Below are 57,671 nucleotides of genomic sequence, written 5' to 3'. Positions count from 1 at the left end.
TTGACTATTCGCCTGACTTCTATCTGCCCTTTCGGCATTACTGATGCGACAGAAAACCAGGAGTTGTTACCTGAACGAATGGATCGCCAAAAAAGTTCGTTCTCTGGGACAATGCCATGCTGCATATCCTTTTTCCAGCCGATCTTTGGCCAGGCACGATGGACAGGATAATCAGATTTTACCAGATCGATCTCTGTCGGTTTTATATAATACTCAATCGCAGAATCATAAAGTTGCTGCGTGCGAATCGTACAAACTGCGCCATCATGTAAAACAACGCTGAATACTCCGCTTATTTTAGTTAAGCTCCGTTCACTATTTTTCAGCAACCTCGGGATATCAAACTCCCCTTCTCCACTAATATCCAAATGACTATTTGTCGGTAGCGAAATAAAAAGAGAGTTTTGCCTGGAGCTAACAGAGCCCATGCCAACAAGTTTTAACTGTGACTCGCTCTCATTCATCGCTTCAAAAACCCATGGTAAATCTTCAGTAAGCTCATAACCCCCTTTGGGAATTACGTGACCTACCAGAATCGGCCCTTCATGGAGCGACAACGAGATTTCGGTCATCGCATCTGCCCCAGAGAGTTTTTGCATAGCGAAGGGTAATAACTCTACTCGCCAATCTTGCTGTTCATAACGGCTTAGCATTGCTAACCGGGCACCACCATTTCTCCATTTTGCAGAAATGATGAGTCGTGTCTGTTCCGGCTGAATATTGCATTCAAACAGGGATATTAACTGTTCAGTACGCATTGTGGCCGGAAATCGAAACCGGGCATCGCAATACCAACTGTCATCAACATCAATCCATATCCTTTCAACCAGCACATTGCTTGATATACGGGGCTCTGAAGATTGAGAAAGTAGTCGTCTTACAATCTCTGAGGCATTCTCTTCCGGGAGTACCAACGGAAGTTGAAGATGCCAGTCAGGATATTGTTTGCGTAGTGAGGAAACGGGGTCCTGACCATGAGTGGTATGCTCATTGAGTAACGTATGAAGTGTCTCGCAAAATTCACCAGCTATTTCATAGACGAGTTCATTTTGCATTGTCACAGGAATAGTGTCGCCCAGTTCTTGTGCGATTATCTCCGCAGGACGCCTTGACGATTGCCCACGTAGTGCCTGATAAATTCGTCTGAAATAGGTTATTAAATAGCCACTTTCATTTTCAATCATTCGGATGGGCAAACCGCCTTCGCAAGCCAGAGTATGCAGATAACCCGATGCTTGACCCAGGCTTCTCACCTTTCTTTTCCAGTAACGAATCCCATCATTTACCAGCTTTTGCCGATGTGCGTAAGGTACCTTCCAGCCAATCGATTCTAAAATAACGTCCCATCTTGGATGTCCTGCAGTATGGTTACGGCGGATAAACTCAGCGGCGTATATGCTGAACAAAACATCACTGTAAGAAATGAAAATGGTTTTGGGATAGTTACGTGGAGCATGGGCACGAAGAAGAGCAGCCATACTTTCATACTCTGCATCATTACAACGGTAAGCATACAGCGCTCTCCCATCAGCTCCGGGTAATGAACGACTGCTAAAAAACACATTGAGCCATCGCAAAAGTGGGTTAACTGGAGTTTTCACAAGCAACCTGCCTTCGATTGATACAATTAGTAACAGATTACTATGATTGCAGGAAAGCTCAACGCCTGAGACCAACCAAATATGATAGAAATCATGTATATCTTGGCGAAAGTTGATACAATCAACGAAGATTCACTGGCTTAAAGGCCATATATATTACAAGGTGTACATACAATTTTTACACCAGCATTAATAATTGTGATTATTACAGGAACAACGATGTTAGCTCAGCTTTTTGAACATTTGTTTCAATCAATTGATTCCACACTCGTCACAAATATTTTTATTTGGGCTGTTATCTTTGTATTTTGTGCTGCATGGTGGTGTGATTATAAAAATATTCATAACAAATTCCGAGAGTATGCTCCAACATTAATGGGAGCATTAGGCATACTGGGTACTTTTATCGGTATCATTATTGGATTGCTTAATTTTAATACTGAAAGCATTGATACCAGCATCCCGGTATTATTAGGAGGTCTTAAAACAGCATTCATTACTAGTATTGTTGGAATGTTTTTCGCAATTTTGTTTAATGGATTAGATGCTTTCTTTTTTGCCAATAAACGTCGCCTATTGGAGGCGAATATACCAGCGTCGGTTACTCCTGAGCATATCCATCAAGAATTAAAAGAACAAAATAAGCATTTAGTGAGATTAATCTCTGGTATGAGTGGTAGCGAAGAGGGTTCTATTGTTGCCCAAATAAAACTGCTGCGTAATGAAATCAGTGATGCCTCCCGGGCACAAATCTCTAACCATTCTAATTTCAGTAATAAGCTCTGGGAACAATTACAGCAATTTGCAGACCTGATGGCAAAAGGAGCAACCGAACAAATTATAGATGCCCTTAGGCAAGTTATTATTGATTTCAACAATAATTTAACTGAACAATTCGGTGAGAATTTCAAAGCGCTTGATACTTCTGTAAAAAAACTTGTCGACTGGCAGGAAAACTATAAAAACCAAGTTGAGCAGATGGGTGAGCAATACCAACAAAGTGTTGAATCTTTAGTCGAAACCAGAAAAGCTGTCGCAGGGATCTGGGAAGAATGCAAAGAGATTCCTCTTGCGATGGCTGAGCTTCGTGACGTGCTGCAAGTGAATCAGCACCAAATTGGTGAACTCTCCCGTCATCTGGAAACCTTTGTCGCCATACGCGATAAGGCAACTGATCTTTTACCTGAAATTCAAACAAAAATGTCTGAAGTAGGTGAACTCTTAAAATTAGGTGCCGCGAATGTCAACGCGTCTCTTGAACAAACCAGTCAGCAGATACTTATCAATGCTGATTCGATGCGAGTTGCGCTTGATGAAGGCACTGAAGGTTTCAGACAATCAGTGACTCAGGCACAGCAGGCTTTTGCAGCGATGGCGCATGATGTCAGCAATTCCTCTGAAACTCTTACCAGCACGCTTGGAGACACTATTACGGAGATGAAACAAAGTGGTGATGAGTTCCTGAAATCACTGGAAACACACTCAAGAGAATTGCATCGAAATATGGAACAAAACACGACTAATATTATTGATATGTTCAGTAAGACAGGTGAGAAATTTAATCAACAATTATCCAGCAATGCCGATAAAATGTTTGGTTCAATGCAATCTTCGTTTGATAAAGCAAGCGCGGGACTGACATCTCAGGTGAAAGAGTCAATTGAGAAATTTGGTAGTTCAATTAACGAGCAGTTACATGCTTTTGAGCAAGCAACAGAGCGCGAAATGAATCGTGAGATGCAATCACTAGGGAATGCTCTGCTCTCAATCAGCAAAGGTTTTGTCGGTAACTACGAGCGGCTACTCAAAGAGTATCAAGCTGTCATGGGACAACTGCAAACATTGATTTCTGCTAATCAAAAACGAGGATAATTGCTAATGGATAAAATCCTTGGCAAGCAGGCCCCTAAAAAAGATCAAGATAATGAACATTGGGTTTCAATGTCAGATTTAATGGCAGGTCTGATGATGGTATTTATGTTTATTTCTATCGCCTACATGCACTATGTGCGTATTGAAAAGCAAAAAATTAAAGAAGTGGCTGTTGCCTATGAAAATGCTCAACTTCAACTCTATAATGCACTAGAAACTGAATTTACAAAGGATTTGCCAGCTTGGGATGCTGAAATTGACAAACAAACTCTTGAGGTCCGTTTTAAATCACCCGATGTCTTATTTGGTTTAGGTAGTACAGAGCTTAAGCCAAAATTTAAACAGATCCTTGATAATTTCTTCCCTCGCTACCTTAAAGTTCTTGATAACTACCAGGAACATATTACTGAAGTACGTATTGAGGGACATACAAGTACTGACTGGAGTGGAGCATCCAATTCTGACATGGCCTATTTTAATAACATGGAACTCTCGCAAGGGCGAACACGAGCATTACTGCAATATGTCTATGGTTTAAAAGATAGCGCAGCACACCAGAAGTGGGTAAAAAGTAAATTTGCTGCCGTTGGATATTCTTCCGCACACCCTATTCTTGATAAATCTGGTAAAGAAGATCCCAATCGCTCTCGCCGAGTAACATTTAAAGTTGTAACAAATGCCGAGTTGCAGATTCGAAAAATAATTCAGGAATAAGAGATGAAATTATCTATCGACATTACTGAACTTATTCAGTTAGGAAGAAAAATGTTGCCGGAAGGCGTAGATTTTTTTCTTGACGAAACGCCTGTAGTTTTTGATCCAATTGATATCGAACTTTCTGCAGGTAAAGAAGTTAGAATTGAAGATCTTGATCCCGGCAGTGGTCTTATTTCCTACCAAGGGAGACAGGTTCTTTTATATATTAGAGACCATACCGGACGTTATGATGCTGCTATTGAAGATGGAGAGAAAGGGAAGCGGTTTCATATTGCCTGGTGTAGAACATTAGATGACATGCGCCAAAAAAATCGATTTGAACGGTATCATGCAACAAATCGTGTTGATGGCTTATTTGAAATTGATAATGGGCTCGGTCGGAGCCAAGATGTCGCTCTTAAAGTTTGTATGAACTGTCTTGAACGCCTTAATTACAAAGGAAGTATAGATAAACAACAGAAGAGAGTAATATTTAAATCATTTTCTTTGAATGAATTTTTTTCAGATTATAGTACCTGCTTTCGCCATATGCCGAAGGGTATCTATGATAAATCAAATAGCGGCTACGTAGAAAATTGGAAGGATATATCCAGAGCTACTCGAGAACAAGCTAACTACAAATGTAGTGATTGTGGTGTGAATTTAATGTCCATGAAAAGTCTATGCGATGTTCACCACAAAAATGGTATTAAATATGATAACTCAGCTGAAAATCTACTCGTCTTGTGTAAAGACTGCCATCGAAAACAACCTTTTCACGAAGGAATATTTGTCACTCAGGCTGACATGGCAATCATTCAACGCTTACGTTCCCAACAAGGGCTTTTGAAGGTTGAATCCTGGAAGGATATTTATGATCTGACAGATCCATCGATTCATGGTGATATAAATATTATGCAACACAAAGGATACCCGCCACCAGTTCCGGGGTTAGACTTACAAAACTCGGGGCATGAAATTATTGCCACCGTAGAAGCTGCCTGGCCGGTTTCAAAAATTGCAGTAAATTTAACACCGGTAAAAGTCGATGGTTGGAAAGTATTCTCCGTGGGTGAACTCGTTAAAGAAATACAATCCGGGGTTATTTTCTAATTATATAACCCAAGTCTGAAAAAAAGCAGTTAATTATTTATATTAATCTCTGTAAATTTTTGATTTGGGTTCTCTTAATAATTCATATTTATCTATCGTCAAAAGACTGTTTGTAAATCTTAGAATAATCAAATGGTGAAATCTGCTTCTCCCGGTTCACATCAAGATAATCAGCCCATCACTGCAGCATCAATCTTCGTTCATCCAAATGCTCCGCCTTATGAATATAAGCCGCCCGCACAGAGTTACGCTCCATATGGCTCATCTGACGTTCTACCGCATCCCTCGGCCATAACCCTGATTCAATCAATGAACTACAGGCCATTGTCCTGAAGCCATGCCCGCAAACCTCAACCTTTGTGTCATATCCCATCACGCGCAGCGCCTTGTTTACCGTATTTTCACTCATCGGCTTACGGGGATCGTGATCGCCAACGAAGATCAGCTCTCGGTTTCCATTCATGCTTTTGATCTTTTCCAAAATAGCTAAGGCCTGACGCGACAAAGGAACAAGATGAGGTGTCCGCATCTTTGAACCACGCTGAGAATGCTTAACACCTTCCAACGGCTCACGCTCCCCCGGAATCGTCCACATGGCCGTTTAAAAATCGATTCAGACCAACGGACAAAACGCAGCTCGCTTGAACGGATGAATACCAACAAAGTGAGTTCAACCGCCAGTCGAGTTAAAGGCCTGCCAGAATAGTGATCAATGCGATGAAGTAATTCAGGAATACGGTTAAGTTCTAATGCAGCACGGTGCTGTCTTTTTGCCGTGGCAACCGCACCGGCAATCTCTTGCGCGGGGTTGTAGTCGATTAAGCCGCTCTGAACGGCAAACCGCATAATCGCGGTAGTTCGCTGTTGCAAACGAGCCGCAACTTCGAGACGCCCGGATTACTCCACCGCTTTGATGGATACAAGCAAATCTCGTGTCTTCAGCTCCGCAATGTTCCGCTTACCGATGACAGCAAAGAGATTATCTTCGAGGCTTTTCAATACACGAGCACTGTGCGATGCAGACCACTTCTGATTGCTGGCGTGCCATTCTCTGGCTACCACTTCAAACGTTATCGCCTCTTGCTCCTGCTCTACCTTAACGACTTTTTTGTTCTCACCAGGATCGACGCCATTAGCTAACAGCTTACGGGTTTCATCCGGGCGTACCCGGGCATCCGCCAATGACACTTGAGGGTATTTCCCCAATGCCAGCATCTTTTCTTTGCCACCAAAGCGATAACGAAGCCGCCAATATTTCGAACCGTTAGGGTGAACCAGCAAAACCATGCCATCACCGTCAGTCAGTTTGTAGGCTTTTGCTTCAGGCTTTGCCGAAAGAACCTTCACATCACTCAGAGCCATGATGAGTATCCTTTCAAGGGTTCTGTGTAGGTACAAACATTATCGAACCGGGATATACCCGCAGTTATACCCGCATCAGTAAGTTGATGTAGATTGAACCAGGTTGACTTAGGTTGAGTGAAAAGCGAGGAAGGCCTTGCGGGTACTGAATTTCAGGCACAAAAAAAGCCGCCCTGAGGCAGCTTCTTTTTCTCACATCGCTTGGTGCCGAAGGCCGGACTCGAACCGGCACGTATTTCTACGGTTGATTTTGAATCAACTGCGTCTACCGATTTCGCCACTTCGGCACTGAAGGGGATGCGGAAACGTGTGGATTATACCTGCCATACGCAGCCATGCAAGCAGCGTCGCCCTTAGCGGGCGTTGAGTGCTGAAAATTTCAGCATCGTCGCCACTTTACGCATAGCCTCCCTCGCCTCTCGCCCATAACCTGTCCTCTCCCTCACCACCGCCCTCGCGCTTCCCCGCCAGCACGGCGCTATCCCCCTGCCCTGCCTCACAAATTCCTCAAATCAATCATTCTTCGGTTTACATCACGTTTCATTTGCTATGTGATCCTGTTACGGGTTCTTGTACCCCTCTCCCTTCTGCAAAGCTAAACCGTAACAGAGAAAGCCTATGCGTTTTTACCAGGTCGACCCCGCGCTGGAAAACTACTGGCGCGGCGTGATCCTTTTTGGGAACAACTTCGCAACTTACAAGTTTGCGCTTGCCCATGCGCTGTATGAGGTGGAACACCGCACTCCCCTCATCACGCTGGAAGCACTGGCGCTGCCGTTCAGCCGCCATATCTGCGAGCATCTTAAGCAAGCGCCGAAGCAAACCCTCAACATGGCGAAGCCCGGCCCGTTCCTGAAGGCCTGCATCCAGTTTAATAACGGTGAGATAACGCTCGAGCAGCTTTTACAGGCCACGGTGAAGCACGGCTTTAAGGTGGTGCTGGATGCGTTTCACAACGTCGGCGGCGGCCCCCTCGACAGGCAGTTCTTCATCAACGAAACGCGGGAAAGCAAAGGCATCCGCCTGACGGATGATTTCTACCGGCTGACGGAAACGTCGCAGTTCCTTAACCTGGCGCACGAAACGGACGCCCGCTGGAGGCTGGTCGAGAGAGCCTGGGAGATGAACCTGCCGCCGCAGTTGCTGGATGTGCATTACGATGCCCAGGAAGAAGTGCTATTCACCCGGCTCAGCTCCTCACGCATTACGTTAACCAGCTGTCGCAACAGCCTGAACGGCTACCAGAAAGGCCACTGCTTTTACTGCAACGCTCCCGTCAGCCTTGAGCGCGGCCATCCGCTGCTGGCGGATGTCGACCACTTTCTGCCGCTGGCGGCGCAAACCGCGATGCCGGGCGTGAACCTCAATGGCGTATGGAACCTGGTGCTGGCCTGCCAGGAATGCAACCGCGGCGCGAACGGCAAATTCGCCCGCGTGCCGGACCTGCGTCTGCTTTACCGCCTGCACGACAGAAACGAATATTTTATTAACAGCCGCCTGCCGCTGCATGAGGCAATCATCAACCAGACGGGCAATAATGAACCCAAACGCAGAGCCTTCCTCAATGACCGATGGAACGAGGCGCTGCAATGTCGGCTACAGAAATGGGACCCGCCCGTTCAGCAGGAAGTCATACTCTGATGACGCTTCACTATTACCAGAACAACGCGCAGCGCTTTTTTGAAGAAACCGTGAATGTCGATATGTCTTCACTCTACGAGGCGTTTACCCGGCACCTGCCTGCGGGCGCCTGGGTGCTGGATGCGGGCTGCGGCTCCGGGCGCGATGCGCACGCGTTCAGCCAGCAAGGTTATAAAGTCGATGCGTTTGACGCTTCTTCGGAGCTGGCTGCACTGGCCCGCCAGCATACCGGTTTGCCAGTCAGGCAGATGACCTTTACAGAGTTAAACGAGAAAGAGAAATACGACGGCATCTGGTGCTGCGCGTCGCTGCTGCACGTCTCTCTTCATGAACTGCCTGAGGTGATGCAAAAGCTGGCGAAGGCGCTGAAGCCCGGCGGCATCTGGTATGTCTCATTTAAATATGGCGAAGGCGAGCGTGAAAAAGAGGGGCGACGTTTTACCGATATGACGCAGGCGAGCCTGCTGGCGCTGCTGAGCGCCGTGCCGGGTATCCGCGCCGAAACGCTCTGGGTAACGCAGGATAAACGGCCCGAACGCCGCGAGTTATGGCTGAACGGGCTGCTGAAGAAGCGGTAACCCTTCCCCCACTTTCACACTTCGAGCCATGCGCAGCGCCTGAACAGCCTCTGTCATGTGAATGTTCTACAATCACGGAGCTAACCACAACAAAGGAAAACCGGGATGACCATCATCAAAAGTTACGCCGCTCATGAAGCGGGCGCCGCGCTTGAGCTCTATGAGTACGATGCAGGCGAACTGAAGCCTGAGGATGTGGAAGTCGAGGTTGAGTACTGCGGCATCTGCCACTCCGACCTTTCCATGATCGATAACGAATGGGGTATGTCGACCTATCCGCTCATCGCTGGCCACGAAGTGATTGGCCGCGTCAGCGCGCTGGGCGCAAGCGCACAAAACAAAGGCCTGAAGGTGGGCCAGCGTGTCGGCATCGGCTGGACGGCGTCAAGCTGCGAGCACTGCGACGCCTGCATCAGCGGCAACCAGATAAACTGCCAACAGGGCAGCGTGCCGACCATCATCAACCGCGGCGGCTTCGCCGATAAGCTGCGCGCCAACTGGCAGTGGGTTATCCCGATGCCGGAAGGCATCGACGCCGCCTCCGCAGGCCCGCTGCTCTGCGGCGGCATCACGGTGTTCAAACCGCTGCTGATGCACAACATCACCGCCACCAGCCGCGTGGGCGTTATCGGCATCGGCGGCCTTGGCCATATCGCCATCAAGCTGCTGCACGCCATGGGCTGCGAGGTGACGGCGTTCAGCTCCAACCCGTCTAAAGAGCAGGAAGTGCGGGCGATGGGCGCCGACAACGTGGTCAACAGCCGCGACCCGGAAGCGCTGAAGGCGCTGGCCGGGCAGTTCGACCTCATCATCAACACCGTTAACGTGTCGCTGGACTGGCTGCCCTACTTCCAGGCGCTGGCCTGGCGCGGCAACTTCCACACCGTCGGCGCGGTGATGAAGCCGTTCGAAGTGTCGGCGTTCTCGCTTATTCAGGGCGACCGCAGCCTCTCCGGCTCCGCCACCGGCTCGCCGCACGAGCTGCGTTCGCTGATGAAGTTCGCCGCCCGCGCGAAGGTCGCGCCGCAGACGGAAGAGTTCCCGATGTCGCGCATCAACGAGGCGCTGCAACACGTTCGCGACGGCAAAGCCCGTTACCGCGTGGTGCTGAAAGCGGATTTTTAAGATGACAACGGCGCCGCAAGGCGCCTTTTTGTTGAGACGCCCCTCGCCCCGCAAAACCGGCCATCACGGCTATCTTAGCTGCGCCAGCTGTTGAAACAGGTCGTGCATCGGCAGCATGCCGAACAGCATCTCGTCCTGCGTTATCCAGACCGGGAAAAAGTAAAACAGCAGCAGGGTGGCCGCCAGGGTGAACAGCGTGCCGGTAACCCAGCGGTTGCGCACCCGCTTCTGCTCAAGGCTCCAGGCCGCCAGATGCTTGCCGAAGCGGCGCTTCAGCCAGCCGCGTCGCCACAGGTAGCCCAGCACCGTTCCGCATAGCGCGGCGGCCACCATCGGCAAACCGTGCAGAATGGCCACCGCTTTGAGTGAATAAAGCAGCTGGTCGGTGCTTGCTGCCTGTATCGGGAAGGTGAGGTAAATGCGCGCGCGCTCGAAATCCATCACCCCCTGCTGCTGATACACCACCAGCGCAGGCGCCAGCAGATAGATAAACAGCGCGGTGAAAAGCCCCCACTTGATAACCGACCAGCGCTGCACCGCCCCGACGATGTTCCCAAGGCTTGTAAGCGCCTCATCAAGATAAGGCGTGGCGAAGGCGCGGTTCAGCGCTTCGCGAAGCATATCGCCCTTCTTGCCCCGGCTGTTCTCCACCAGCATCGCCTGGTGCGCCTCAGATTCCATAAACGTTCTCACCGTTTTACGGCTGGCGCAGGCGACCCACGGGTTAAGCAGCTTGCCCGGCGTCGCCTGGCGCACCAGCATGTCGAGGTCGCTTTTTAAGAGCGTCTGCAGCACGTGCCCGGCATCCAGAATGTGCGGCGTTACGCCGTAGAGGATCCAGCGAATCGGCTCGTCGGCCTCCGGCAGCGGGCTTTCCAGGCGGCCAAAGGGGAGGCTTGCGTCATACATCACGGTTACGTCGCGGCGGGCGTAATCCACCTCATCCTGCGCGTGCTGGACGTTGCCATACTTCGCAAGCTCCGGCAGGCCCGCTTTGTACAGGCCTTCGCGGATGAAATTGGGCACGTCGGCCTGCGGATAAATGAGCTGGTAGTCGGGGGTGCCGACCGTCGCAATAGAGGTAATCTGTGAAACCACGCCGGTGCCGTTGCAGGGCGAGCAGCGCTCATCCCCCGAGCCGCCGCAACTGCTGCACCGCACTCTGCCGCTGCCAGTGCAGCCTGAGCAGCTCTCGTAGTAGTGCTCAATGCGGTTCTGTTTGGTGAAGTGATCGTAATAGCTGCGCTGGCGCATCACCTGACCACTGCCGCTGCAGCTGTGACAGGTGGTCTTGCCCGAGCCGCTGCAATGGCGGCAGTTTACCGAGCCTTTGCCGCGGCAGCTGTCGCAAGAGTCCGTCAGGCAAATGCGCGTTGGATGCGAGTAAACCACCTCTTCCTTGCGCCAGGCGCCGTAGGGGTTGGCAAGCAGCCTCGCGCGCGCGTCGTCCAGGGTTTTGTCCCGCGCCAGCACCGCGCTGGTCTCGGCCTGTAGCGCCCGTTCGTAATCGGGCCGCGTGCGGTAGACCTGCGTATCGGCGTGTGCGGTAATGCCTCCGGCCTGGTGTAGCGTTGAGGTTTGCGCTTTAAAGAGAAGGCGCAGGCCAATCTGGTAATGGAAGTCGATGTATTCAACAGGAGTGACGTTCAGCGCGTTGGGTTCAAGGCGGGTGGAATCCCTGACAAACGTTTGAATGGTGTTATCGCAGGCGGAGAGCCAGGCGTCTTTCATGGTAAATCCTCTGCGGGGTGGCTCCGTCAATGCAGGATGCCGCCGGGCATGGCCGCCCGCTTACGTTTAGTGGCGTAAATACAGGATGTTACCATAGCGAAGCGCTGACCCTGCGCCCCCTATTCTGGTGGGAAGCGGGGCGGCGGTTCAGGGCGGCGAAAAGAGAGGGGGCTTACCCGCCATGAGGGAGTTAAGCGTTGATGGGAAGGGGTTATCCATCGGCCCGTGTCAGGCGCTGAACAGCCTGCGCCCCTCCCCCCAACCCTCTCCCCAAAGGGGTGAGGGAGGAAACCCGGCGAGTAATGTTGCGCTTGCTCACCCTGCAAACCACGAAGACTGTTCCGTCTTTACAGCAACACCACCACGACTGTTGTAATCAACCTGTCAGCGATGACGTTTATCCGGCCTCAAAATCGCCTTCCGGGCGGACAGATGGCCGGGGCACGCCGGAGGGACAAAAACGCCGGGAGCGTTTTTGAATAACGCAAAGCGTTGGCCCCGAAGGGGCGAGGCCCATGGATGGGCCGAGTAACCGGCGTGAGGTCATGTCGGTGCAGGGACAAAAACGCCGGGAGCGTTTTTGAACAACGCAAAGCGTTGGCCCCGAAGGGGCGAGGCCCATGGATGGGCCGAGTAACTGCCGTCAGGACCGACCCGAAGCCAGATGACAGAACGGGAGGTCTGCCCCGAAGGGGTCGATTTTGCGTGCCGGGAGCCGGGATGGTTAAGGGGGCGGCGGCGAGCCCCCTTAACACGTTCGCGTGAAGGAAGGGTGCATATGAAAACAACGCTCCGGCGAACGGAACCTTTCACCGCCCGTGCATATATTCTGAGAGAGTAAGGCTCAGCGCATGAGCAGCCTGCCCCCTCATCCCGGCCCTCTCCCCAAAGGGGCGAGGGGAAAAAACCAGGCTCTTCACAAAGAAGTCAGAGGACAACCAGCCCTCCCCCGGCAAGGAAAAACGTCATCTACTGCAACTTCTTAAACACTTCCGCCACGGCCACCGCGCCCGGATCCTGCACCCCTTCCAGGCTTTCACGGTTAACGTAAGAAGAGCGGCCCGCGCCAGCTTTGTGCATCGCCGCCGTCGCTTGCGCGCCTTTCTCCGCCGCCGCTATCGCCGCGCTCAGCCCTTCGTTCGCCAGCGCTTCCAGCGCCGGTTGCAGGGCGTCGATAAGCGTGCGGTCGCCGAGATCCGCGCCGCCGTAGTGCTTCATCTGCTTAAGGCCGGTGAGCAGCGCGTCGGGCAGCGGTTTGCCGTCCGCCACGCTCTGGCCCGCGGCGGTGAAGAATATCGACATCAGCACGCCGCTGGAGCCGCCCATCACCGTCGCAAGCCGTTCGCCAATAAGTTGCAGCAGCGCGGCCGTGTCGTTCAGCGGCAGGCGGTTCTGCGCCAGCAGTTGCGCTATCTCCCGCGCCCCTTCGGCGAAGGTGGAGCCGGTGTCGCCGTCCCCCACTTTAGCGTCCAGCGCGTTCAGGCGGTTCTCAAGGCTTATCAGCGTTTCAACGGCCCGCTTCACGCTCTGGCGCACCTGCGCGTTCTCAGAAGGCGTCGCCTCGTCGCTGCCGCGAAGCGGCGTGTGCGGCTGGGTCTGCATCGGCGCGAAGGCCACCGGCGGCTGCCAGCCCACGGTCTCCACGTCGGCTTTCAGCGCCTGCTCGAAGGTCTCGTTCAGCGCGATAACCGAAAGCGAGAAGCCTTTCATGTCGAGCGCGCTCACCAGCGGCGCGGGGCCAATCAGGTAGGCTATCTGGTCTTTCAGCGCCGAATGCGCCAGCTCTTTGGTAAGCAGCGCCATCTCCAGCGCCGAAACGCCGCCGAGGTTGTTGATAAGCACCGCAAGGCGCGCTTCGGTTCCCGCTTTCTCCTGCAACCGCGCCGCCAGCTCGGCGATTATCTCGCGGCTGTTGTGGCTCTCTACCGTGCTCGCCCCCGGTTCGCCGTGAATGCCAAGCCCCAGCTCAACGTGGCCAGGCTTGATGCGCCCCTCTTCGCCGCCGCCCGGCAGGTTGCAGGTTTGCATCGCTACGCCCAGGCTCCAGACGCTGTCGCACGCCTGCTGGGCAATCTCACGCACCTCGCTTAAAGATTTCCCCTGCTCGGCGGCGTAGCCCGCAATTTTGTGCACCAGCGCCGTGCCGGCGATGCCGCGGGGCTGCTTGTTGTCCGGCAGCGCAATGTCGTCGGCGACGATGACCATCTCCACTTTCAGGCCATAGCGCTTCGCTTTCTCTGCCGCGAGGCCAAAGTTCAGGCGGTCGCCGGTGTAGTTTTTCACCACCAGCAGGCAGCCCCGGTCACCTGTTACCGCCACAATGGCGTTGAGAATGGCGTCCACGCTCGGCGAGGCAAAGAGGTCGCCGCACACGGCGGCGGTCAGCATCCCTTTGCCGACAAACCCCACGTGCGCTGGTTCATGGCCGGAGCCGCCGCCGGAAATCACCGCCACGCGGCTTTTGTGCCAGTCGCTGCGCACCACCACGCGGATGGCGGGGTCGATATCAAGACGCGTCAGGTTATGGTGGCGGGCGCTAAGGATAACGCCCTCAATGGCGTCGTTGACCAGCTGCTTGCGGTCATTGAAGAAGAATCTGGACATGGTTTCCTGCTAAAAAGTAAGCCGTAGGGAAAGCATAGACGGTGTGACAGTCCTCGCATTACGAAGCGCGCGGAATCAGAAAGAGGTATGAGAATGCAGGCGCAAAATAAGATGGCGCCTTACAGGCCGTACTCCCCGTAGCCGCGCTGTTTGCGAACCCTGCCGAGCCACCGCTCCGCGCAGTAGAGGCCGATACACAGCGCCGCCAGCAGCCCGTTATGCAGCCAGAAGCCAAACCGCCCGTCAAATATAAAAAAGCTCATGATGAAGAACCCCAGCATGGCGTAGAGCAGCATCTCCAGCAGCCATTCCGCCAGGCTAAAAATACGCAGCACCTTATCGGCGTCTTTCTCCTGTGGCGAACCGCGCCGCACCGTCCCCACCGCGAGGCTGCGCCGGGCCGCCCAGCGTCCGGTAAGCAAGAAAAGCAGCGTAAACAGCCCAAGCGTACCCGCCTCAAGCCACAGGATCTGCTGAAGGTTTTTAAGCCAGAAGCACGCACCCACTATCAGCACCAGAATGAGGGAGTCGAAGGCGAACATCAGGCGGTTAAAGAAGGCGAAAAGAAAAGCAGCTATCCGTTTCATCCGGCGTCCATGCTGAAGGGGTGAAAAATGTTAGTAAGCACTCCCCCCTCCGCAGAGGGGGAAGCCGCAAGCCGTCAGGCGCGCCGCATCAGCAGCCAGAAGCTTATCAGGAAGAAGCTCGCGCTTGGCAACAGGGCGCCCAGGATAGGCGGAATGTTATACACCAGGCTCAGCGGGCCGAAGATCTGGTCCAGCACGTAGAACAGGAAGCCGAAGCTGATGCCGGTGATAACGCGCACCCCCATCGGCACGCTGCGCAGCGGGCCAAAGATGAAGGAGAGCGCCATCAGCATCATCACCGCTACCGACAGCGGCTGGAAGATTTTGCTCCACATGTTGAGCTGATAACGGCTGGCGTCCTGACCGCTCGATTTCAGGTACTTCACGTAGTCGCGAAGCCCCGTTATCGAGAGCGCGTCCGGGTCCAGCGCCACCACGCCGAGCTTGTCCGGCGTCAGGTTGGTTTTCCAGGTGCCGGTTACCGTCTGCGAACCGGTAATCTGTTTCGGGTCGCTGAGGTTGGACTCATCCACCTGTGAAAGGCGCCAGGCCTTTTGCTGCGGGTCGAAAGTCGCCGTGGCGGCGTAGCGCACAGACTGCAAACGGCGCTGGTCGTTAAAAGCGTAAATGCTCACGCCGCCCAGCTCGTTCTCGCCCTTCACGTTCTGGATGTAGACGAAATTGTTGCCATCTTTCGCCCACAGCCCCTGCTGCGTGGAGAGCAGCGAGTTGCCGTACATCATCTGCGCGCGGTAGTTGCGCGCCATCTGCTCGCCCTGCGGCGCCACCCACTCGCCAATCGCCATGGTCAACAGCACCAGCGGAATGGCGGTTTTCATCACCGAGAGCGCCACCTGCATGCGGGTGAAGCCCGAGGCCTGCATCACCACCAGCTCGCTGCGCTGCGCCAGCATCCCCAGCCCCAGCAGCGCGCCAAGCAGCGCCGCCATCGGGAAGAAGATCTGAATGTCTTTTGGCACGCTGAGGATGGTATAGAACCCTGCGCCCATGGCGGAGTAGCTGCCCTGACCGGCCCTTTTCAGCTGGTCGACAAACTTGATGATGCCCGAGAGCGACACCAGCATGAAGAGCGTCATCATGATGGTGTTAAAGATAGTCCGGCCGATATACCGGTCGAGTACGCTAAATCCCAGCATCGATTAACCCCCGACGCGCAAAACGGGCGCGAATGCGGCGCACCGGCACGGTATCCCACAGGTTCAGGCCCACCGCCAGCGCCAGATAAAGCAGGTTCACCGCCCACATCCAGATAAGCGGGTCCAGCTTGCCCTTCGCGCCGTTAGAGCGCAGCGACGTCTGCAACAGGAAGAAGACGAGGTAGAGCAGCATCGCGGGCAGCATTGAAAGCACGCGGCCCTGGCGCGGGTTGACCACCGAAAGCGGCACCACCATCAGCGCCATGACCACCACAGCAAAGACCAGCGTCAGGCGCCAGTGCAGCTCCGCGCGGGCCGAGTTTTTATCAGACTGCAGCAGCGCGCGCATGTCCATCTGCTCGGCGTCGCTCGGGTCCAGCGCGACCGTCTGATGGCCGACAATCGCCTGGTAATCCTGGAAGTCGGTAATGCGGAAGTCGCGCAGCAGCGCGGTGCCTTCAAAACGGGTGCCCTGGTTGAGCGTTACCACCTGCGAGCCGTCTTTACGCTGGGAAAGGTGGCCGGAATCCGCCACCACCACCGACGGGCGGGCGTTGCCTTTTGGCCGCAGCTGCGCCATGAAAACGTTGTTGAAGTTGCTGCCGTCCACGCTCTCGATAAAGAGCACGGCGTTGCCGTCGGTCGCCTGCTGGAACTGCCCCTGCGCCAGCGCCGCCATGCCGGGGTTCGCTTTCGCCTCCGCCAGCACTTCATCCTGATGGCGCGAGGACCACGGGCCCGCCCACATCACATTCACCGCAGCAATAAGACTGGTGAAGAGCGCCAGGATCATGGCCGCCTTCACCAGCACGGCTTTGCTGAGGCCGCAGGCGTGCATGACGGTAATTTCACTTTCGGTATAGAGCCTGCCGAGCGTCATCAGCAGGGCGAGAAAAAGGCTTAACGGCAGGATGAGCTGCGCCATTTCAGGCACACCCAGGCCTAACAAGGAGAGGACCAGATTTGTCGGGATTTCGCCATCTACCGCCGCGCCCAGAATCCTCACTAGCTTCTGGCAAAAGAAGATCAAGAGCAGGATGAAGAGGATCGCGAACTGGCTTTTGAGCGTCTCCCGGACCAGATATCTTATGATTATCACATTAAATACGCCTGTGAATACGAGTCTTTTTGCAGGAAAATCGCTTGTTTCATGGCTTAAACGTCATTTATCCTCTTGAGTCTTCGAAAGCGTCGCTAAGATGATACTCAGCGGACCTGTGCTCAAGGGGTTGGCGACGCGCCGAACCATAACAATACTCGTTAAGATTAACACGAAGTCATCGCAACAGCGGAGCAAGCGTTACGAAAGCGTTCAATTCTATCCGCAGCCGCTGCCGTTGTCTTTAAGATTCAGGAGCGTAGTGCATGGAGTTCAGTGTAAAAAGCGGAAGCCCGGAAAAGCAGCGGAGCGCCTGCATCGTTGTGGGCGTGTTTGAACCGCGCCGCCTTTCTCCGATAGCCGAACAACTCGATAAGATCAGCGACGGCTATATCAGCGCCCTGCTCCGCCGCGGCGAACTGGAAGGGAAAGCGGGACAAACCTTGTTGCTTCATCACGTGCCCAACGTGCTGTCCGAGCGCATTTTGCTCATTGGTTGCGGCAAAGAGCGCGAACTCGACGAGCGCCAGTATAAGCAGGTCATTCAGAAAACCATTAATACGCTGAATGATACCGGTTCAATGGAAGCGGTCTGTTTTCTGACCGAACTGCACGTTAAAGGCCGCAACACCTACTGGAAAGTGCGCCAGGCGGTGGAAACGGCGAAAGAGACCCTTTACAGCTTCGACCAGCTGAAAACCAACAAAAGCGAGCCCCGTCGTCCGCTGCGTAAAATGGTCTTCAACGTGCCGACCCGCCGCGAGCTCACCAGCGGCGAGCGCGCCATTCAGCACGGTCTGGCCATCGCCGCCGGTATCAAGGCGGCGAAAGATCTCGGCAATATGCCGCCGAATATCTGCAACGCCGCCTACCTCGCCTCTCAGGCGCGCCAGTTAGCGGATGCTTACAGCAAAAATGTCGTCACTCGCGTGATTGGCGAGCAGCAGATGAAAGAGCTCGGCATGCACTCCTACCTGGCGGTAGGCGCAGGCTCGCAGAACGAATCGCTGATGTCGGTGATGGAATATAAAGGCAGCAGCGAGCCGGACGCCCGCCCTATCGTGCTGGTGGGCAAAGGGCTGACCTTCGACTCCGGCGGCATCTCCATCAAGCCCGCCGAAGGGATGGATGAGATGAAGTACGACATGTGCGGCGCGGCGGCGGTTTACGGTGTGATGCGCATGGTGGCGGAGCTGCAGCTGCCGCTGAACGTCATCGGCGTGCTGGCGGGCTGTGAGAACATGCCGGGCGGGCGCGCTTATCGTCCGGGCGATGTGCTCACCACCATGTCCGGCCAGACGGTAGAAGTGCTGAACACCGACGCCGAAGGCCGTCTGGTGCTGTGCGACGTGCTGACCTACGTAGAGCGTTTCGATCCGGAAGCGGTTATCGACGTGGCGACGCTGACCGGCGCCTGCGTGATTGCGCTGGGGCACCACATCACCGGGCTGATGTCTAACCATAACCCGCTGGCGCATGAGCTTATCGGCGCCTCTGAACAGGCGGGCGACCGCGCGTGGCGCCTGCCGCTGGCCGACGAGTTCCAGGAGCAGCTGGAGTCGAACTTCGCGGATATGGCGAACATCGGCGGGCGTCCTGGCGGGGCGATTACCGCAGGCTGCTTCCTGTCGCGCTTTGCCCGCAAGTACAACTGGGCGCATCTGGATATCGCGGGCACCGCCTGGCGTTCCGGCAAAGCCAAAGGCGCGACCGGCCGTCCGGTAGCGCTGCTGTCGCAGTTCCTGCTCAACCGCGCCGGGATGAACGGCGAAGAGTAAACCTGCGTCCCTCTCCCCCACGGGGAGAGGGAACCGGCTGGCGAGCGAGATGAGTAAAGCTTCGGCCTGCACGCTTTCCCCCTTACCCGGCAGGGAGAGAGCCTGGTTGAAGGGCAACCCCTGACTCGCCGCGCATCCGACGGGCATTTAAATCCACCACAAGAGCCCACATATCATGAAAAACGCAACGTTCTACCTGCTGGACAACGACACGCACGTCGACGGACTGAGCGCGGTGGAAGCGCTGGCCTGCGACGTGGCCGCCGAGCGCTGGCGCTCCGGCAAACGCGTTTTGATCGCCTGCGATGACGAAGCGCAGGCCGTCCGGCTTGACGAAGCGCTGTGGCAGCGCAACCCGGACAGCTTCGTGCCGCATAACCTGGCGGGCGAAGGACCGCGCGGCGGCGCGCCGGTAGAGATAGCCTGGCCGCAAAAACGCAGCAGCGCGCCGCGCGACATCTTAATCAGCCTGCGTCCGGCGTTCGCAGATTTTGCCACCGCTTTCACTGAAGTGATAGACTTCGTGCCTTACGAAGAATCCCAGAAACAACTGGCGCGCGAACGCTATAAAGCCTATCGCGTGGCTGGTTTCCACTTGACCACGGCCACCTTTACGGCGCCCGGAACGATATAGCAGAAATGGAAAAGACATATAATCCCCAAGATATCGAACAGCCGCTTTACGAGCATTGGGAAGAGCAGGGCTACTTCAAACCCAATGGCGACGAAAGCCAGGAAAGCTTCTGCATTATGATCCCGCCGCCGAACGTCACCGGCAGTTTGCATATGGGTCACGCCTTCCAGCAGACGATCATGGACACCATGATCCGCTACCAGCGCATGCAGGGGAAAAACACCCTGTGGCAGGTCGGCACCGACCACGCGGGCATCGCCACCCAGATGGTAGTAGAGCGTAAAATCGCCGCCGAAGAGGGGAAAACCCGCCATGATTACGGCCGCGACGCTTTCATCGAAAAAATCTGGCAGTGGAAAGCGGAATCCGGCGGCACCATCACCCGCCAGATGCGTCGTCTGGGCAACTCCGTGGACTGGGAGCGCGAGCGCTTCACCATGGACGAAGGTCTTTCCAACGCCGTAAAAGAAGTGTTCGTGCGTCTTTATAAAGAAGACCTGATTTACCGCGGCAAGCGTCTCGTCAACTGGGACCCGAAACTGCGCACCGCTATCTCCGACCTGGAAGTGGAAAACCGCGAGTCCAAAGGCTCCATGTGGCACATCCGCTACCCGCTGGCGGACGGCGCGAAAACCGCTGACGGTAAAGATTACCTGGTTGTCGCCACCACCCGTCCGGAAACCCTGTTGGGCGATACCGGCGTGGCCGTTAACCCGGAAGATCCTCGTTATAAAGACTTAATCGGCAAATTCGTGGTGCTGCCGCTGGTAAACCGCCGTATTCCGATCGTGGGCGATGAGCACGCCGACATGGAAAAAGGCACCGGCTGCGTCAAGATAACGCCAGCGCACGACTTCAACGACTACGAAGTAGGCCGCCGTCATAGCCTGCCGATGATCAACATCCTGACGTTCGACGGCGATATCCGCGAAAGCGCGGAAGTCTACGACACCAAAGGCAACGAATCGGACGTTTATTCCAGCGACATTCCGGCGCAGTTCCAGAAGATGGAGCGTTTTGCCGCGCGTAAAGCTATCGTCGCCGCCGTTGACGAACTCGGCCTGCTGGAAGAGATCAAACCGCACGACCTGACCGTCCCTTACGGCGACCGCGGCGGCGTGGTTATCGAACCGATGCTGACCGACCAGTGGTACGTGCGCGCCGACGTGCTGGCGAAGCCGGCTGTTGAAGCGGTAGAAAACGGCGACATTCAGTTTGTGCCGAAGCAGTACGAGAACATGTACTTCTCCTGGATGCGCGATATTCAGGACTGGTGTATCTCCCGTCAGCTGTGGTGGGGCCACCGCATTCCGGCCTGGTATGACAACGCCGGCAACGTCTACGTTGGCCGCAGCGAAGAGGAAGTGCGCCAGGAGAACAACCTGGGCGCCGACGTTGCGCTTCGCCAGGACGACGATGTGCTCGACACCTGGTTCTCCTCCGCGCTCTGGACTTTCTCCACCCTCGGCTGGCCGGAGAACACCGACGCGCTGCGCCAGTTCCACCCGACCAGCGTGATGGTCTCCGGCTTCGACATCATCTTCTTCTGGATTGCCCGCATGATCATGATGACCATGCATTTCATCAAAGATGAAAACGGCAAGCCGCAGGTGCCGTTCCACACGGTCTACATGACCGGGCTTATCCGCGACGACGAAGGGCAGAAGATGTCCAAGTCCAAGGGCAACGTTATCGACCCGCTGGATATGGTCGACGGCATTTCCCTGGAAGCGTTGCTGGAAAAACGCACCGGCAACATGATGCAGCCGCAGCTTGCCGAGAAGATCCGCAAGCGCACCGAGAAGCAGTTCCCGAACGGCATCGAGCCGCACGGCACCGACGCCCTGCGCTTCACCCTCGCCGCGCTCGCCTCTACCGGCCGCGACATCAACTGGGACATGAAGCGCCTTGAAGGCTACCGCAACTTCTGCAACAAGCTGTGGAACGCCAGCCGCTTCGTACTGATGAACACCGAAGAGCAGGATTGCGGCTTTAACGGCGGCGAGATGACCTTCTCGCTGGCGGACCGTTGGATCCTTGCGGAATTCAACCGCACCGTGAAAGCGTACCGCGACGCGCTGGATAACTTCCGCTTCGACATCGCCGCCAACATCCTGTACGAGTTCACCTGGAACCAGTTCTGCGACTGGTATCTGGAGCTGACCAAGCCGGTGATGAACGGCGGTTCCGAAGCCGAGCTGCGCGGCACCCGCAATACGCTGGTGAACGTGCTGGAAGGCCTGCTGCGTCTCGCGCACCCGATCATTCCGTTCATCACGGAAACCATCTGGCAGCGCGTGAAAGCGATAAAAGGCATCACCGCCGACACCATCATGCTGCAGCCGTTCCCGGCTTATGACCCGGCGCTTGAAGATGACGCCGCCGCCGCCGACACCGAGTGGCTGAAGCAGGCGATCGTCGCCGTGCGTAATATCCGCGCCGAGATGAACATCGCGCCGGGTAAACCGCTGGAGCTGCTGCTGCGCGGTTGCAGCGCTGACGCCGCTCGTCGCGTAAACGACAACCTGAGCTTCCTGAAAACGCTGGCGCGTCTGGAGAGCATCACTGTTCTGCCTGCCGATGAGAAAGGCCCGGTCTCCGTGACCAAAATCATCGACGGCGCGGAGCTGCTGATCCCGATGGCGGGGCTTATCGACAAAGCGGCGGAGCTGGATCGTCTGGCAAAAGAAGTGGCGAAGATCGAAGGTGAAATCAACCGCATCGAAACCAAGCTCGGCAACGAGGGCTTTGTCGCCCGTGCGCCGGAAGCGGTTATCGCCAAAGAGCGTGAAAAACTGCAGGGCTACCACGAGGCGAAAGCGAAGCTGGTAGAGCAGCAGGGCGTTATTAGCGCGCTGTAAACAAAACCATAAAGGCCGGGCGACCGGCCTTTTTTATTGCCATAGATACGCTTTTATTTTTTCAAATAAAGTCTGTCTTGTTAGTTAAATGTCACCGCAGTTATCAGTCAATCCACTCGTTAACGTAAACGCTTAATATCATTACCCGCCCTGGTAATAATCATAGATATTATCTCAAAATATCAACATCGCTTTTTTTGTGCGTTTATTTATCAAACGATACGCTTACGCTAAGCGTATCGCTAAATTTGAATGTTAGAACTGTCGTGAATAGATATTGTAGAGTAACTGGAGCAAATTTTCCCCACTGGACTTTGCTCGACTTTTTACGTTTTTGGGCCTTACCAGACAATCATCGTTTCATTACCGGAAAAAGCTTACCGATGAGCAAATCATCGTCGCGGGATCGCGTTATAACAGAGGCGTTCAGCGCAACAAACAAGACTTCCTTGATTCAATCCATGCCAAAAAAGGACGTCCGGAAAGAGAATATAGTTCTTATGGCAGACGAATCCTTGAGAAAAGAAAATCAATTGAAGAAATATTAAGGCTTGCGATATGAATTTCAAAAAAATAACGCTAACGCTTGTTTATAGCCTGTTCGCTTTTACGCTTATCGCCTTCTTATCTTATCTCAAAGAAGAAGAATATATTGATGGAGATGAAGTAAAAAATGTCTGTGACGCGGTGCGAATGTTGCAAGTTGACGATCCACGCGCTTTTACCGCATCGCTGGGTTTTTTGCTGCTGATGCCCTTGCTCATTGCTTGCCTCAGTCGAAAACATCGCCATGTTTTTCTCATCGTTGTTACGATAGCGCTGTTCTTCTGGTGGGTATGGCGCTTTTATGGGCGTCTGGCGGTTTGCCTGTAGCGCTGATAACCGGCCTTTTTTACGTCCTCAGCATCCTGCCTGAAAGATCCTCGCTTGCGCCCTGATAAACGTAGTGCTATTTACTGCGCCTATGTGTTCAAAAGTAAATAAGACGTCTATGAGTGTTGCAACGCCCCTTCAGTTAACCATCCGCCCGCTGACCGTCCGGGATAACCCCGCTATTGCCCGCGTCATTCGCCATGTTTCCGCCGAATTCGGCCTGACCGCCGATAAAGGCTATACGGTCGCCGACCCGAATCTGGATACGCTCTATGAGGTGTACAGCAAGCCTGGCCACGCCTACTGGGTGATCGAACACGAAGGTGAAGTGGTGGGCGGCGGCGGCGTGGCGCCGTTGCAGTGCAGCGAACCGGATATCTGCGAATTACAGAAGATGTATTTTTTGGCGCAGGCCCGCGGCCAGGGGCTGGCCAAAAAGCTGGCCTTGCAGGCGCTGGATTTCGCCCGCGAGCAGGGCTTTCGCCGCTGTTATCTGGAAACGACCGCCTCGCTGACCCAGGCTATCGCGCTGTATGAGCGCCTTGGCTTTGAGCATATCGACGGGCCGCTCGGCTGCACCGGCCACGTGGACTGCGAAGTGCGGATGCTGAAAAACCTCTGACCTCACCCTTCCCTGTTCGTTTTGAACAGCGCCAGCAATGTCGCCACCTGCTCATCAGGCGGCGACATCGCTTCTTTGACGATAAGATGCAGCGGCGTGGCGCGCCTGGCGCCATGGGCCAGCGGCAGCCTTTTTAACGTTCCTGCCGCCAGTTGCGCTGCAATACGCGCCTCGGGCAACCAGCCGTAACCTACCTGATACATTACCGCCTCTATCGCCGCATCGGCGGTGGAAAAGGTCCACTGCTCCGGGGTACGCGACTCGCGCGCCGCCTGCTCGCTTTCGCGCCCGGCGATACGAATTTGCGGATAACGCGACAGCGCGTCGTCCACCTTCGCAGAGGCGAGCTGATGCAGCGGATGGTCGCGGTGAGCTACCGCGACAAAATCAACGTTCATCAGCCATTCGCCGCGCCCCACGCGCTCTTCACGGCGCGTCAGCACCAGCACGTCCGCCTCCTGGCTTGCGGCGACCGCCTGCGGGTCGCTCTCCAGCACTTCGGTGAGGCGAACCTGCGTTGCCGGATAACGCTGCTGAAACTCGCGCAGTATGGCGAACAGCCGCTCGCGCGGAAACACCGTATCCACCACCAGGTCGAGGCTGCCGCGCACGCCGTTATGCAACCCGGCGGCCCGCGTCTCCAGCGCGTGAAAGGCCGCCAGCAGCGGTTTCGCCTGGTCCAGCAGCAGCCGGCCTGCGGGCGTCAGCGCCGCCTTTCGCCCCTCAATTGTTAACAGCGTAACGCCGAGGCGCGCCTGCAACTGCGCCAGGTTATAGCTGACTGAGGACTGGCTGCGGTACATCGCCTCCGCCGTACGAGCGAAGCTGCCAAGCTCCACTACGCTTTCAAGGAGACTCCACTGTTCGAGGGTGGTCTTGTGCATAAATGTTCTATTTTTTGAATGTATTTAATCCAAAATTAGCGTTATTCATTCAAAAAATGAAGCAATAAAATAATCTCATCCAAACAAAGGAGGTCGGTTATGAGTCAGTTCGATAAACATGATTTGAGCGGTTTCGTCGGTAAACACCTCTTGTACACCTACGACAATGGCTGGAACTATGAAATTTATGTGAAAAACGAAACCACGCTGGACTACCGCATCCACAGCGGGCTGGTAGGAAACCGTTGGGTGAAAGACCAGCGCGCTTACATCGTACGCGTGGGCGAAAGCATCTATAAAATTTCCTGGACCGAGCCGACCGGCACCGACGTCAGCCTGATTGTGAACCTGGGCGATCGCCTGTTCCACGGCACGATTTTCTTCCCGCGTTGGGTAATGAACAACCCGGAAAAAACGGTGTGCTTCCAGAACGAGCATATCGCCGAGATGGAATCTTACCGCGAAGCGGGCCCGGCTTACCCGACCGAAGTGATTGACGAATTCGCCACCATCACCTTTGTACGCGACTGCGGACCGGATGATGACAGCGTTATCAACTGCGCGGCGAGCGAGCTGCCCGCCGACTTCCCGAACAACCTGCGTTAATCCCTGCGCCGCACGCCGCACCGCCGCGTGCGGCGTTTTTTATCGGCTGCTGACCGAATAGCGAATGATGCCCGCCGCGCTCGCCATCGGCAGACTAAAGACCTCTTGCCAGAGCCCCTGCACCATATTGCATAGCTGCCCTTCTTTCCCCTGCGCCTTTTCCGGGTGCGCCATCAGGTCGAGATCCGCGCCGTAGCGCTCGTTCATGCGCAGCAGGATGGGTTGTAAATCGTGGTGCGCCTTCTCGCGCTCCGCTTCCGTCACGCTGTGCTTGTTCGCGCCGAAGGAGGCGTTATACATATCGGCGTCCGCCGCCATGCGGCTGTTGATTTGATCCTGCGTCAGGTAGCGTACCGGGTTCACGCCCCCTTTTACTGCCGGGAAGAGATAGCGGAAACAGACATCATCGCCCTTTTTTTGCAGCGCGGCGGTCATTTCCATATTCGAGCGCATATAAGCCACCGCTTCGGCATCGGGCGTTTGCTGCAGGCGCTGCATGGAGATAAGCAGAATTTGCTGTTGAATGGCGTCGATTTTCTCCTGCTCGCTGCGCCCCTGGCGCTCCATCGCCACTACCTGATCCCGCAGTTGCTGGGCGGTGGCGGGATCGTGGTCGAGAATGGCGCGGTAGAGCGGAATGCGGCTCATGGTGGCGTCGAAAGCGCTGTCGCTCACGGTTTGCGGCGCGGCGGGCTGCTGCGCGTAACGCAGCCAGGCGCTGAGCGCGACCACAATGGCGAACGCCGCCACCAGCGCGCCGATGCGCAGCGCTTTCGAGCGCTTACGCGTCAGCAGGTAAGCGGCGACGATAATTATCGCGCCCAGCACGGAAATAAGGGGAATAAAGGCCATCATGGCTCCTGAATCATATTTGATGCGTTAAGCATAGCGCGTGCCGTTATACCGGCAGGCCGCTGTGGAAACGAAACTCGCTGTCGGGCGAAGTGATAAGCGCGGCTTCCACTTCGCCGAAAAAGCGCACCCGGGCGTCTACCTCTTGCGGCGCTATCTGTCGGGCCAGCGCCAGGTAGTCCTGATAGTGACGCGCTTCCGAGCGCAGCAGCGACAGGTAGAACTTCTGCAACTCGTCGTCCAGATAAGGCGCCAGAGCGGCGAAACGCTCGCAGGAGCGCGCTTCAATGTACGCGCCGCAGATAAGCTTATCCACCAGCGTCAGGGGTTCGTGAGTGCGCACTTCGCGCAGCATACCTTTAGCGTAGCGGCTGGCGGTGATCTTCACATAAGGGATGTTACGTGCCGCCATCGCCTCCCGCACCTGCCAGAAATGGTGCAATTCTTCTTTGATAAGCAGCACCATGCTGTCGATAAGCGCCTGGCTCCACGGGTCGTCCGTTTCCGGCATTACGCTTTTGCCAATGCGCTTATGCAGGGCGATAAAGTCGGGCTCCGGCCCTTCGCGAAAGGCAAAGGCCTCATAGGGCTGGAGCCAGCCCAGCAGTTCGTCGGAACCGCTTTTATCCGCCACATATTTACGAATGAGCAGCATGGCAGTTTGCGCCGCTTTCAGTTCGCAAATCATGTGGTCGGTGAGCAGAAGGGGCAGGTTTTCCGGCGCGCGCGCCTTTTCAATCCAGGCCGCAGGCGTGGCGCAATGCAAAAACTCCCGGACGGGAGCGAGCAGTTCTTCGTAATTCATGCAGGGTCCTTGCGATGCGGCAGCGCGACGCTGCCGCCCTGAACGACTTAGTGGCGAATGCCGTCGTCGTCTTCGTCCACGTAGTCTTCGTCGTCCTCTTCGCCTTCGCCGTTCGGATCTTCGTAGTAGGTGCCCCAGCCGTCGTAATCGACCTCATATTTTTCTGCGAGGTTAAGCAACTGTTCGACCTGAGCGTCGATAAGCTCGGCATTGAGCGCGCATTCGCTCAGCACGTCGCAGCAGATCACGGTTTCGCCCTCTTCAACTTCCAGCTCTTCCGGATCGGTCACTTCATAACCCAGCTTAAACGCCTCCACGGCGACCTTTTCCAGCGTCTCGAAATCATCGGCGGAAAAGTGATGTTCGATAGTATAAAGCGCGTCTGGATCGCTGCCGTCTTCCAGCAGCTCTTCAATGATCAGGCGCGTCTCTTCACGCTGCTCTTCCAGTAATTCCGGGTTTGCCATGGCTCGTTCCTCAGTGTGTCGGCGAATATCCTTTATTTTCACATACCGACGCCAATGCCTCCACCTTTCACCGCAAAGTTTTATTACGCGGGGTTGCAAATGAATATTCATACATATAGATTGAATTTTAATTCAATAAGTGGCGTTGGCCATGTGAGGAAAAGATGTCGACCTTTTATAAAAAACATTTTCTGAAACTGCTCGATTTTACCCCCGCCCAGATAGCTGACTTGCTCGCGCTCGCCGCAAAGCTCAAAAGCGATAAGAAACAAGGGAATGAGCAACAAAAGCTGACCGGTAAAAACATTGCGCTCATCTTCGAAAAAGACTCTACCCGTACACGATGCTCTTTCGAAGTTGCCGCTTACGACCAGGGCGCCCGCGTGACTTATCTTGGTCCGAGCGGCAGCCAGATTGGGCATAAAGAATCAATTAAAGATACCGCCCGGGTACTGGGCCGCATGTATGACGGCATTCAGTATCGCGGCTACGGCCAGGAGGTGGTGGAAACGCTGGCGCAGCACGCCGGCGTGCCGGTCTGGAACGGCCTGACCAATGAGTTCCATCCCACCCAATTGCTGGCGGACCTGCTTACCATGCAGGAGCATCTGCCGGGCAAAGCCTTTAATGAGATGACGCTGGTCTATGCGGGCGACGCGCGCAACAACATGGGCAACTCCATGCTGGAAGCGGCGGCGCTGACGGGGCTGGATTTGCGTCTCGTGGCGCCGAAAGCCTGCTGGCCGGAAGCGAGCCTGGTGGCGGAGTGCCAGGCGCTGGCGGCGCAGACCGGCGGCAAAATCACCCTCACGGAAAATGTGGCTGAAGGGGTGAAAGGCGCTGATTTTCTCTATACCGACGTCTGGGTCTCGATGGGCGAAGCCAAAGAGAAGTGGGCGGAGCGCATTGCGCTGCTGCGGCCTTATCAGGTGAACCGCGACATGGTGGCGCTGACCGGCAACCCGCAGGTGAAGTTCCTGCACTGCCTGCCCGCGTTCCATGACGATCAGACCACCCTTGGCAAACAGATGGCGGAACAGTACGGCCTGCACGGCGGCATGGAAGTGACGGACGAAGTGTTTGAATCGCCCAACAGCATTGTCTTCGACCAGGCCGAGAACCGCATGCATACGATTAAAGCGGTGATGGTGGCGACGCTGGCGCAATGATTCGCGATTGTCGCTCATCCCGGTTCTTTTTCCAAAGGAGAGTGGGGAAAGGAGGCAGGCTTTTTCCCTATAAAAGCCAGCGCTGAAGTAGAGAGCCTGTTCCCGCTTCAGCGGGCGATTCTCCGCCGGGAGCCAGGATTACAAAGGGGGCGGCGGCGCCCCCCTTGCACGTTCACAGGATGAGAGATTCCATAGCTGCGTAATGTAACAGTGAACAGAATATTTCACTGGCTGCGCATATGCAGGAAAGTGAAGCGCCTGTGCAAGAAAACTATGCCACCAGCAGCTTCACCACCACTTTACGTACTGGCGCGGCCTGCCCTACAGCGCACAGCGGCTTATGCACTTCCCCCGGATAGAAGACCACGAAGTCGCCCTCTTCCAGCACCACGGTTTTTTCCTGCGCCCCTTCCGGCAGGAAAGCGATATCTTTCTCCGCCAGCCAGTCGGTCTCCGGCGCGCCCGCAGGCAGGCAACTGAAGGTCATCCCCTCCACGCCCTGCATCACAATCTGAATATCCAGATAGCGAGCGTGATATTCCGCACGGCGCTCGGCAATCGGCTGCGTGGTGTCGTTGGAAACGAGATAAAAAAGACAGTCGCCGTCGATGTCATGCTTACCGAGCGGGGTTTGCGCCGTGACGTGCCGCTTCACATACTCAATCGCGTCGCGCAGCTCCGCAGGCAGCCAGCACTGCAAATGGTGGATGTTGCCGATAATCATCTGAATCTCCTTTATATAAAACACTGTTTCATTTTTATGTTTTATACGAGGAATTCGCCTGCGGAGCTACCGCTTTCTGCGAGAAACCTGCGTCAGGACAACATTCTTCTTTGCGTAGCCGCGCCCTGCCCCATTTCCTTGTGAACATCTAAAATAAATATGCATTTTTAACGCTTAATTATTCTACGTAATCGATTCCTGTCCTCAAAATGTGCATCCGGCCCCTTGCGAAGCTAACGCGCGCGCGTATAATGCCGGGCAATTTGCCGGGAGGAAGCATGGTCAGGTCTGTTCGACAAACTCGCTTACCGCGTCGCCACAACGCTGGCGGCGGCCACGCCGTTTTTCTTTCCGCTATTCAATTTCTACTGAAAGCCCCTCATTGAGGGGCTTTTTTTTCGTCCAGCGTTTACCCGCCGGCCTGAAGAGGAGACAGAAATGGCTAATTCGCTCTATAAGAAACATATCATTTCCATTAACGATCTCAGCCGCGAGGAGCTTGAGCTGGTGCTGGAGACGGCGGCGAAACTCAAGGCGAACCCGCAGCCGGAGTTGCTCAGGCATAAAGTTATCGCCAGCTGCTTCTTTGAAGCCTCTACCCGCACTCGTCTCTCTTTTGAAACGTCGATGCATCGCCTCGGCGCTTCGGTGGTCGGCTTTTCCGACAGCAGCAACACCTCGCTTGGCAAGAAAGGCGAAACCCTGGCGGACACGATTTCGGTTATCAGCACCTATGTGGACGCCATTGTAATGCGCCACCCGCAGGAGGGCGCGGCGCGTCTCGCCACCGAATTCTCCGGCGGCGTGCCGGTGTTGAATGCGGGCGACGGCGCTAACCAGCACCCTACGCAGACGCTGCTCGATCTCTTCACCATTCAGGAGACCCAGGGACGTCTGGAGAACCTGAACATCGCGATGGTGGGCGACCTGAAATATGGCCGCACCGTGCACTCGCTCGCTCAGGCGCTGGCGAAGTTCAACGGCAACCGCTTCTACTTTATCGCCCCCGACGCGCTGGCGATGCCGCAATACATCCTCGATATGCTGGATGAAAAAGGGATTGTCTGGAGCCGCCACGAGGCTATCGACGAGGTGGTGGCGGAAGTGGACATTCTCTACATGACCCGCGTGCAGAAAGAGCGTCTCGACCCGTCTGAATACGCCAACGTCAAAGCGCAGTTCATCCTGCGCGCAGCGGACCTCGAAGGGGCGCGCGCCAACATGAAGGTGCTGCACCCGCTGCCGCGCGTGGATGAGATAACAACCGATGTCGATAAAACGCCGCACGCCTGGTACTTCCAGCAGGCCGGCAACGGTATTTTCGCTCGCCAGGCCCTGCTGGCGCTGGTTCTGAATCGCGATTTGGCTCTGTAAGGAGGATGCTTAAATGACACACGACAATAAATTACAGGTAGAGGCTATCAAGCGCGGCACGGTGATTGACCATATCCCGGCGCACGTAGGCTTTAAGCTACTGACGCTGTTCAAGCTCACCGAAACCGACCAGCGCATCACCATCGGCCTGAACCTGCCCTCCGGCGAACTGGGCCGCAAGGACTTGATTAAAATTGAAAATACGTTCCTGACCGATGAGCAGGTTAACCAGCTGGCGCTTTACGCGCCGCAGGCGACGGTTAACCGCATCGACGAGTATGAAGTGGTAGGCAAAAGCCGCCCGAGCCTGCCTTCGCGCATCGAGAAAGTGCTGGTCTGTCCGAACAGCAACTGCATCAGCCGCAGCGAGCCGGTGGACTCCGGCTTCGCCGTGAAGCAGCGCAACGATGAGATCCTGCTGAAGTGCAAATATTGCGAAAAAGAGTTTACGCACCACGTGGTGCTGGCGGATTAATTCACACTGGCAATGACACAGCGGCTCCCTATAATGGCGGGAGCCTAATCGCTTAACTCAGGAGAGACTATGTCCCGCACACTCGCGACGGAAAATGCACCCGCAGCTATCGGCCCTTACGTTCAGGGCGTCGATCTGGGCAATATGATCATCACCTCCGGCCAGATCCCGGTCGATCCAAAAACCGGCGCCGTGCCGGATGACATCGCCGCTCAGGCGCGTCAGTCGCTGGAAAACGTGAAAGCCATCGTTGAAGCGGCTGGCCTGAAAGTGGGCGATATCGTGAAGACCACCGTTTTCGTGAAAGACCTGAACGATTTCGCCACCGTCAACGCCACCTACGAAGCGTTCTTCACCGAACATCAGGCGACCTTCCCGGCGCGCTCCTGCGTGGAAGTGGCGCGTCTGCCGAAAGATGTGAAGATCGAAATCGAAGCGATCGCCGTGCGCCGTTAATCGCCGTACTCGCATTAAAAAGGTCACTCCGGTGGCCTTTTTCTTTTTTAGCGCTGGCAAGACGCAGCCGCGTCACGCGCCTCTCGTCTACCTGATGGCGGCAAGCCAGGGTATTGAAAAACGAAGCGCGACGGGCGAAGGTAGCGGGGACGCTTTCACCTGAAACCCAGGCCTGGGTACGCCTGCGCCAGCATCGGCCAGACAAACCAAACCTAAACCAGACTATGCTCATTGTGTCCGGCAGAAAAAGCGATAACCTAAGCCGTTGAATATAAAATCTTAATATGCCAGGGGAATGGACCGATGCAAAACCGCCTGACCATCAAAGACATCGCGCGTTTAAGCGGCGTGGGAAAGTCGACCGTTTCGCGCGTGCTCAATAACGAGAGCGGCGTCAGCGAACGCACCCGCGAGCGGGTGGAAGCGGTCATGCGTCAGCACGGTTTTTCCCCTTCCCGCTCGGCGCGGGCGATGCGCGGCCAGAGCGATAAAGTGGTGGCGATTATCGTCACCCGTCTCGATTCCCTTTCAGAAAACCTCGCGGTGCAGACCATGCTTCCCTGTCTCTACGAACAGGGCTACGACCCGATCATGATGGAAAGCCAGTTTTCAACGAAGCTGGTGCAGGAGCATCTGGACGTGCTGAGCCACCGCAACATCGACGGCGTGATCCTCTTTGGCTTTACCGGCATCGACGAAGCGATGCTCACTCCCTGGCGCGACACGCTGGTGCTGATGGCGCGCGATGCCGAAGGCTTCGCCTCGGTCTGCTATGACGACGAAGGGGCTATCCGCATCCTGATGCAGCGACTCTTTGAACAGGGTCACCGGCATATCAGCTACCTCGGCGTGCCGGAGAGCGACATCACGACCGGCCTGCGCCGCCACGAAGCCTATCTTAGCTTTTGCCGGCAGCATGAACTGACGCCCAACGCTGTCCTGCCGGGGCTCGCCATGAAGCAAGGCTATGACCACGTGGCGAAAGTGCTCAATGAAGAGACCACCGCCCTGCTCTGCGCCACAGACACGCTCGCCATCGGCGCGAGCAAATACCTGCAGCAACATCCGCGCACCCCGCTACAGCTGGCGAGCGTTGGCAATACCCCGCTGCTGAAGTTTCTTCACCCTGAAATTCTCACCGTCGACCCGGGTTACGCGCAGGCCGGCAAACAGGCCGCCTTGCAGCTTATCGCCCAGGTAACCCAGCACGCTGAACTGCGTCAGATAACCATTCCCGCCGCCCTGAGTTAACCCCTGCCTGCGGATATATTGTGATCGCCGCCCTGTTTCGGGAACGTTCCCTTTTTCCCGCTGAAGGGAAACGGATAAGCTTGGCCCGTCTTACCCTCAGCCTACTTTTACTCCGTCACGGGGCGTATCATGCGAAAAATAAACCAACAGGATATCGACAGACTGATAGCACTCGTGGGTGGCCGTGAAAACATTGCCACGGTCAGCCACTGCATTACCCGGCTGCGTTTTGTGCTCAATAACCCGGCGAAAGCGGACCCGAAAGCCATCGAAACGCTGCCGATGGTCAAGGGCTGCTTTACCAACGCCGGTCAGTTTCAGGTGGTGATTGGCCCGGAAGTGGGCGAATACTACCAGGCGCTTATCGCCACCAGCGGCCACAGCAGCGCCAATAAAGAGCAGGCGAAGCTGGCGGCCCGCCAGAATATGAAATGGCATGAGCGTCTTATTTCCCATTTTGCGGAAATATTCTTTCCGCTGCTGCCCGCGCTGATTAGCGGCGGCTTGATCCTTGGTTTTCGCAACGTCATCGGCGACCTGCCGATGAGCGACGGCAAGACGCTGGCGCAGATGTTCCCGGCGCTGAAATCAATTTACGACTTTCTGTGGCTGATTGGCGAAGCCATCTTCTTCTACCTGCCGGTGGGTATCTGCTGGTCGGCGGTGCGCAAGATGGGCGGCACGCCGATACTCGGCATTGTGCTTGGCGTCACGCTGGTCTCCCCGCAGCTCATGAACGCTTACCTGCTCGGGCAGCAAACACCGGAAGTGTGGGATTTCGGCCTGTTCCAGATAGCCAAAGTGGGCTACCAGGCGCAGGTGATCCCGGCGTTGCTGGCGGGCCTCGCGCTTGGGTTCATTGAAACGCGGATCAAACGGCTGGTGCCGGACTATCTTTATCTGGTAGTGGTGCCGGTTTGTTCGCTGATCCTCGCGGTCTTCCTGGCCCACGCCTTTATCGGTCCGTTCGGCCGCCTGATTGGCGACGGCGTGGCTTTCGCGGTACGTCACCTGATGACCGGCAGCTTCGCGCCCATCGGCGCCGCGCTGTTTGGCTTCCTCTATGCGCCGCTGGTGATAACCGGCGTGCACCAGACGACGCTCGCCATCGACATGCAGATGATTCAGAACATGGGAGGCACCCCGGTGTGGCCGCTGATTGCGCTTTCCAACATCGCCCAGGCGTCGGCGGTGGTAGGCATCATCATCACCAGCCGCAAGCACAACGAGCGCGAGATCTCCGTTCCGGCGGCTATCTCCGCCTTCCTCGGCGTAACCGAGCCCGCCATGTACGGCATTAACCTGAAATACCGCTTCCCGATGCTCTGCGCCATGATTGGCTCCGGCCTCGCCGGGCTGCTGTGCGGCCTGAACGGCGTTATGGCGAACGGTATCGGCGTTGGCGGCCTGCCGGGCATTCTCTCCATCCAGCCGGGCTACTGGCAGGTTTTCGCGCTGGCGATGGCGGTAGCGATTGTTATCCCGATGATCCTGACCTCTTTCCTCTACAAGCGTAAGTTCCGCCAGGGCACGCTGCTGGTGGTGTAATTTTCCGTGATGACGGGCGCGGGTAGCCGCGCCCTTTGCAAAGCAGGACAGTGCGATGAATATGACTCCGCCGTGGTGGCAACAAGGCGTTATTTATCAGATCTACCCGAAGAGCTTTCAGGACACGACCGGCAACGGCACCGGCGACCTGGCGGGCGTTATCCAGCGCCTCGACTATCTGCAGACGCTTGGCGTGGACGCCATCTGGCTCACGCCTTTTTACATCTCGCCGCAGGTGGATAACGGCTACGACGTCGCCCACTACACCGCCATCGACACCGCTTACGGCACGCTGGACGATTTCGACCGGCTGGTGGCGGGCGCCCACGAGCGCGGCATCCGCATCATTCTCGACATGGTGTTTAACCACACCTCCACGCAGCACGCCTGGTTTCACGAGGCGGTGCACAAAGAGAGCCCGCGCCGCGATTTTTACATCTGGCGCGACGGCTCGCCGGAGGTGGCGCCGAACAACTGGCGTTCCAAGTTTGGCGGCAGCGCCTGGCGCTGGCACGCCGAAAGCGGACAATACTATCTGCACCTTTTCGCACCGGAGCAGGCGGACCTCAACTGGGAGAATCCCGCGGTGCGCGCCGAGCTTAAAAAGGTATGCGAATTCTGGGCCGACCGCGGCGTGGACGGGCTGCGCCTCGACGTCATTAATCTTATCTCCAAGGATCAGGATTTCCCGGATGACGTTAACGGCGACGGACGGCGTTTTTACACCGACGGGCCGCGCATCCACGACTATTTGCAGGAGTTCAGCCGCGATGTGTTCACGCCGCGCGGGCTGATGACGGTAGGCGAAATGTCCTCTACCACGCTCGCCAACTGCCAGCGCTACGCGGCGCTCGACGGCAAAGAGCTTTCCATGACGTTTAACTTCCACCATCTGAAGGTGGATTACCCGGCCGGGCAGAAATGGACGCTGGCGGCGCCCGATTACGTGGCGCTGAAGGCTATCTTCAACCACTGGCAGCAGGGTATGCATAACGTGGCGTGGAATGCGCTGTTCTGGTGTAACCACGACCAGCCGCGCATCGTTTCCCGTTTTGGCGACGAGGGAGAGCTGCGCGTCCCGGCGGCGAAAATGTTAGCCATGGTGCTGCACGGCATGCAGGGCACGCCCTATATCTATCAGGGCGAGGAGCTGGGCATGACCAACCCGCACTTCACCCGCATCATTGACTACCGTGATGTGGAGAGCCATAACATGTTCGCCGAGCTGCGGGCGCAGGGGCATAAGCCGGAGCATTTGCTCGCTATTCTTGCCAGCAAGTCGCGCGACAACAGCCGCACGCCGATGCAGTGGGACGACAGCGACAACGCCGGGTTCACCACCGGCACGCCGTGGATAGGGCTTTGCGATAATTACCGCGCCATCAACGCCAGGGCCGCGCTGAACGACCCCGACTCGGTCTTTTACGCCTATCAGAAACTGATCCGCCTGCGCAAAGCGCACCCTGTCTTTACCTGGGGCAGCTATCAGGATCTGCTGCCGGAGCATCCGTTTATCTGGTGCTATCGCCGCGAATGGCAGGGCCAGCAGCTGATGGTGGTCGCCAACCTGAGCCGTGAAAGCCACTGGTGCATGCCGGGTGAATGCGGCGACGGCTGGCAGGTGCTGATGAGCAACTACCCGGACCCGGCGCCCCGGCCTTGCGAAGGCACGCTGCGCCCATTCGAGGCGGTCTACTGGCTGCAGGCGCCGGGCGCTTCAGGCGCAAAGCGCGTTGATGCGGCTTAACCAGCGGCTGACGCCCGCGTCGAGATCGTCATCCGTCAGCACATGGGTGCCCTGAATCAGGGCGGGCGGCTGCCAGATCATCCCGGTCATGTTCGCGGTGGCGTTGAAGGGCAACCAGAAGGCGTCAATAGGATAGCGATTATACCCCTCCGGCGAATAGGCCTGCTCGCTGCCGCCGGTGGAGACCATCAGCAGAAACGGTTTGCCGCGCAGCCTGTCGCCGCCCGTGCCGTAGGCGAAGCCGTGCTCCAGCACCTGGTCCTGCCACTCTTTTAAAATGGCGGGCGAGCTGTACCACCAGAAGGGAAACAGCATCACAACCGCGTCATGCGCCAGCAGAAGCGCCTGCTCGCGCTTCACGTCTATCTGAAAATCCGGGTACTCGCGCATCAGCTCATGCACCGTGACCTGCGGCAAGGCTTTAAACGCCTCGACGGCGGCGCGGTTAACGCGGGATTCATCCGGGGTGCGGTGGCCTGCCAGAACCAACACTTTTTTCATTCTTCGTTCCTCGTTATGGGGTGTTGGTTTTATGTTGTCACGCCGGCAGGCTAACCTGTAGGCTGGGCTTGAGCATTTCTGTTTCAACGAAAGGTATCAACCATGGCGCTGACTTCCGATGTGCATCGTCTGCTGCCCGCTTTTCTGGCGGCGGCGGAGAGCCAGAGCTTTTCTGCGGCGGCGCGTATGCTGGGCGTGACGCCCGCCGCGGTAAGCAAAAGCGTGCGGCTGCTGGAGCAGCGGCTGGGGCGCGTGCTGTTTCAGCGCAACACCCACTTTGTGATGCTGACGGAAGAAGGCGTGGCGCTGCGCGAGCAGGTTTCCCCGCTGTGGCACACCCTGAATCAGGCGCTGGAGAACCCGGCAGACGAGCCGGAAGGATTGGTGCGCATAAGCGTTATTCCCGGCTTCGGCCGCTACCGTTTAATGCCCGAACTGGCGCGTTTTCAGCAGCGTTACCCAAAAGTCCGGCTCGATCTGGCGATGGATCCACGCCGCGTTAACCTCATCGGCGAGCGCATTGACGTCGCCATCGGCCAGCGCAGCGTACAGGACAACCGCGTAGTAGCCCGTGAAATCGCCCCGATGCGCATGATGATGGCCGCCTCGCCCGCCTACCTGGCGCAGTTCGGCGCGCCCCGTTCGCCGCAGGATTTAGCCCACCATCGCTGCCTGGTGCATCGCAACCCCGGCAACGGCCGCCTGCAAAGCTGGCTTGCGCAAGAGGTAACGCTTGAAGAGCAAAACGCCTGGCTTATCAGTACCTATCCGGACGTGCTGGTGGACGCCGCGCTCGCGGACATGGGCATCGTTTCGCTCGCAGACTGGTACCTGGAGCCGCACATTGCTCAAGGCCGCCTTCTTCCTTTACTTGAAGATGACTGGGCCGCGCCACAGCCGCTATGGGTGAAGTACCCGAGCCACCAGCTGGCGCCCCGCGCGCGCGTGTTTGTTGATTTTTTGCTCAACACATTTACAAAGTGAATTCCCGCGCGCTACCGCCCATCCTTTGCGCCCTGCCCGGTTTGCTTTGTCCTGCATCAATAAAAACGCAAACATCTTTGATGCAAAGCACTATATATAGACTTTAAAATCCCACCCGGCCCAATATCTTGTATTTTTCGTCTACTATTTCAACAATCCGCGCCGTCCTGAGCGGGATTCAGGCTGTGGATAAAAGGGGCCGGAATGCCGGAAGCGGCGGGTGAAAAAAACAAAAATCCCGTCCATGCCTCCTGTACGCCTCTGTGGATAACCTGTTTAAAATGGAGAGATCATGACACCGCATGTAGTGAAAAGAGACGGGTGCAAAGTACCTTTCGATTCAGCGCGCATTCAGGAAGCCATTCTTCGTGCCGCAAAAGCAGCGGGAGTCGATGACGCCGATTATTGCGCCACCGTCGCCGCCCTGGTAAGCCAGCAGATGCAGGGGCGCAGCCAGGTCGATATCCATGAAATTCAGACCGCCGTGGAAAACCAGCTGATGGCGGGCAACCACAAGCAGCTGGCGCGCGCCTACATTGAGTACCGCCACGACCGCGATGTGGAACGTGAAAAGCGCGGCCGCCTGAACCGCGAAATTCAGGGGCTGGTGGAGCAGACAAACGCTTCGCTGCTCAATGAAAACGCGAACAAAGACAGCAAAGTCATCCCGACCCAGCGCGACCTGCTGGCGGGCATCGTCGCGAAACACTACGCCCGTCAGCACCTGCTGCCGCGCGACGTGGTGCTGGCGCACGAGCGCGGCGAAATTCACTATCACGACCTCGACTACTCGCCCTTTTTCCCGATGTTCAACTGCATGCTGATTGATTTAAAAGGCATGCTGACGCGCGGCTTTAAGATGGGCAACGCCGAAATCGAGCCGCCGAAATCTATCTCCACCGCCACCGCCGTGACGGCGCAGATTATCGCTCAGGTGGCGAGCCATATTTACGGCGGCACCACGATTAACCGCATCGATGAGGTGCTGGCGCCTTTCGTCGCCGCAAGCTTTGAAAAACACCGCCGGGTGGCGCAAGAGTGGCAGATAGCGGACGCGGAGGGCTATGCCCGCAACCGCACGGAAAAAGAGTGTTACGACGCTTTCCAGTCGCTGGAATATGAAGTCAATACGCTGCACACCGCCAACGGCCAGACGCCCTTCGTCACGTTCGGCTTCGGCCTCGGTACATCGTGGGAGTCGCGCCTCATCCAGACGTCGATTCTGCGCAACCGTATCGCAGGGCTGGGTAAAAACCGTAAAACGGCAGTCTTTCCGAAGCTGGTGTTCGCCATTCGCGACGGCCTGAACCACAAATTCGGCGACCCTAACTATGACATCAAGCAGCTGGCGCTGGAGTGCGCGAGCAAGCGCATGTATCCCGATATTCTGAACTACGACCAGGTGGTGAAAGTCACCGGCTCCTTCAAAACGCCGATGGGCTGTCGCAGCTTCCTTGGGGTGTACGAAGAGAACGGCGAGCAGATCCACGATGGGCGCAACAACCTCGGCGTTATCAGCCTTAACCTGCCGCGCATCGCGCTGGAAGCGAAAGGCGACGAAGCCGCCTTCTGGACGCTGCTGGATGAGCGTCTGGCGCTGGCGCGCAAGGCGCTGATGACCCGCATCGCCCGTCTCGAAGGGGTAAAAGCGCGCGTGGCGCCCATTCTCTATATGGAAGGGGCCTGCGGCGTACGCCTGAAAGCGGATGACGAGGTGGCGGAGATCTTTAAAAACGGCCGCGCTTCAATTTCCCTTGGCTACATTGGCATTCATGAAACCATCAACGCGCTTAGCGGCAATCAGCATGTTTATGACAGCGAAACGCTGCGCGCCAAAGCCATCGCCATTGTGGCGCGGTTGCGTGACGCGGTGGACCAGTGGAAAGAGGAGACCGGCTACGGCTTTAGCCTCTACAGCACGCCGAGCGAAAACCTCTGCGACCGCTTCTGCCGTCTTGATACCGCCGAGTTCGGCGTGGTGCCGGGCGTAACCGACAAGGGTTATTACACCAACAGCTTCCACCTGGACGTGGAGAAAAAGGTGAACCCTTACGACAAAATCGACTTTGAAGCGCCCTACCCGCCGCTCGCGAACGGCGGTTTCATCTGCTACGGCGAATATCCGAACATTCAGCACAACCTGCGGGCGCTGGAAGACGTATGGGATTACAGCTATCAGCATGTGCCTTATTACGGCACGAATACGCCAATCGATGAGTGTTACGAGTGCGGCTTTACCGGCGAGTTTGAGTGCACCAGCAAAGGGTTCACCTGCCCGAAATGCGGCAACCACGACGCCGCCCGCGTCTCCGTCACCCGCCGCGTGTGCGGCTATCTCGGCAGCCCGGATGCGCGTCCGTTTAACGCTGGCAAGCAAGAAGAGGTAAAACGCCGCGTGAAGCATTTAGGCAACGGGCAGATTGGGTAAGGCCTGATGATGGGTATCGGCTCGCTAACCCGCCCTGCATGGCTCACGCCGCGCTGATGGTGACCGGGACGAATGAGCGCAGCCAATGCCGTTATGGCGTCAATTGAGAAGCGGTTCCGCAAAGCAACTGACGTCAGAGCAAGGCGGCAAACGAACGAGTCCCCGGCAGCTTACTCCGGTAAGTGACCGGGACGAATGAGCGCAGCCAATGCCGTTATGGCGTCACTTGAAAAGCGGTTTCGCAAAGCAACTGACGTCAGAGCAAGGCGGCAAACGAACGAGTCCCCGGGAGCTTACTCCGGTAAGTGACCGGGGCGAATGAGCGCAGCCAACGCCGCTATGGCGTCACTTGAGAAGCGGTTCCGCAAAGCAACTGACGTCAGAGCAAGGCGGCAAACGAACGAGTCCCCGGGAGCTTACTCCGGTAAGTGACCGGGGCGAATGAGCGCAGCCAACGCCGCTATGGCGTCAATTGAGAAGCGGAATGAATTTTCATCAGTACTATCCGGTTGATATAGTCAACGGGCCGGGCACCCGCTGCACGCTGTTTGTCGCGGGGTGCGTTCATGAATGCCCCGGCTGCTATAACAAAAGCACCTGGCGGCTTAACTCCGGCGCTCATTTCACGCCAGAAATGGAAGCGCAGATAATCCAGGACCTCAACGATACCCGCATAAAACGCCAGGGGTTGTCGCTCTCTGGCGGCGACCCGCTGCATCCGCAAAACGTGCCGGCGATTTTAACGCTGGTGCGTCGCGTGCGGGCTGAATGTCCCGGTAAAGATATCTGGGTCTGGACCGGCTATAAGCTTGAGGAATTAACGCCAGCGCAGCGTGAGGTCGTTGACCTTATCAACGTGCTGGTAGACGGGAAGTTCATGCAGGATCTCAAAGACCCGGCGCTTATCTGGCGCGGCAGCAGCAATCAGGTGATTCATTATTTACGCTGAGCCGCCTGTGCAGGAACCAGCCAGCCCGCAGCGAACGGGCTGGCCTGGCAATTAACGGTATTTCTTGTGGTAAGTGTTGCGGGTGGTTTTGAAATCTTCAGCCGCCGCCTGCGCTTCCTTCACCTTGCCTTCATTAGCCAGCTTCAGCGCACCGTCAATCTGGCTTACCAGCGTATCCAGACCGTGACGGAAATCTTTCAGCTCCGGGCTGTCCGCCGGTTTGTCCTCAAGCTTCGGCGGCGTCGATTTTTTCGCATCCAGCGCGGCGGCGCGCATCTTCGTTAAGGCATCCTTCATCTCTGCCGCGTCGGTGGTTTTCTGCACCGTTTTTAAATTGTCGTTGAGGATGTCCATATCATCCTCCAGATCCGCCGCCAGAACTGTAGTGCTGGCAAACAGCACGGAGGAGACGGCTAACATTGCTAACAAGGACTTACGCATCGGCTTACCTTCTTATTATGGTGACGAAAAAAGGGCGCCGCTGCGGGCGCCCCTGGGAATTATTGCCCGGCTATCTTCATCTCCGGCAGCAGTACGGAGCCGCACTGAATGTTGCTGCGCGTTTCGATATCGTCGGCGATAGTGACCATGTTGCGCCACATATCCTTCAGGTTGCCGGCGATGGTGATTTCGCTTACCGGATACTGGATCTCGCCATTTTCCACCCAGAACCCGGCCGCGCCGCGGGAATAGTCGCCGGTAATGCCGCTCACGCCCTGGCCCATCAGCTCGGTGACCACCAGTCCGGTGCCCATCTCTTTGAGCAACTCATCAAAGCTCAGTCCGCGCCCCTGGATGCGCCAGTTATGGATGCCGCCCGCGTGGCCAGTGCTTTTCAGCCCCAGCTTGCGCGCTGAATAGTTAGTCAGCAGCCACTGTTGCAGCACGCCATCCTTCACGATATCGCGACGCTCGGTGCGCACCCCTTCGCTGTCAAACGGCGTAGAGGCGAGCCCTTTCAGCAGGTGCGGATGCTCTTCAATCGTCAGCCAGTCAGGCAGGATCTGTTTACCCAGCGAATCCAGCAGGAAGGTCGATTTGCGGTAAACCGCGCCGCCGCTAATGGCGCCCACCAGATGACCGAACAAGCCGGTCGCCACTTCATGGGCGAAAATTACCGGCGCTTTCATGGTGGGGAGCTTACGCGGCGACAGGCGGGACAGGGTGCGCTTAGCACACTCTTCGCCCACCCACTCCGGCGAGCGCAAATCTTCGATTGCCCGGCCGATGGTGTAGGCATAGTCGCGCTCCATGTCGCCGTTCTCTTCGGCAATGACGCAGCTTGAAAGCGAGTGGCGGGTGGAGCAGTAGCTCTGCAGCATGCCGTGGCTGTTGCCAAATACTTTAATGCCGTAATGGCTGTTGAAGCTGCCGCCCTCGGTATTGGTAATGCGCTTATCGGCTTTCAGCGAGGCCTGCTCGGCGCGCGCGGCAAGCTCAATGGCGCGATCCGGGTCCACTTCCGCCGGATGGAACAGAGAGAGATCCGGCGCGTCAAACGCCAGCAGATCTTTATCCGCCACGCCCGCACACGGATCCGGCGAGGTGTAACGCGCGATATCCAGCGCCGCCTGCACCGTGCGGGCAATCGCCTGCGGGCTTAAGTCGGTGGACGAAGCGCTGCCTTTACGGTTCTGATGGTAAACGGTAATGCCGAGCGCCCCATCGCTGTTGAATTCCACATTTTCCACCTCACCGTAGCGGGTGCTGACGCTCAGACCGGTGGTTTTGCTCACCGCCACTTCCGCGCCGTCCGCCTTGCCCGATGCCAGTTCCAGCGCAGTGGCGACGGCCTCTTCCAGTGTTTTGCGCTGTTGCGCAACTTGTGTGATTAGTTTCATCGCGAATGCCATAATGTAAGGTGAAAACAGAAGACGTATTTTTTGAGTCTAACAGAGAACCATTTCGCAGTGCGCGCCTTAACTGGTAGTATTAGCCTCTTTTTTTAAGGAGCCTGAGATGACAAAGCAGCCCGAAGACTGGCTCGATGATGTCCCTGATAATGAAGACGACGATGACGAGATTATCTGGGTCAGCAAAAGCGAAATTAAGCGCGATGCCGAAGAGTTAAAACGTCTCGGCGCCGAGCTGGTGGACCTGGGCAAGAACGCCCTGGATAAAATCCCGCTGGATGAAGATCTGCGCGCCGCGATTGAACTGGCGCAGCGCATCAAGAAAGAAGGCCGCCGCCGCCAGATGCAGCTTATCGGCAAAATGCTTCGCCAGCGCGATGACGAGCCTATCCGTCAGGCCCTGGATAAACTGAAAAACCGCCACAACCAGCAGGTGGCGCTGTTCCATAAGCTGGAGCATCTGCGCGACCGGTTGATTGAAGAAGGCGACGACGCGGTGCCGGACGTGCTGAACCTCTGGCCGCAGGCGGACCGTCAGCAGCTGCGTTCGCTTATCCGCAACGCGAAAAAGGAAAAGGAAGGCAATAAGCCGCCTAAATCTGCCCGCCTGATTTTCCAGTATCTACGCGAACTGGCTGAAGGCCAGGAATAAGCGCTAAAAGCCCGGTTCTGCCGGGCTTCTTTTTTTACTTTCTCTCTCCTCGCTTTTTTAATTCTTTACATGCCCTCCAGCTGAAACGTTAAAGCTAACCAAGTTTTTCTTCACACTTTTCATCGCAACACCTCTCCTGATTGCATAAAAAAACGGACCCTTGCCTCAAAAATTTCCTTCGTCTGCTGCTTTTTCCCGAGCAGTGAATGCGATCACGTTTCTTATCCGCCACAGAAACTAGTCTTCACAGGCCATTAACTTAAATCGATTCAGCAAAAGGATAAAAGGATGAAAAAGACGCTGCTTCTGACCTCGCTCGCGCTGCTGGTTTCGGCTCAGGCTTCCGCCCAGACCTGGGTGCTGACCAACGCTGAAAAAGGCACGGATAAAGGAGACTGGCGCATAACCAGCCAGCAGCTGAACCTCAAAGGCGCCCCGTTCAGCATTGAGCAAAAAGTGCTGCACGGCGGCAAGCAGGAGGGCAGCAAAATCATCACGCTCGCCAGTGAAAACGGCCTCACTATCGTCTTAAGCCCTACGCGCGGCATGAACCTGCTGCATGCGCAAGGGTTTGGCGTGCGCCTGGGCTGGGATTCGCCGGTCAAAGAGGTCGTGAACCCGGCATTTATTAATCTGGAAAGCCGCAACGGTCTCGGCTGGCTGGAAGGGTTCAATGAAATGATGGTGCGCTGCGGCTATGAGTGGACCGGCCATCCGACCACGGCTGACGGCCAGCTTTATACGCTGCATGGCAAAGCGGGCAACACGCCAGCCTCCCGCGTGGAAGTAGAAGTAAGCGAAAGCGCGCCGTATGAAATCCGCATACGCGGTCTGATTAAAGAGAGCACCTTTAAAAAAGCGGATCTGCAAACGATGACTGAACTGCGCTATGTGCCGGGCAGCAACAGCTTCAGCCTGCACGATGTGCTGACGAACCACGCCGATTATCCGCATGACTATCAGATTATCTACCACAGCAACTTCGGCAAGCCGATTCTGGAAGAAGGCGCGCGCTTTATCGCTCCGCTGGCGAACGTGAGTCCCTTTAATGACTACGCCAAAGGCGGAATGAAAGCGTGGAATACCTACAGCGCGCCGACGAAAGACTTTGACGAAATGGTCTTTAACCTTACCCCGCTTGCCGATGCGAACCAGCAGACCCTCGCCGCCGTGATCAACAAAGCGGGCGACAAAGGGGCGGCTATCGGTTTTAACGTGTCGCAACTGCCGGTGCTGACGATGTGGAAAAACACCGATACGGAAAAACAGGGGTATGTGACCGGCATCGAGCCGGGCACCAGCTACGCTTATCCGGTGACCATTGAGCGCGAGCAGAAGCGCGTGAAGCAACTCGCCCCCGGCGCCAGTACACAGTTCGATTTAACCTACACGCTGCTGCACAGCAGCGAACAGGTGGCGGACGTGGAGAAACAGATCGCCGCCATTCAGGGCGATAAGCAAACGCAAGCCAGCGATACGCCTATCGCGAAAGAGTAAAAGCATAAAAAAGCCGCTTCGCAGGAAGCGGCTTTTCTTACCAGCAAGGATGAAGCCAGGGGCGCGGGAGACGCCCTTTTTTCAGGCCTGCGCTTTCTGCGCGAGGCCATCCAGCAGCTTCTGATGAATGCCGCCAAAGCCGCCGTTGCTCATCACCAGGATATGGTCGCCAGGCTGCGCGGTTTTCACAATCATCTCCACCAGCGTGTCGAGATCGGCGCTCCAGTGGGCAGGCTGTACGCAGGCCTCCGCCACTTCCGCCACCTGCCACGGAATATGGTGCGGCTGGAAGAGGAACACTTCGTCGGCGCGACCGAGCGAAGGGGCGAGATCGTCTTTGCTGACGCCCATCTTCATGGTGTTGGAGCGCGGCTCCAGCACGGCGAGGATGCGCGCCGTGCCGCCTACTTTGCCGCGCAGGGCGGCAAGCGTGGCGAGGATGGCGGTCGGGTGATGGGCGAAATCGTCATACACGGTTACGCCGTTCGCTTCGCCGCGCAATTCCAGACGGCGGCGTGCATTAACGAATGAACCCAGCGCCTGCGCAGCGTCGGCAGGCGTTACGCCTACATGGCGCGCTGCGGCAATCGCCATCAGCCCGTTATGCATGTTGTGCTCGCCTACGAGGCCCCAGTTCACTTCCCCTGCTTTTTCGCCGTCAAGCCACACTTCCCAGTTTGAGGCGTCGGTCGTCAGCTTTTTCGCCTGCCAGTGGCCCTGCTCGCCAACCGTCTCTTGCTCGCTCCAGCAGCCCATCCCCAGCGTTTGCTTCAGGTTGATATCGCTTTCGGGCCAGATGATTTTCCCCTGCCCCGGCACGATGCGCACCAGATGGTGGAACTGCTTCTGGATAGCCTTCAGGTCGTCGAAGATATCGGCGTGGTCGAATTCCAGATTGTTTAGCACCAGCGTGCGCGGCGCGTAGTGGACGAACTTGGAGCGCTTATCGAAAAAGGCGCAGTCGTATTCGTCAGCTTCGATTACGAAGAACGGACTATCGCCAAGGCGCGCGGAAACGTCAAAATTACCTGGCACGCCGCCTATCACAAAGCCCGGCTTGTAGCCGCAGGCTTCAAGGATCCAGGCGGCCATGCCGGCGGTGGTAGTTTTACCGTGGGTGCCGGCGATGGCGACGACCCAGCGGTCGCGCAGCACAAAATCGTGCAGCCACTGCGGGCCGGACATATAAGGAATGCCCTGCTCCAGCACCGCTTCCACGCAGGGATTGCCGCGAGTCATGGCGTTGCCGATGATGACCAGGTCCGGGCGCGGCTCCAGCTGCGCGGCGTCGTAGCCCTGGATTAATTCGATACCTTGCTTTTCAAGAAGGGTGCTCATTGGCGGGTAGACATTAGCATCCGAGCCCGTCACCTCGTGGCCAAGCGAACGCGCCAGCATCGCGAGTCCGCCCATAAAAGTGCCACAAATACCCAGAATATGAATGCGCATACGTCACTATCCTTTTTTAGTCCGGCGCACATTCTACCCGCAGGAAGGGGGCTGGAGAAATGCCTTTCAGGATTATCTGTATTTGGCTTACACGATTCACTTCTGCGCGACAATTTGAAACTTTGTTAATATTGTTGTGATCGCTTTACTCAACTTCAGATGCAGGGAAAGTGTTATGAAAACGTTAGGTGAGTTTATTGTCGAAAAGCAGCACGAATTTTCACATGCGACCGGCGAACTGACGGCGCTGCTGTCGGCAATAAAGCTGGGCGCGAAGATTATCCACCGCGATATCAACAAAGCAGGTCTGGTTGATATTCTCGGCGCTAGCGGCGCGGAAAACGTTCAGGGCGAGGTGCAGCAAAAGCTCGATCTGTTCGCCAACGAAAAGCTGAAAGCCGCACTGCGCGCTCGCGATATCGTGGCGGGCATCGCTTCTGAAGAAGAAGATGAGATTGTGGTTTTTGAAGGCTGCGAACATGCAAAATATGTCGTGCTGATGGACCCGCTGGACGGCTCGTCTAACATCGACGTTAACGTCTCTGTTGGCACCATTTTCTCTATTTACCGCCGCGTTACGCCGGTCGGCACGCCGGTCACCATGGAAGACTTCCTGCAGCCTGGCAGCAAGCAAGTGGCGGCGGGTTACGTGGTTTACGGCTCCTCCACCATGCTGGTTTACACCACCGGCTGCGGCGTTCACGCCTTCACTTACGACCCTTCGCTTGGCGTGTTCTGCCTGTGCCAGGAGCGCATGCGCTTCCCGGAGAAAGGCAACACCTATTCCATCAACGAAGGCAACTACATCAAATTCCCGAATGGCGTGAAGAAATACATCAAATTCTGCCAGGAAGAAGATAAAGCGACCCAGCGCCCCTACACCTCGCGCTACATCGGCTCGCTGGTGGCGGATTTCCATCGCAACCTGCTTAAAGGCGGCATTTATCTTTATCCGAGCACCGCAAGCCACCCGGAAGGCAAGCTGCGCCTGCTGTATGAGTGCAACCCGATGGCGTTTCTCGCCGAACAGGCGGGCGGCAAGGCGAGCGACGGCAAGCAGCGCATTCTGGACATCGTTCCGGACAGCCTGCACCAGCGCCGTCCGTTCTTCGTCGGCACCGACCACATGGTGGAAGATGTCGAGCGCTTTATTCGCGAGTATCCTGACGCGTAACACCGGTATGAGACAACAAGGGCAGCTCACGCTGCCCTTTATTATTTTCAGTCCTGCATCTGCAACCTGAATGTCGCCATCGCTTCCACCAGCTGTTGCGACTGCTCTTCAAGCGAGCGCGTGGCGGCGGAAGATTGCTGCACCAGCGCGGCGTTCTGCTGGGCCACTTCGTCCATCTGGCTGACCGCAATATTCACCTGCTCAATGCCGCGGCTCTGCTCATGCGACGCGTTGGCGATTTCTCGCATCAGCTTCGTCATGCGTAAAACCTCTTCGGCAATTTCATCCATGGTTTCGCCCGCCTGCTGCGCCAGTTCGCTGCCTTCGCCAACGTGGGTTTGCGAGTCGCTGATAAGCGTGCGGATCTCTTTCGCCGCCTCGGCGCTGCGGCTGGCAAGGCTGCGCACTTCGCCTGCCACCACCGCAAATCCCCTTCCCTGCTCTCCTGCCCGCGCCGCTTCCACCGCCGCGTTCAGTGCCAGGATGTTGGTCTGGAAGGCGATGCCGTCAATAACGCTCAGAATATCGGCGATGCGGCCAGCGCTGCCGGAAATATCACGCATTTTCTCAATGACGTAGCAGACCATTTCGCTGCCGCGATCGGCGGTATCGGAAACGGTTTGCGCCATCTTGTGCGCCGCTTCGGCATTCGCCGCATTCTGTTTCACCGTGGCGGTGATCTCTTCCATGCTCGCGGCGGTCTGCTCAAGGGAGGTGGCGGTAGATTCGGTGCGCTGAGAGAGATCGACGTTGCCAGCCGAAAGCTCGCGGCTGCCGGTATCTATCTGCGCGCTGGCGTCGCGCACGCGCAACACCGACGCCATCAGCGCCTGGCGCATACTCTCAATCGCCGTCGCCAGGCGTCCCAGTTCGTTGTTGCCTGCGTCAGCAGTGGTATGGGTGAGATCGCCTGCGGCAATCACTTCCAGTTGTTCAATCGCGCGGCTCAGCGGCTGGAGCAGCAAATGACGCAGCGCCAGCCACACCAGCGCAATCAGCGCCGCGGTGAGCAGCACGGCGAACACCATTAACCCCATCACCGTCCGCTTGTGCGCCAGGACCGTCGCCACCTCTTCATTGCCGCGCTGTTCGCTCCAGCGCTGGAACGCCTGCATGTCGTTATCGAAGCTGCGGGAGAGCGGAATAAGCCCGTTTTCCAGCAGGTCGTAATACTCATCGGGGCTTTGCTTGTTGAGCGCGGCCAGCATCGGCGTGATGCCTTTGCTGTTATAGGCGTTATAGCTTGCCGCCAGCTTCTTCAGTAGCGCAGCGCCCTGCTCGTCGTCCACGCCGCTGGCAATCAGCGCTTTCAGCGTCTGCTGCGCCTGGGCGATTTCCGCGGTTACGCTTTTCACAGAATTACCGGCATCGTCTAACAGGCCGACCTCCATCTGGCGCACCGCCTGCCCGGCTTCGTTACGCGCCCGCAAAAGCAGCGTATAGCCTTCGTTCAGGCGCACCATTTTTTCACCCTGTAGCTGGTTGATGCGTTGCAGAGAGGTGGAACTTTGCGTCAGCGCGTAAATGCCAATCCCGCTAACGACCAACAGCAAAAGCGTCATGGCCGCCAACAGGGTCAGCAGGCCGGTACGAATGGAGAGATTTTTTAGCATGGTACTTTTCCCGGTAATCGCGATAGCTCAAAACGGACGAATAGTGAGTTATCGGCAATCACCGGAGAAAGTTTAATCATTTTTAGCGATTTCAGTATGTTACTAGCTTGTTGGCGCCGTGCTAACGCGCTTAACATCCGCGCTCTGGCGGTTTTCCCACAGCACGGTAAGGCCGCGCTGCAGCGCAATAAAGATAAACAACAAAATGCCGATGGCGATTTTGGTCCACCATGAACTGAGCGTGCCGTCAAAGTTGATATAGGTCTGGATCAAGCCCTGGATAGCGACGCCAAACAGCGTGCCGAGCACCGTTCCCACGCCGCCGGAGAGCAGCGTGCCGCCGATGACCACCGAGGCGATAGCGTCCAGTTCTACCCCTACCCCCGCCAGCGCGTAACCCGCCGAGGTATAAATCGAGAAGACAATGCCCGCAAGCGTGGCAAGCCCGGTGGAGAGCATGTAAATGCGGATGGTCGTGCTGCGGGTGGAGATACCCATCAGGTTCGCCGAAACCGCGCTGCCGCCGATGGCGTAAACCTGGTTGCCAAAACGGGTGCGATGAGCGAGGAAAATACCGATAACCACGACGCCCAACATCAGCAGCCCCATCGCGCTTAAGCGTCCGCCGCCGGGGATTTTCCAGGCAAGGCTTGAGAGCGTGTCGTAAATGGGGTGGTTAATCGGAATAGACTCTTCGGAAACCAGATAGCTGACGCCGCGCAGAAAGAACATCCCGGCGAGCGTAATGATAAACGCCGGGATTTTCAGCGCGTCTATCAAAAGCCCCATGAAAGCGCCGAAGGCGCAGCCCATCGCCAGCACCAGCGGGAAAGCCACCAGCGGCGAAAGCCCCCAGAAACCTATCGCTTTGGCAAGGAAAACGCCGGTAAAGGCGATCACCGAGCCGACCGAGAGATCGATCCCGCCGGAGAGGATCACAAAGGTCATGCCGACCGCGATGATCCCAAGAAATGCGTTATCCGTAAGGATGTTGCAAATTACGCGCGTGGAGGCGAAGCCGGGAAACTGCGTCAGGCAGTAGAGGTAGCCCAGCACAAATACCGCAAGCGTTATCATCAGCGGCAGGTTACGTTTTATCATGGCGGCGCACTCCCTTCAGCAAGCCAATAAAGCGCGGCGACTGGACTATCAGCACGCAAAGCACCACCACCGCTTTTACCACCTGGTTAAGCTCCGGCGGAAAGCCGGAGAGCAGAATACCGGTATTCATCCCCTGGATAATCAGCGCGCCCACCACCGAAAGCACCAGGTTGAAGCGCCCGCCCATCAGCGAGCCGCCGCCAATCACCACAGCGAGGATGGCGTCCAGCTCAAGCCACAGCCCGGCGTTGTTGGCGTCCGCGCCGCGAATATCCGCCGCGACGATAACGCCGGCGATAGCGGCGCAGACGCCGCTCAGCACGTAGGTCAGCATCACCACGCCCCGGGTGTTAACGCCGGCGTTTTTCGCCGCCCGAATGTTGATACCCACCGCTTCGATAAACATGCCGAGCGCCGTTTTACGGGTGAACAGCCAGAAAATAATCAGCGTGACGAGCGCGATGATAACCGGCGTTGGGAAAAGCAACAGCGAGCCGCTGCCAAGCCAGGAGAGCGAAGGCGAGTTAAAGGTGACGATTTGCCCGGAGGTAATCAACTGCGCCACGCCGCGCCCGGCCACCATCAGGATAAGCGTGGCGACGAAGGGCTGAATTTTCAGCACCGCGACCAGAATACCGTTCCATAACCCCGCCAGCACCCCTACGCCGAGCGAGGCGAGCAAGACAACCGCCAGGCTGTGCCCGGCGACGGTCATCGCGGCGGCGGTCGCCCCGGCGATAGCCATGGTCGCCCCCACGGAAAGGTCGATGCCGCCAGTCGCTATCACCAGCGTCATGCCGATCGCCAGCAACGCCACGGGAGCGGCGCGGTTAAGAATGTCTATCGGACTGCCGAACAGGCGGCCATCCTGCAACACTATCTGGAAGAAGTGGCTCGCCACCAGGCTGTCTACCAGCAGCACCAGCAGCAGCGCCGCTAACTGCGGCATGCCCGGCGGCCAGCGAAAGCGGCGTTTTGGCGCGCCCACTTCAGGTAATGATCCCATCACTCAGAACTCCTTATGCCGCAATGGCATTCATAATCGCGCTCACCGAAAGCTGCTCGAGCGGAATTTCCGCCACCTGCTGCCGGTCTCGCATGATCACCACCCGGTCGGCATAGCCCACCAGCTCTTCCAGCTCTGACGAAATCACCAGCAGCGCCAGCCCGTCGGCGCAGAGCGTTTCTATCAGGCGAATAATTTCCGCATGCGCACCGACGTCAATGCCGCGCGTAGGCTCATCCAGAATCAAAAATTGCGGACGCGTCAGCAGCCAGCGCGAAAGCAGCACTTTTTGCTGGTTGCCGCCAGAAAGAAACTCTATCGGCTGTTCCGTGCCCGGCGTGCGGATGCCAAGCTGGCGAATAAAACGCTCGGCTATCTGAATTTGCTCACGCTTCGGAATAGGCCGCAGCCAGCCGCGCTGGGCCTGTAAGGCCAGCACAATGTTCTCGCGCACCGACGCGGCGCCGATAATGCCGTCGGTTTTGCGGTCCTCCGGGCAAAAACCGATGCCGAGACAGGAGGCCTGATGCGGCGATCGCAACGTCTGCGGCTTGCCTTTGATAACGGCGGTGCCGCTGTCGGCGGGGTGAATGCCGAAGATAACCTCGGCGGTTTCAGTACGCCCCGAACCGAGCAGGCCAGCGAGACCGACGATTTCGCCGGGACGAATTTCCAGATCGAACGGCGTGATAACCCCTTTCTTACCGAAGTTGCTGAAGGCGGCGACCGGTTTCTCACTCAACAGGGTGCGTCCGGCGCGCTGCAACGCGTTGGTGTCCAGTTCGCGTCCCAGCATCATCTTCACCAGTTCGATTTGCGGCAGTTCGGCAGTTTCACGCGTTCCTACAAACTTGCCGTTGCGCAGCACCGTGATGCGGTCGGTGACTTCATAGACCTGGTCGAGAAAGTGGGTGACGAAAATCAGGCTGACGCCCTGATCGCGCAGCTGGCGCATCAGGGTAAAGAGCATCTCTACCTCTTTGGTGTCGAGGCTCGCGGTGGGCTCGTCCAGGATAAGCACTTTGGCAGAGAGATCGATGGCACGACAGATAGCGACAATCTGCTGCATCGCCACGGAAAAACGGTTCAACGGCTCGCGCACGTCGAGCTTAAAGCCGTAAGATTCCATCAACCGCGCGGCGCGTTGCTCCATCTCCTTACGGCGCAGCAGCCCAAAGCGCCGGGGCTCGCGACCGATAAACAGGTTATCCGCCACCGACATATTGGGCAGCAGGTTGACCTCCTGGTAGACGGTGCCGATGCCCAGCTCCTGGGCGTGAGCGGTGTTTTTCGGCCGCACCGGTTTGCCTTCGAGAAAAACGGTGCCGCCGTCCGGCTGATAAACGCCAGTCAGGGCTTTAATCAATGTGGATTTCCCGGCGCCGTTCTCGCCAAGCAACGCCATGATCTCGCCGCGCCGCAGGCTGAAGTTGACCTCTTCAAGCGCTTTCACCCCTGGAAAGTATTTGCTTAAGCCTTCCGTGCGCAGGATCTCCTGCTGTTCGTTATGCATTGCCAGACTCCCCGTTGCCCACGCGCTAAAACGGTGGATGCGCTGTGTTTACTCACTCCGAAAATTGCCCCTCTTCCCGGGGGGAAGAGGGGCTCGGTTTGCTTTTTATTAAATGACCGATTCATCGAGGCGTCGGTTTTCCTTCCTCTCCTCCGTAGAGAAGAGCGAATCGGTTCGCTTCTTTACGTTTTACTTCGGCCAAAGGAGCCGGTTTTTTTCTCTTCTTTCCAGGGAGAGGGCCGCGGCGAGGATTTTCTCCCTCGCCGTCCCCTCGCCAGAAAGATGCTCACAGGCGTCAAAGAGCCGCCGCCACTGCTATTGGCTTATCAGTAACCCATATTTTTCTTCTGCTCTAACGTCTCTTTAGCCGTATCCGGCAGATAGAGCGTCGATTTGGTGATGGTCAGTTTTTCAGGCTGAGTGCCATCTTTTTTGAATTTTTCCAGCGCGTCGAACGCCGGGCCCGCCATGTTTGGCGTTAACTCAACGCTTGCGTTAGCTTCGCCGTCGATCATCGCTTTGAAGATGTCCGGCACGCCGTCGATGGAACCGGTGAGAATATCTTTGCCCGGCTTCAGGCCCGCTTCTTTAATGGCCTGAATAGCGCCAATCGCCATGTCGTCGTTATGCGCGTAAACCATGCAGATGTTCTTGCCGTTGTTTTCCGCTTTGATAAAGCTCTCCATCACCTCTTTCCCTTTCGAACGGGTAAAGTCGCCGGATTGAGAACGGATAATTTTGATATTCGGCGCTTTAGAGATGGCTTCGGCGAAACCTTTTTTACGGTCAATCGCCACGCTTGCGCCCACGGTGCCCTGAAGTTCCACAACGTTACACGGCTTGCCGGCGACGGTTTTCACCAGCCAGTCGCCAATCAGCTTGCCTTCCAGCACGTTGTCGGCGGTAACGGTGGTCATATAGAGCGACTTGTCTTTTACGTCGATGGAGCGGTCAAGCAGGATAACCGGGATCTCCGCTTCTTTTGCTTCCTGCAACACCGGCTCCCAACCCGTTGCGACAACCGGGGCGATAAAGATGGCATCCACGCCCTGAGCGATGAAAGAGCGCACCGCCTTGATTTGGTTTTCCTGTTTCTGCTGGCCGTCGGCAATCTTCAGATTGATGCCTCGCTTCTGCGCTTCGCTTTTGGCGACGTTAGTTTCCGCCGCTCGCCAGCCAGACTCGGAACCTACCTGAGAAAATCCCACGGTTAACGGGGCGGCCATCGCCATAGACGACATGGCTGCCGAAACTGCTGTGACCAGAAGTAAGCGCTTCCACATAAGTGCATCCTCGTAGGGTTATTGTTGGTTAAATCTCCACCTGCGCCGAAACTATAGACAATCCGGGATGTAACTGAATGCGTTACATCACAATTCAAAAAAGTAACGAAAACGTTAAATCCCGTGAGTGACAAAAGGTGACGCAAGACAAGCGCTGGCGCGCCTGCCGCCTAAGGTGAGATAGCAGGCTTTTCTTACACAAAAATCCTGACCTGTATCTGCTTTGTAAACGGTTACACAGATTTATTGAGAATGCGGCTGGCTTTATGGATTTTCCGGGCGCGGAAAAGGTCTTAAAATCGTCCCGCTACGCCGGACCGGCGAAAACAGGCAAAGACATTTACCTCCACCTGGCTATAATACCGGGCACTTGTTTGCCATACATTTTTAAGGAAACAGACATGAGCTTACTGAACGTACCTGCGGGCAAAGATCTGCCGGAAGACATCTACGTTATTATCGAAATCCCGGCCAACGCGGACCCGATCAAATACGAAGTGGACAAAGACAGCGGCGCGCTGTTCGTTGACCGCTTTATGTCCACCGCTATGTTCTATCCGTGCAACTACGGTTACATCAACCATACCCTCTCCCTGGATGGCGACCCGGTTGACGTGCTGGTCCCAACGCCGTACCCGCTGCAGCCGGGCTCTGTGATCCGCTGCCGTCCGGTTGGCGTGCTGAAAATGACCGACGAATCTGGCGAAGATGCGAAACTGGTTGCTGTACCGCACACCAAGCTCTCCAAAGAATACGATCACATTAAAGATGTGAACGACCTGCCGGAACTGCTGAAAGCGCAGATCACCCACTTCTTCGAGCACTACAAAGACCTCGAAAAAGGCAAATGGGTTAAAGTTGACGGCTGGGACAACGCAGAAGCCGCGAAAGAAGAAATTCGTACCTCTTTCGAACGCGCTGCGAAGAAGTAATTCTTCCCGCTTCACACAGCACACCGCCTGCGGGCGGTGTGTTTGTTTTTAGCCTTCAGCGCCGCGTTTTACGCGCTCTGAGAGGTTTCATAAAAGTGTCATAAAGCGATTATTTCTTTTTTGTTCATCGCATTACCTTATATGCATCTGCGTTTCCTTCTTCAGTGAGCTTAAAGCTCCTCTTTTTGCGGTCGATATCTCCTGTTCGCGTGCGCCGCACGCCTTCTTGACCGGGGAATGACCAACAGCAATGAAACTTAATCATCTTACTATCGGACAGCGGCTTGGCCTGCTGGCGGGCCTGCTGCTGCTCGCTACGCTGTTTATTGGCATACGCAGCCTTGCGGTTAACGCCAACGGCCTTAAGCAAAACCAGGAGATCATGACCACGGAGAAGGTGATAGCGGAAAGTATCGATACGGCCCGCAATGCCCAGGTGCAGTTCAAAATTCAGGTGCAGGAGTGGAAAAACACCCTGCTGCGCGGCGCTCAGGACCAGGCGCAGTTTGATAAATACCGAAACGCGTTTATCAGCCAGAGCCAGAAGACGCAGGCGTTGCTTAATGAACTCGCCGCGCTGCTGCCGCAGATGGGTATGGACGCCGACGCGGTGATGAAAACCCGCGTCCTGCACGCCGAACTGGAACAGCACTACCTGAACGCACTGACGCAATACGTGGTGAATGACCCGACCAGCGCGCAGCGGGTCGATCACCTGGTAGCGGGTATTGATCGTGAGCCGACGCACATGATCGATGAGATGGTCGTCAGCACGCTGAAGCAGGCGGAACATCTCCATCAGCAGTCCGACGCTCGCAACGAAGCGCAGTTTCAACGCACGCGGTTAATGTTGCTGCTCACTATGGCGCTGACTCTTCTTACCGGCGCGTTAATTACCTGGTGGCTGGTGCGCAGCATCACGCGCCCGCTGGCTGAAGCCGTATCCATTGCCCGTACGGTGGCCGCCGGAGATTTGCAGGCCACGATTACCGTTCATGGGCGCGATGAAACCGCCGAGCTGATGCGCGCGCTCAAGGAGATGAACGGCAACCTGACGCGCATTGTGGCAGGCGTACGGGCGGGCACGGAGACTATCGCCACCGCCTCATCGCAAATCGCGACCGGCAGCCGGGAGCTCTCTTCGCGTAATGAAGCGCAGGCCAGCGCGCTGGTGGAGACGGCGGCCTCCATGGAAGAGCTCACCTCGGTGGTGAAAAATAACGCTGAAAACTCCCGCTTTGCCAGCAACATCGCCCGCGATGCGCGCCTGCGCGCAGGTGAAGGCGGCGAAGCGGTAGAGCGCGTGGTGCAGACCATGAGCGTGATTCATCGCTTCTCCAGTGAGATAAGCACCATTGTCAGCGTTATCGACAGCATCGCTTTCCAGACTAATATCCTGGCGCTTAACGCTGCGGTAGAAGCGGCCCGTGCGGGCAGCGAAGGACGCGGTTTTGCTGTCGTCGCGGCCGAAGTGCGGGCGCTGGCGCAGCGTTCTGCCGCCAGTGCGAAAGATATTCGCGACTTAATCGACCGCTCGGTGCACCGCATCGAAGAAGGCAATACGCTGGTGAAAGGCGCAGGTGATGTAATGGAAGAAATTGTCCGCAGCGTGCAGCGCGTGAGCGAGTTGGTGGAGAACATTTCGCTGGCAAGCCATGAGCAGAGCGCAGGCATCGACCAGGTGAATGTCGCCGTAACGCAGATGGACGCCGCGACGCAGCAGAACGCCGCGCTTTCGCAGCAATCTGCCGCCGCCGCGCAATCGATGCAGGAGCAGGCGCACCGGCTGCTGGAAACCGTCAGCGTGTTCCGCCTTGGAAAGCGCGACGAACAGCTCGCCTGATATAAAAATGCCGCCCTGTGGGCGGCATTGTCGTTATTTATTNTGCTCAATCATCATCATGCTGCGCCAGACATTGGCGTCGTTATGGCGCAGCGACCACGCCTGCGCCCGCGCCATAAATTCGTCCAGGTTCGCCGCGTTGCGGGTGCGGTTGTAGTCCATCAGCAGGGCCACCATTTCATCGAACTGCGCGCGTTCAGACTGCGTGGCGAAGTACCACGGCGCGGGCAACGGGAACCCGGCAAACTGGCTGCGCTCAAGCGCCGTCAGCTGGTGGTTAGCGTAAAGCCCCGCCCCGCTGAAGACGATGAGCACCGCGCCGCAGAGCACGGCAGCCAGCCGCGGCGCCCGGGCTGCCCGGCGTGCGGCCGGCGGCGCTTCCGTCACGCCCAGGCGCAGCAGCAGCAGGAACAGCCCGAAGTGAATGAACGACTGGTAAAACGGGTACTCCAGGTTCAGGTGCGCCAGCAGGGACACAATCAGCAGCGCGTATGCCAGCGTTGCGCGGCGGGTTTTCAGGGCGCGGATGAGCATCCTTACCCAGCCCGCGAACAGCACCAGCATGCCCGCCAGCGCCGTGATGCCGCCCTGGAACCAGGCG

General features: G+C 56.6%; 49 protein-coding genes, 1 tRNA gene and 2 pseudogenes (1 of these 52 running past the window's edge). 29 read left to right on the top strand and 23 right to left on the bottom strand.

The window, feature by feature from the left end:
- Positions 1-1,607, bottom strand: partial view of an STY4851/ECs_5259 family protein gene (locus tag IEX01_RS12585; RefSeq protein WP_188723968.1) — the 5' portion only. The gene continues 1,753 nt to the left of window position 1, outside the view; the window shows 1,607 of its 3,360 coding nt (coding positions 1-1,607); it begins with the start codon at positions 1,605-1,607; the stop codon falls past the left edge of the window.
- Between the two features lie 213 nt (positions 1,608-1,820).
- On the opposite strand from IEX01_RS12585, the gene zorA2 reads away from it, so the two are divergent.
- The 3 genes from zorA2 to zorE are packed head-to-tail and all read left to right on the top strand — an operon-like array spanning position 1,821 to position 5,282.
- Complete coding sequence (gene zorA2, locus IEX01_RS12580; RefSeq protein ID WP_188723967.1) at positions 1,821-3,473, top strand: type II Zorya anti-phage system protein ZorA2; 1,653 nt, start codon at positions 1,821-1,823, stop codon at positions 3,471-3,473.
- A 6-nt stretch (positions 3,474-3,479) separates the two neighbouring features.
- On the top strand, positions 3,480-4,187 hold the full coding sequence (gene zorB2 / locus IEX01_RS12575) for a type II Zorya anti-phage system protein ZorB2 (RefSeq protein WP_188723966.1): 708 nt from the start codon (positions 3,480-3,482) through the stop codon (positions 4,185-4,187).
- Between the two features lie 3 nt (positions 4,188-4,190).
- Positions 4,191-5,282 (top strand): type II Zorya anti-phage system protein ZorE, encoded by a 1,092-nt coding sequence (gene zorE / locus IEX01_RS12570; RefSeq protein WP_188723965.1) that lies wholly within the window; start codon positions 4,191-4,193, stop codon positions 5,280-5,282.
- Positions 5,283-5,370: 88 nt separating this feature from the next.
- Here the strand turns inward: zorE and IEX01_RS12565 are convergent.
- Together IEX01_RS12565 and IEX01_RS12560 are read right to left on the bottom strand one after the other, a co-directional pair.
- Positions 5,371-6,644: pseudogene (locus IEX01_RS12565) on the bottom strand (tyrosine-type recombinase/integrase).
- Between the two features lie 202 nt (positions 6,645-6,846).
- Positions 6,847-6,931 (bottom strand) — tRNA-Leu (locus IEX01_RS12560).
- A 331-nt stretch (positions 6,932-7,262) separates the two neighbouring features.
- On the opposite strand from IEX01_RS12560, the gene IEX01_RS12555 reads away from it, so the two are divergent.
- The 3 genes from IEX01_RS12555 (at position 7,263) to ahr (ending at position 9,988) form a co-directional block, all read left to right on the top strand.
- Positions 7,263-8,285, top strand: coding sequence for an HNH endonuclease family protein (locus IEX01_RS12555; protein WP_188723964.1), 1,023 nt, complete (start codon positions 7,263-7,265; stop codon positions 8,283-8,285).
- The gene (locus IEX01_RS12550; protein WP_188723963.1) at positions 8,285-8,863 is read left to right on the top strand and encodes a class I SAM-dependent methyltransferase; all 579 of its coding nucleotides are present in this window, start codon (positions 8,285-8,287) and stop codon (positions 8,861-8,863) included. The genes IEX01_RS12555 and IEX01_RS12550 overlap by 1 nt, the downstream gene beginning before the upstream one ends.
- 105 nt (positions 8,864-8,968) lie before the next feature.
- Positions 8,969-9,988, top strand: coding sequence for an NADPH-dependent aldehyde reductase Ahr (gene ahr, locus IEX01_RS12545; protein ID WP_024556556.1), 1,020 nt, complete (start codon positions 8,969-8,971; stop codon positions 9,986-9,988).
- A gap of 69 nt (positions 9,989-10,057) precedes the next feature.
- On the opposite strand, the gene IEX01_RS12540 is transcribed toward ahr, so the two are convergent.
- The 5 genes from IEX01_RS12540 to lptF all read right to left on the bottom strand — a co-directional run bounded on the left by IEX01_RS12540 (position 10,058) and on the right by lptF (position 17,166).
- Positions 10,058-11,719 carry a DnaJ-like cysteine-rich domain-containing protein gene (locus tag IEX01_RS12540; protein WP_188723962.1) on the bottom strand — a complete coding sequence of 554 codons (1,662 nt, stop codon included), beginning with the start codon at positions 11,717-11,719 and terminating at the stop codon, positions 10,058-10,060.
- A gap of 969 nt (positions 11,720-12,688) precedes the next feature.
- A complete protein-coding gene (locus IEX01_RS12535) occupies positions 12,689-14,323 on the bottom strand; it encodes a dihydroxyacetone kinase subunit DhaK (protein WP_188723961.1) in 1,635 nt (544 codons plus the stop codon).
- A gap of 119 nt (positions 14,324-14,442) precedes the next feature.
- Entirely contained in the window at positions 14,443-14,910 is a 468-nt protein-coding gene (locus IEX01_RS12530) for a hypothetical protein (protein ID WP_188723960.1), read from the bottom strand.
- Between the two features lie 74 nt (positions 14,911-14,984).
- Positions 14,985-16,067, bottom strand: coding sequence for an LPS export ABC transporter permease LptG (gene lptG, locus IEX01_RS12525; RefSeq protein WP_188723959.1), 1,083 nt, complete (start codon positions 16,065-16,067; stop codon positions 14,985-14,987).
- Positions 16,054-17,166: an LPS export ABC transporter permease LptF gene (gene lptF, locus IEX01_RS12520; protein ID WP_024556561.1), complete on the bottom strand. Its 1,113-nt coding sequence runs from the start codon at positions 17,164-17,166 to the stop codon at positions 16,054-16,056. The genes lptG and lptF overlap by 14 nt, the downstream gene beginning before the upstream one ends.
- Before the next feature lie 266 nt (positions 17,167-17,432).
- Here lptF and pepA point away from each other — a divergent pair, with 266 nt between their 5' ends.
- The 6 genes and pseudogenes from pepA to IEX01_RS12495 all read left to right on the top strand — a co-directional run bounded on the left by pepA (position 17,433) and on the right by IEX01_RS12495 (position 23,934).
- Complete coding sequence (gene pepA, locus IEX01_RS12515; protein ID WP_024556562.1) at positions 17,433-18,944, top strand: leucyl aminopeptidase; 1,512 nt, start codon at positions 17,433-17,435, stop codon at positions 18,942-18,944.
- Between the two features lie 175 nt (positions 18,945-19,119).
- Positions 19,120-19,578 (top strand): DNA polymerase III subunit chi, encoded by a 459-nt coding sequence (gene holC / locus IEX01_RS12510; RefSeq protein ID WP_024556563.1) that lies wholly within the window; start codon positions 19,120-19,122, stop codon positions 19,576-19,578.
- A gap of 5 nt (positions 19,579-19,583) precedes the next feature.
- Positions 19,584-22,439 (top strand): valine--tRNA ligase, encoded by a 2,856-nt coding sequence (locus IEX01_RS12505; protein ID WP_024556564.1) that lies wholly within the window; start codon positions 19,584-19,586, stop codon positions 22,437-22,439.
- A gap of 376 nt (positions 22,440-22,815) precedes the next feature.
- Positions 22,816-23,001, top strand: a pseudogene (locus IEX01_RS21580) (hypothetical protein); the annotation flags it as partial.
- Entirely contained in the window at positions 22,998-23,312 is a 315-nt protein-coding gene (locus tag IEX01_RS12500) for a DUF2645 family protein (protein WP_024556565.1), read from the top strand. The pseudogene IEX01_RS21580 and the gene IEX01_RS12500, both read left to right, overlap by 4 nt.
- 118 nt (positions 23,313-23,430) lie before the next feature.
- Entirely contained in the window at positions 23,431-23,934 is a 504-nt protein-coding gene (locus IEX01_RS12495) for a GNAT family N-acetyltransferase (RefSeq protein WP_024556566.1), read from the top strand.
- Between the two features lie 2 nt (positions 23,935-23,936).
- Here IEX01_RS12495 and IEX01_RS12490 read toward each other — a convergent pair whose 3' ends face one another.
- The gene (locus IEX01_RS12490) at positions 23,937-24,818 is read right to left on the bottom strand and encodes a LysR family transcriptional regulator (RefSeq protein ID WP_188723958.1); all 882 of its coding nucleotides are present in this window, start codon (positions 24,816-24,818) and stop codon (positions 23,937-23,939) included.
- Positions 24,819-24,917: 99 nt separating this feature from the next.
- Here IEX01_RS12490 and IEX01_RS12485 point away from each other — a divergent pair, with 99 nt between their 5' ends.
- Positions 24,918-25,424 (top strand): phenolic acid decarboxylase, encoded by a 507-nt coding sequence (locus IEX01_RS12485; protein WP_188723957.1) that lies wholly within the window; start codon positions 24,918-24,920, stop codon positions 25,422-25,424.
- A 39-nt stretch (positions 25,425-25,463) separates the two neighbouring features.
- On the opposite strand, the gene IEX01_RS12480 is transcribed toward IEX01_RS12485, so the two are convergent.
- Genes IEX01_RS12480 through rraB form a run of 3 tightly spaced genes read right to left on the bottom strand, consistent with a single transcriptional unit; the run spans position 25,464 to position 27,548 of the window.
- A complete protein-coding gene (locus IEX01_RS12480) occupies positions 25,464-26,276 on the bottom strand; it encodes a hypothetical protein (protein ID WP_024556568.1) in 813 nt (270 codons plus the stop codon).
- 46 nt (positions 26,277-26,322) lie between these two features.
- Positions 26,323-27,081, bottom strand: coding sequence for a tRNA isopentenyl-2-thiomethyl-A-37 hydroxylase MiaE (gene miaE / locus IEX01_RS12475; RefSeq protein WP_024556569.1), 759 nt, complete (start codon positions 27,079-27,081; stop codon positions 26,323-26,325).
- 47 nt (positions 27,082-27,128) lie between these two features.
- Positions 27,129-27,548 carry a ribonuclease E inhibitor RraB gene (rraB, locus tag IEX01_RS12470; protein ID WP_024551479.1) on the bottom strand — a complete coding sequence of 140 codons (420 nt, stop codon included), beginning with the start codon at positions 27,546-27,548 and terminating at the stop codon, positions 27,129-27,131.
- Positions 27,549-27,602: 54 nt separating this feature from the next.
- On the opposite strand from rraB, the gene argL reads away from it, so the two are divergent.
- Both argL and argF read left to right on the top strand, forming a co-directional pair.
- Complete coding sequence (argL, locus tag IEX01_RS21840) at positions 27,603-27,743, top strand: putative translational regulatory protein ArgL (RefSeq protein ID WP_373289688.1); 141 nt, start codon at positions 27,603-27,605, stop codon at positions 27,741-27,743.
- Positions 27,713-28,717: an ornithine carbamoyltransferase gene (gene argF / locus IEX01_RS12465; RefSeq protein WP_024556570.1), complete on the top strand. Its 1,005-nt coding sequence runs from the start codon at positions 27,713-27,715 to the stop codon at positions 28,715-28,717. Before argL ends, argF begins: the two co-directional genes overlap by 31 nt.
- 271 nt (positions 28,718-28,988) lie before the next feature.
- On the opposite strand, the gene IEX01_RS12460 is transcribed toward argF, so the two are convergent.
- Entirely contained in the window at positions 28,989-29,441 is a 453-nt protein-coding gene (locus IEX01_RS12460) for a NanQ anomerase/TabA/YiaL family protein (protein WP_188723956.1), read from the bottom strand.
- Between the two features lie 438 nt (positions 29,442-29,879).
- On the opposite strand from IEX01_RS12460, the gene pyrB reads away from it, so the two are divergent.
- The 6 genes from pyrB to treC all read left to right on the top strand — a co-directional run bounded on the left by pyrB (position 29,880) and on the right by treC (position 36,292).
- Positions 29,880-30,815, top strand: coding sequence for an aspartate carbamoyltransferase (gene pyrB, locus IEX01_RS12455; protein ID WP_024556572.1), 936 nt, complete (start codon positions 29,880-29,882; stop codon positions 30,813-30,815).
- A 13-nt stretch (positions 30,816-30,828) separates the two neighbouring features.
- Positions 30,829-31,290: an aspartate carbamoyltransferase regulatory subunit gene (pyrI, locus tag IEX01_RS12450; RefSeq protein WP_024556573.1), complete on the top strand. Its 462-nt coding sequence runs from the start codon at positions 30,829-30,831 to the stop codon at positions 31,288-31,290.
- Positions 31,291-31,359: 69 nt separating this feature from the next.
- Positions 31,360-31,746, top strand: a complete 387-nt coding sequence (gene ridA / locus IEX01_RS12445) for a 2-iminobutanoate/2-iminopropanoate deaminase (protein ID WP_024561309.1) — start codon at positions 31,360-31,362, stop codon at positions 31,744-31,746.
- Positions 31,747-32,049: 303 nt separating this feature from the next.
- Positions 32,050-32,997 carry a trehalose operon repressor TreR gene (treR, locus tag IEX01_RS12440; protein WP_188723955.1) on the top strand — a complete coding sequence of 316 codons (948 nt, stop codon included), beginning with the start codon at positions 32,050-32,052 and terminating at the stop codon, positions 32,995-32,997.
- Between the two features lie 129 nt (positions 32,998-33,126).
- The gene (gene treB, locus IEX01_RS12435; protein ID WP_024561311.1) at positions 33,127-34,545 is read left to right on the top strand and encodes a PTS trehalose transporter subunit IIBC; all 1,419 of its coding nucleotides are present in this window, start codon (positions 33,127-33,129) and stop codon (positions 34,543-34,545) included.
- Positions 34,546-34,600: 55 nt separating this feature from the next.
- Positions 34,601-36,292 (top strand): alpha,alpha-phosphotrehalase, encoded by a 1,692-nt coding sequence (gene treC, locus IEX01_RS12430; protein ID WP_188723954.1) that lies wholly within the window; start codon positions 34,601-34,603, stop codon positions 36,290-36,292.
- On the opposite strand, the gene IEX01_RS12425 is transcribed toward treC, so the two are convergent.
- On the bottom strand, positions 36,263-36,793 hold the full coding sequence (locus IEX01_RS12425; protein WP_024556577.1) for an NAD(P)H-dependent oxidoreductase: 531 nt from the start codon (positions 36,791-36,793) through the stop codon (positions 36,263-36,265). The genes treC and IEX01_RS12425 overlap by 30 nt on opposite strands.
- Positions 36,794-36,895: 102 nt before the next feature.
- Here IEX01_RS12425 and IEX01_RS12420 point away from each other — a divergent pair, with 102 nt between their 5' ends.
- The 3 genes from IEX01_RS12420 (at position 36,896) to nrdG (ending at position 41,154) form a co-directional block, all read left to right on the top strand.
- Positions 36,896-37,777, top strand: a complete 882-nt coding sequence (locus tag IEX01_RS12420) for a LysR family transcriptional regulator (protein ID WP_188723953.1) — start codon at positions 36,896-36,898, stop codon at positions 37,775-37,777.
- Between the two features lie 292 nt (positions 37,778-38,069).
- Positions 38,070-40,205, top strand: coding sequence for an anaerobic ribonucleoside-triphosphate reductase (gene nrdD / locus IEX01_RS12415; protein ID WP_024556579.1), 2,136 nt, complete (start codon positions 38,070-38,072; stop codon positions 40,203-40,205).
- A gap of 484 nt (positions 40,206-40,689) precedes the next feature.
- The gene (gene nrdG, locus IEX01_RS12410) at positions 40,690-41,154 is read left to right on the top strand and encodes an anaerobic ribonucleoside-triphosphate reductase-activating protein (protein WP_024556580.1); all 465 of its coding nucleotides are present in this window, start codon (positions 40,690-40,692) and stop codon (positions 41,152-41,154) included.
- Between the two features lie 51 nt (positions 41,155-41,205).
- Here the strand turns inward: nrdG and cybC are convergent, their stop codons facing one another.
- The gene (gene cybC, locus IEX01_RS12405; RefSeq protein ID WP_188723952.1) at positions 41,206-41,595 is read right to left on the bottom strand and encodes a cytochrome b562; all 390 of its coding nucleotides are present in this window, start codon (positions 41,593-41,595) and stop codon (positions 41,206-41,208) included.
- Positions 41,596-41,654: 59 nt separating this feature from the next.
- Positions 41,655-43,007, bottom strand: coding sequence for a metalloprotease PmbA (gene pmbA, locus IEX01_RS12400; protein WP_034882082.1), 1,353 nt, complete (start codon positions 43,005-43,007; stop codon positions 41,655-41,657).
- Positions 43,008-43,113: 106 nt separating this feature from the next.
- Here pmbA and yjgA point away from each other — a divergent pair, with 106 nt between their 5' ends.
- Both yjgA and IEX01_RS12390 read left to right on the top strand, forming a co-directional pair.
- On the top strand, positions 43,114-43,659 hold the full coding sequence (gene yjgA / locus IEX01_RS12395; protein WP_188723951.1) for a ribosome biogenesis factor YjgA: 546 nt from the start codon (positions 43,114-43,116) through the stop codon (positions 43,657-43,659).
- A 288-nt stretch (positions 43,660-43,947) separates the two neighbouring features.
- Positions 43,948-45,156, top strand: a complete 1,209-nt coding sequence (locus IEX01_RS12390) for an aldose 1-epimerase family protein (protein WP_024556584.1) — start codon at positions 43,948-43,950, stop codon at positions 45,154-45,156.
- A gap of 81 nt (positions 45,157-45,237) precedes the next feature.
- Here the strand turns inward: IEX01_RS12390 and mpl are convergent, their stop codons facing one another.
- Entirely contained in the window at positions 45,238-46,605 is a 1,368-nt protein-coding gene (mpl, locus tag IEX01_RS12385; protein ID WP_024556585.1) for a UDP-N-acetylmuramate:L-alanyl-gamma-D-glutamyl-meso-diaminopimelate ligase, read from the bottom strand.
- Between the two features lie 175 nt (positions 46,606-46,780).
- Here mpl and fbp point away from each other — a divergent pair, with 175 nt between their 5' ends.
- The gene (fbp, locus tag IEX01_RS12380; RefSeq protein WP_024556586.1) at positions 46,781-47,779 is read left to right on the top strand and encodes a class 1 fructose-bisphosphatase; all 999 of its coding nucleotides are present in this window, start codon (positions 46,781-46,783) and stop codon (positions 47,777-47,779) included.
- 47 nt (positions 47,780-47,826) lie between these two features.
- Here fbp and IEX01_RS12375 read toward each other — a convergent pair whose 3' ends face one another.
- The 5 genes from IEX01_RS12375 to ytfQ all read right to left on the bottom strand — a co-directional run bounded on the left by IEX01_RS12375 (position 47,827) and on the right by ytfQ (position 54,295).
- Positions 47,827-49,392, bottom strand: a complete 1,566-nt coding sequence (locus tag IEX01_RS12375; RefSeq protein ID WP_188723950.1) for a methyl-accepting chemotaxis protein — start codon at positions 49,390-49,392, stop codon at positions 47,827-47,829.
- A 102-nt stretch (positions 49,393-49,494) separates the two neighbouring features.
- Positions 49,495-50,493, bottom strand: a complete 999-nt coding sequence (gene yjfF, locus IEX01_RS12370) for a galactofuranose ABC transporter, permease protein YjfF (protein ID WP_188723949.1) — start codon at positions 50,491-50,493, stop codon at positions 49,495-49,497.
- Entirely contained in the window at positions 50,480-51,502 is a 1,023-nt protein-coding gene (ytfT, locus tag IEX01_RS12365) for a galactofuranose ABC transporter, ATP-binding protein YtfT (RefSeq protein ID WP_161629453.1), read from the bottom strand. Before ytfT ends, yjfF begins: the two co-directional genes overlap by 14 nt.
- Positions 51,503-51,512: 10 nt before the next feature.
- A complete protein-coding gene (gene ytfR, locus IEX01_RS12360; RefSeq protein WP_024556590.1) occupies positions 51,513-53,012 on the bottom strand; it encodes a galactofuranose ABC transporter, ATP-binding protein YtfR in 1,500 nt (499 codons plus the stop codon).
- 326 nt (positions 53,013-53,338) lie between these two features.
- Complete coding sequence (ytfQ, locus tag IEX01_RS12355) at positions 53,339-54,295, bottom strand: galactofuranose ABC transporter, galactofuranose-binding protein YtfQ (RefSeq protein ID WP_024556591.1); 957 nt, start codon at positions 54,293-54,295, stop codon at positions 53,339-53,341.
- 401 nt (positions 54,296-54,696) lie between these two features.
- Here ytfQ and ppa point away from each other — a divergent pair, with 401 nt between their 5' ends.
- Together ppa and IEX01_RS12345 are read left to right on the top strand one after the other, a co-directional pair.
- Positions 54,697-55,227: an inorganic diphosphatase gene (gene ppa, locus IEX01_RS12350; RefSeq protein ID WP_024556592.1), complete on the top strand. Its 531-nt coding sequence runs from the start codon at positions 54,697-54,699 to the stop codon at positions 55,225-55,227.
- A 250-nt stretch (positions 55,228-55,477) separates the two neighbouring features.
- The gene (locus tag IEX01_RS12345; RefSeq protein ID WP_188723948.1) at positions 55,478-57,070 is read left to right on the top strand and encodes a methyl-accepting chemotaxis protein; all 1,593 of its coding nucleotides are present in this window, start codon (positions 55,478-55,480) and stop codon (positions 57,068-57,070) included.
- A 33-nt stretch (positions 57,071-57,103) separates the two neighbouring features.
- Here IEX01_RS12345 and IEX01_RS12340 read toward each other — a convergent pair whose 3' ends face one another.
- Entirely contained in the window at positions 57,104-57,604 is a 501-nt protein-coding gene (locus IEX01_RS12340; RefSeq protein ID WP_444542684.1) for a Wzy polymerase domain-containing protein, read from the bottom strand.
- Between the last annotated feature and the right edge of the window lie 67 nt (positions 57,605-57,671).

The sequence above is a fragment of the Franconibacter daqui genome (assembly GCF_014644275.1).
GTDB classification, from domain to species: domain Bacteria; phylum Pseudomonadota; class Gammaproteobacteria; order Enterobacterales; family Enterobacteriaceae; genus Franconibacter; species Franconibacter pulveris.
Note: the sequence above shows the minus strand (reverse complement) of the source record. Positions and strands in the feature narration are given on the sequence as shown.

Coding starts and splice junctions, on each gene's coding strand:
- zorA2 (WP_188723967.1), top strand. CDS start 1,821: ATGTTAGCTCAGCTTTTTGAACATTTGTTTCAATCAATTGATTCCACA.
- zorB2 (WP_188723966.1), top strand. CDS start 3,480: ATGGATAAAATCCTTGGCAAGCAGGCCCCTAAAAAAGATCAAGATAAT.
- zorE (WP_188723965.1), top strand. CDS start 4,191: ATGAAATTATCTATCGACATTACTGAACTTATTCAGTTAGGAAGAAAA.
- IEX01_RS12555 (WP_188723964.1), top strand. CDS start 7,263: ATGCGTTTTTACCAGGTCGACCCCGCGCTGGAAAACTACTGGCGCGGC.
- IEX01_RS12550 (WP_188723963.1), top strand. CDS start 8,285: ATGACGCTTCACTATTACCAGAACAACGCGCAGCGCTTTTTTGAAGAA.
- ahr (WP_024556556.1), top strand. CDS start 8,969: ATGACCATCATCAAAAGTTACGCCGCTCATGAAGCGGGCGCCGCGCTT.
- IEX01_RS12540 (WP_188723962.1), bottom strand. CDS start 11,719: ATGAAAGACGCCTGGCTCTCCGCCTGCGATAACACCATTCAAACGTTT.
- IEX01_RS12535 (WP_188723961.1), bottom strand. CDS start 14,323: ATGTCCAGATTCTTCTTCAATGACCGCAAGCAGCTGGTCAACGACGCC.
- IEX01_RS12530 (WP_188723960.1), bottom strand. CDS start 14,910: ATGAAACGGATAGCTGCTTTTCTTTTCGCCTTCTTTAACCGCCTGATG.
- lptG (WP_188723959.1), bottom strand. CDS start 16,067: ATGCTGGGATTTAGCGTACTCGACCGGTATATCGGCCGGACTATCTTT.
- pepA (WP_024556562.1), top strand. CDS start 17,433: ATGGAGTTCAGTGTAAAAAGCGGAAGCCCGGAAAAGCAGCGGAGCGCC.
- holC (WP_024556563.1), top strand. CDS start 19,120: ATGAAAAACGCAACGTTCTACCTGCTGGACAACGACACGCACGTCGAC.
- IEX01_RS12505 (WP_024556564.1), top strand. CDS start 19,584: ATGGAAAAGACATATAATCCCCAAGATATCGAACAGCCGCTTTACGAG.
- IEX01_RS12500 (WP_024556565.1), top strand. CDS start 22,998: ATGAATTTCAAAAAAATAACGCTAACGCTTGTTTATAGCCTGTTCGCT.
- IEX01_RS12495 (WP_024556566.1), top strand. CDS start 23,431: ATGAGTGTTGCAACGCCCCTTCAGTTAACCATCCGCCCGCTGACCGTC.
- IEX01_RS12490 (WP_188723958.1), bottom strand. CDS start 24,818: ATGCACAAGACCACCCTCGAACAGTGGAGTCTCCTTGAAAGCGTAGTG.
- IEX01_RS12485 (WP_188723957.1), top strand. CDS start 24,918: ATGAGTCAGTTCGATAAACATGATTTGAGCGGTTTCGTCGGTAAACAC.
- IEX01_RS12480 (WP_024556568.1), bottom strand. CDS start 26,276: ATGGCCTTTATTCCCCTTATTTCCGTGCTGGGCGCGATAATTATCGTC.
- miaE (WP_024556569.1), bottom strand. CDS start 27,081: ATGAATTACGAAGAACTGCTCGCTCCCGTCCGGGAGTTTTTGCATTGC.
- rraB (WP_024551479.1), bottom strand. CDS start 27,548: ATGGCAAACCCGGAATTACTGGAAGAGCAGCGTGAAGAGACGCGCCTG.
- argL (WP_373289688.1), top strand. CDS start 27,603: ATGCCTCCACCTTTCACCGCAAAGTTTTATTACGCGGGGTTGCAAATG.
- argF (WP_024556570.1), top strand. CDS start 27,713: ATGTCGACCTTTTATAAAAAACATTTTCTGAAACTGCTCGATTTTACC.
- IEX01_RS12460 (WP_188723956.1), bottom strand. CDS start 29,441: ATGATTATCGGCAACATCCACCATTTGCAGTGCTGGCTGCCTGCGGAG.
- pyrB (WP_024556572.1), top strand. CDS start 29,880: ATGGCTAATTCGCTCTATAAGAAACATATCATTTCCATTAACGATCTC.
- pyrI (WP_024556573.1), top strand. CDS start 30,829: ATGACACACGACAATAAATTACAGGTAGAGGCTATCAAGCGCGGCACG.
- ridA (WP_024561309.1), top strand. CDS start 31,360: ATGTCCCGCACACTCGCGACGGAAAATGCACCCGCAGCTATCGGCCCT.
- treR (WP_188723955.1), top strand. CDS start 32,050: ATGCAAAACCGCCTGACCATCAAAGACATCGCGCGTTTAAGCGGCGTG.
- treB (WP_024561311.1), top strand. CDS start 33,127: ATGCGAAAAATAAACCAACAGGATATCGACAGACTGATAGCACTCGTG.
- treC (WP_188723954.1), top strand. CDS start 34,601: ATGAATATGACTCCGCCGTGGTGGCAACAAGGCGTTATTTATCAGATC.
- IEX01_RS12425 (WP_024556577.1), bottom strand. CDS start 36,793: ATGAAAAAAGTGTTGGTTCTGGCAGGCCACCGCACCCCGGATGAATCC.
- IEX01_RS12420 (WP_188723953.1), top strand. CDS start 36,896: ATGGCGCTGACTTCCGATGTGCATCGTCTGCTGCCCGCTTTTCTGGCG.
- nrdD (WP_024556579.1), top strand. CDS start 38,070: ATGACACCGCATGTAGTGAAAAGAGACGGGTGCAAAGTACCTTTCGAT.
- nrdG (WP_024556580.1), top strand. CDS start 40,690: ATGAATTTTCATCAGTACTATCCGGTTGATATAGTCAACGGGCCGGGC.
- cybC (WP_188723952.1), bottom strand. CDS start 41,595: ATGCGTAAGTCCTTGTTAGCAATGTTAGCCGTCTCCTCCGTGCTGTTT.
- pmbA (WP_034882082.1), bottom strand. CDS start 43,007: ATGGCATTCGCGATGAAACTAATCACACAAGTTGCGCAACAGCGCAAA.
- yjgA (WP_188723951.1), top strand. CDS start 43,114: ATGACAAAGCAGCCCGAAGACTGGCTCGATGATGTCCCTGATAATGAA.
- IEX01_RS12390 (WP_024556584.1), top strand. CDS start 43,948: ATGAAAAAGACGCTGCTTCTGACCTCGCTCGCGCTGCTGGTTTCGGCT.
- mpl (WP_024556585.1), bottom strand. CDS start 46,605: ATGCGCATTCATATTCTGGGTATTTGTGGCACTTTTATGGGCGGACTC.
- fbp (WP_024556586.1), top strand. CDS start 46,781: ATGAAAACGTTAGGTGAGTTTATTGTCGAAAAGCAGCACGAATTTTCA.
- IEX01_RS12375 (WP_188723950.1), bottom strand. CDS start 49,392: ATGCTAAAAAATCTCTCCATTCGTACCGGCCTGCTGACCCTGTTGGCG.
- yjfF (WP_188723949.1), bottom strand. CDS start 50,493: ATGATAAAACGTAACCTGCCGCTGATGATAACGCTTGCGGTATTTGTG.
- ytfR (WP_024556590.1), bottom strand. CDS start 53,012: ATGCATAACGAACAGCAGGAGATCCTGCGCACGGAAGGCTTAAGCAAA.
- ytfQ (WP_024556591.1), bottom strand. CDS start 54,295: ATGTGGAAGCGCTTACTTCTGGTCACAGCAGTTTCGGCAGCCATGTCG.
- ppa (WP_024556592.1), top strand. CDS start 54,697: ATGAGCTTACTGAACGTACCTGCGGGCAAAGATCTGCCGGAAGACATC.
- IEX01_RS12345 (WP_188723948.1), top strand. CDS start 55,478: ATGAAACTTAATCATCTTACTATCGGACAGCGGCTTGGCCTGCTGGCG.